Here is a 57,671-nt window from a genome sequence, read left to right on the forward strand (position 1 = left end):
ATGGAACTTCTGTAACGGGAACTTATGGTACACTGGTTATTGGCGCAAATGGTACTTATACATATGTAGCCGATCAAAGTGCTGCAGATGATTTAGATTTAAATGATACTGCAACAGATAGTTTCACTTACACAGTTTCAGACGGAACAACAACAGACACTGCAACATTAATCTTTACAGTGACAGGTATCAATGATGCTCCCGTTGCAGTCAACGATACTGATGCATTAAATGAAGATGCAACAGTTACCAGAAGTTCAGGTGATAATTTATTAATGGCAGATGATAGTGATGCTGATGATGATGATAGTTTTACTGTTACACAAATTGCAGTAACAGGTGGATCAAATTCAAGTGTAAACTCAAGCACTACTTATTCTAATGGAACTTCAGTAACTGGAACATACGGTACTCTAGTTGTTGGAGCTGACGGATCATATACATATGAAGCAGATCAAAGTGCTGCTGATGATTTAGATTTAAACGACCAAGTAACAGATAGTTTTACATATACAATATCGGATGGAACGGCAACAGACACTGCAACATTAATCTTTACAGTGACAGGAATTAACGATGCTCCAGTTGCAGTCAATGATACTGATGCTGTTAATGAAGATGCCACAGTAACCAGAAGTTCAGGTTCAAGTTTATTAATGGATGATGATAGTGATGCTGATGATGATGATGCATTTACAGTAACTCAAATTGCAGTAACAGATGGATCCAATAGTTCAGTTGCTGGAAGTAGTACTTATAACAATAATTTTACCTCAGTTACTGGAACTTATGGAACATTAAAAGTTGGTGCAGATGGAACATATACATATGTAGCCGATCAAAGTGCTGCTGATGATTTAGATGCTTCAGACACTGCAACAGATAGTTTCACTTACACAGTTTCAGATGGAACAGCGACAGACACTGCAACATTAATCTTTACAGTAACTGGTGTTAATGATGTACCAGAAGCTGCAGATAAAACTGTAACTACAAACGAAGATACTCCTTATGTATTTTCAGCATCAGATTTTGGCTACACAGATGCAGATGACGATGATGCGTTAGTAAGTGTAAAAATTACAGGATTAGAAGATGCAGGTGCTTTACAATATAATAATGGTAGTGCTTGGGTAGATGTAACTTTAAATCAAGTGATAACCGCAACAGACATTGCTGCTAATAAATTAAGATTAAATCCTACTGCAGATGAGAATGGATCTTCTTACACTAGTTTTGATTTTACAGTAAATGATGGCGATGCAGATAGTGCCTCAGCTAATACAATTACAGTCAATGTAACAGCAGTTAACGATGCACCAGTAGCTGACAACGAAACTAATTCAGTTAATGAAGATGCAACAGTAACTGTGACTGATGGAACCTCAGATGTTTTACATGGAGATACTGATGTTGATAGTGGTGATACCTTAACAGTAACTCAAATTGCAGTAACAGGTGGATCAAATAGTTCAGTTGCAAGTTCAAGTTCATATAATTCTAATGGTAGATCAGTAACGGGTACATATGGTACTTTAACTATAGGTGCTGATGGTACTTACACTTACGTTGCAGATCAAAGTGCAGCTGATGATTTAGATGCCTCAGATACTGCAACAGATAGTTTTACTTATACAGTTTCAGATGGAACAGCGACAGACACTGCAACATTAATCTTTACAGTTACAGGAATTAATGATGCTCCTGTAGCAGTTAACGATAGCGATGTAGTTAATGAGGACGCAACAGTAACACAAACTTCAGGCTCAAGTTTATTAATGGCAGATGATAGTGATGCTGATGATGATGATAGTTTTACTGTTACACAAATTGCACTAACAGGTGGATCAAACAGTTCAGTTGCAAGCTCAAGTTCTTACAATAGTAATTTTACTTCAATTACTGGAACTTATGGAACATTAAAAGTTGGTGCTGATGGTACTTATACTTACGTTGCAGATCAATCAGCGTCAGACGATTTAGATGCAAGTGATACTGCAACAGATAGTTTTACTTATACAGTTTCAGATGGAACAGCTACGGATACAGCTACTTTAATCTTTACAGTGACAGGTATCAATGATGCTCCCGTTGCAGTCAACGATACTGATGCATTAAATGAAGATGCCACAGTAACCAGAAGTTCAGGCTCAAGTTTATTAATGGCAGATGATAGTGATGCTGATGATGATGATGCATTTACAGTAACTCAAATTGCAGTAACAGGTGGATCAAACAGTTCAGTTGCAAGCTCAAGTTCTTATAATTCAAGTGGGACTCAAGTTACAGGTACATACGGTACACTTACTGTTGGTGCTGATGGTACTTATACATATGTAGCCGATCAAAGTGCTGCTGATGATTTAGATGCTTCAGACACTGCAACAGATAGTTTCACTTACACAGTTTCAGATGGAACAGCGACAGACACTGCAACATTAATCTTTACAGTAACTGGTGTTAATGATGTGCCAACTGCATCTGATAATGCAGTTACTACAAACGAAGATACCTCTTATGTATTTTCAGCATCAGATTTTGGATACACAGATGCAGATGATGATGATGCATTAGTAAGTGTAAAAATTACAACTTTAGAAGATGCTGGTGCATTACAATATTATAATGGTAGCGCTTGGGTAGATGTAACTTTAAATCAGGTGATAACAGCAACAGACATTGCTGCTAATAAATTAAGATTAAATCCTACTGCAGATGAGAATGGATCTCCTTACACTACTTTTAATTTTACAGTAAATGATGGGGATGCAAGTAGTTCAACACCTAATACTATTACGGTAAATGTAACAGCAGTTAATGATACTCCAACAGCTACTGATGATACAGCTAGTGTTAATGAAGATGCTACTACAACCATTTCATCTGCATCAAGTGGAGTAATAGATGACAATGATACAGATCCAGATTCATCAGATACTTTAACTTTAACTAACGTTGCTCATACAAATGGAAACACAGAAAGCGTTACATCGAGCACCACTTATTTAAATGGTCAATCAATTACTGGAACTTATGGTGCTTTAACAGTGGGTGCTGATGGAACATATACATATGTAGCAGATCAAAGTGCTGCTGATGATTTAGATGCTTCAGACACTGCAACAGATGTCTTTACCTATACACTATCAGATGGAACAGCAACCGATACTGCAACAATTACAATAACAGTGACCGGAGTGAACGATGCTCCCGTTGCAGTCAATGATACTGATGCTGTTAACGAAGATGCAACAGTTACCAGAACTTCAGGTGATAATTTATTAATGGCAGATGATAGTGATGCTGATGCTGATGATGATGATAGTTTTACCGTAACTCAAATTGCAGTAACAGGAGCTTCTAATTCTTCAGTTGCAAGCTCAAGTTCTTATAATAGCAATTTTACTTCAATTACTGGAACTTATGGAACATTAAAAGTTGGTGCTGATGGAACATACACTTACGTTGCAGATCAAAGTGCTGCTGATGATTTAGATGCTTCAGATACTGCAACAGATAGTTTCACTTATACAGTTTCAGACGGAACAGCTACTGACACTGCAACATTAATCTTTACAGTGACAGGAATTAACGATGCTCCAGTTGCGGATAATGAAACAAATTCAGTAAATGAAGATGCAACACTTACAGTCACAGATGGAACTTCAGATGTTTTACATGGAGATACGGATGCAGATGACAGCGCATCTCTAACAGTTTCAGCAATTAGAACTGGAGCGGAAGGCGGAAGTGGAACTGCAGGCTCAATTGGTTCTGGTTTAACTGGTACTTATGGAACTTTAACTTTAGCAAGTGATGGAACATATACATATGTAGCCGATCAAAGTGCTGCTGATGATTTAGATTTAAACGACCAAGTAACAGATAGTTTTACTTATACAGTTTCAGATGGAACGGCAACGGATACTGCAACAATTACAATAACAGTGACAGGTATCAATGATGCTCCAGTTGCAGTCAATGATACTGATGCTGTTAACGAAGATGCGACAGTTACAAGAAGTTCAGGATCAAGTTTATTAATGGATGATGATAGTGATGCTGATGATGATGATAGTTTTACCGTAACTCAAATTGCAGTAACAGGTGGATCAAACAGTTCAGTTGCAAGCTCAAGTTCTTATAATTCAAGTGGGACTCAAGTTACAGGTACATACGGTACACTTACTGTTGGTGCTGATGGAACATACACTTACGTTGCGGATCAAAGTGCTTCAGACGATTTAGATGCTTCAGATACTGCAACAGATAGTTTCACTTATACAATATCGGATGGAACAGCAACAGACACTGCAACATTAATCTTTACAGTAACTGGAATTAATGACATTCCAACAGCATCAAACAATACAGTTTCAACACAAGAGGATACCCCTTACGTATTTTCAACTTCTGATTTTGGCTACACAGATGCAGATGATGATGATGCATTAGTAAGTATAAAAATTACAACATTAGAAGATGCTGGTGCATTACAATATTATAATGGTAGCGCTTGGGTAGATGTAACCTTAAATCAAGTAATAACAGCAACCGATATCTCAAATAATTATTTAAGATTAAATCCTACTGAAAATGAAACAGGCTCACCCTATACAACAATTGGTTTTTCTGTAAATGATGGAGATGCGGACAGTTCATCTTCGTATACATTGACCGTTAATGTAATCAATACAAATGATGCTCCAGTAGCTGACAACGAAATTAATTCAGTGAATGAAGATGCAACGGTCACAGTCACCGATGGAACTTCAGATGTTTTACATGGAGATACGGATGCTGATAGTGACACTTTAACAGTAACTCAAATTGCAGTAACAGGTGGATCCAATAGTTCAGTTGCTGGAAGTAGTACTTATAACAGCAATTTTACCTCAGTTACTGGAACTTATGGAACATTAAAAATAGGAGCTAACGGAACATACACTTACGTTGCAGATCAATCAGCGTCAGACGATTTAGATGCCTCAGATACTGCAACAGATAGTTTCACTTACACAGTTTCAGATAGTAATGCGACAGACACTGCAACATTAATCTTTACAGTAACTGGTGTTAATGATGTGCCAACAGCATCAAACAATACAGTTTCAACAGAAGAGGATACACCATATGTATTTTCAACATCTGATTTTGGCTACACAGATGCAGATGATGACGATGCATTAGTAAGTGTAAAAATTACAACATTAGAAGACGCTGGTGCGTTGCAGTATTACAATGGATCAAACTGGGTAGATGTAACCTTAAATCAAGTAATAACTGCAACAGATATCTCAAATAGTTATTTAAGATTAAATCCTACTGCAGATGAAAATGGATCTCCTTATACAACAATTGGTTTCTCTGTAAATGATGGCGATGCAGATAGTGCTTCAAGTTACACTATGACAATTAACGTAACCGCTATAAATGATAATCCAGTTGCTGATAATGAAACGAATACCGCAACAGAAGGCACTACTACAACAGTCACAGACGGGACTTCAGATATTCTCTATGGCGACACAGATACAGAGGGAGATACATTAGAAATATCAGGCATAAGAACAGGAACAGAGTCTGGCTCTGGAACATTTGGAGCAATAGCTACACCTTTAACTGGTACTTATGGATCTTTAACAATTAATTCAGATGGAACATATAGTTATACGCCTAATGATGTTTTAGGTAGTGGAGAAACTGGAATAGATTATTTTACATATACAGTCTCTGACGGTAATGGTGGAACAGATACAGGACAACTTACTATAACGGTTACAGGTGCTAATGATGCCCCAGTTGGTGTTAATGATAGTAATACAATTGATATAGCAGCAACTTCAACTTTAACAGTCACAAATGACTCTGAAAAAGATGTGTTAACTAACGATACTGATCCAGATTCAAATGATACATCAATAGTAACCGAGATAAGAACAGGATCAACTGAAGGCTCAGGTACTGCTGGAACATTAGGGGAGGCATTAATTGGAACTTATGGTTCTTTGATAATGAACTCAAATGGTAGCTACACATATATAGTTAATGAAGGTTTAAAAGATACATTGGATCCAGGTGAAATAGTTTATGAATATTTTAATTATACAGTTAGAGATGGCAGCGGTGTTACGGATACAAGTTCAATTGTATTAAAATTACAAAATGGTGGTGGTGTTGTTAAAGAAATTAGAGAAAAGAAAGCTGAAAGAATTATTAGAAATCAATCTAAAATGGAAGCAAGAGTTCAAGTTGAAAATACTTTCACAGAACTAAATCAATCAACAGAATTTGATTTAAATAATTTTGAATTTGAACAAACCGCAAGAAAAACAGATTATTCCCAAGGTCTCAAATTAGTTGATTTAGTTGCCGAAACAGACTCTCTTCAAATTTCAGAAGGAGAACTTTCAAACCTTAAAATTAAAGACAAACAAGAAGGTTTAAAATTGAAATTTGGTGTCATGAATGAAGCCGACAATGAGATTGTTAAATTTGATGGAAAAATGAGTGATGGTTCTGCATTACCTGAGTGGATTAAAATTAATCCTAAAACAGGTCAAACAACCACAAATATTCCAGAAGGTGTAGATAAAGTTGAAATTATGATTATTGCAACGGATAAAAACAATGAAACTCGAGAAATTGCAGTTGAAATTGATCCTGAAAAAATAAAACAAGATAGAAAAATTATCAAACAAGCAAAAAGAACAAATTCTTCAATTACTGTTAATGAAGACGGTACGGTTAATATTGTAAAACAAAATGAAGATGGATTAGTTGAAAGATCATTTAACAAAACATTAAATTTTAACAATCAAGCAGATATCAATGAAATTATTGAAACGTTTAAACCAGAAACAATTTTTCAACTTAAACCTTTAAATATTGGAAATGATTTAATTATAGATTTACCCAATGAGCTAAAGGGTAATTTTAATAATACTAAACTTGTTCTTAAAGATGGAACCGAAGTACCTGACTGGCTTGAGTATGATCCTGTAACGGGTCAAATTATTGCAGAAAATCCACCTGAAGATGTTTCTCAATTAGAATTAAAACTTATTATTGAGCAGGATGGAAAAATTATTGTAAAAGATTTAGAAATTGATTTACAAGAGCAAAATGTATCCCAAAATTTTGATGGGGGTGAAAATAATAAATTTGTTACTTTAAGCGACCAATTAGATAAAGAATTTAATGATTGGGAAGATTATGGTAATGACCTTATTAATAGACTATAAAATAACTTAGCCTCATGAAACAATTACTATTTATATTATTCATTTATTTATCATCTTTAAACTCTGTTCATTCTGAAGAAAGGGAAGCTCGAGGTTTAGTGAGTGCAACTGAAAAAGTTTCAATTTCCAGTGAAATTGCTGCAAGAGTTCAAAGTATTAATTTTTTATTAGGAGATGCCTTTAAAGAAGGGGATGTGCTGATTAGTTTTGATTGTGAAATTTATAAAGCACAAAAAGATGTAATTAAAGCCGAACATGAGAGTGCAAGAATACAATTAGAAAATGATAAAGAGTTATTAGAACTAAGATCAATTGGTAAACTCCAATACCAATTAACAGTTTCAAATTATGAAAAGGCTAAAGCAGAATTGAGTATTGCAACTTTAAATGTGGATCGATGTGAAATCATTGCTCCTTATGATGGAAAAGTGATGGATGTTTATACAACTATTTTTACCAGTATAGAACAAAGACAACCCTTAATGGACATTGTTGGGGATGGATTATTAGAAGCTGAAATTGTTGCTCCAAGTAATTGGCTTAAATGGTTAAAAAAAGGACATAACGTAAAAATCATTATTGATGAAACTGGAGAAACGTTAGATGCAACCGTTATTAGTTTAGGAGCTACAGTGGATGCAATTAGTCAAACAATAGAATTAAAAGCACAGTTTAATGAAAAATACGATTCATTAATACCTGGAATGAGTGGGATCGTTAAATTTTGAGTGAAGATAAAAACATAAAAGTTGCTCGGTTATTTGGTTTAGAAAAAAAAGCAAGAGAAGCAAGATCTCAAGACGAACTACATTTTGTAATCGCAAATGAGACAAGACAAATTATCGATTATATCAGTGCGTTTTTATTATTAAAAACACCAGCGGATAAATTTAATATTAAAGCAACCTCTGATTTAGCTACAGTTGATAGAACGTCACCTTTACTTACTTTTATAGAAAACTTTGTGAACAACGATAAATCGTTAAGTGATAAAGAAATTCAAAATTTAGAATTAGACAAAATTGCTAAAAATATTAATTCTGAGAAACCAAAAAATTTACCCGAAAACATTTTATTTATTCCAATTATTTCACCTCAAAAAGGCCTACAAGGTTATTTATTATTAGTAAGAAGTGAAAAATTTTCTGAAAACGAAATTGAACTTGCCGGACATTTGTCTTCAACTTATGGTCATGCTTTTAATTCGTTCTTAAAAGATTTTTCAATTAAAAATCATTATAAAAAATATTTAACTGGAAAAAAATCATGGAAAATTTATGCAGCTATTTTTATAATTTTAATTTTACCTATTCGAATAACTAGTACGGCTCCAGTTGAGGTTATAGCAAAAAATCCAAGCTTAGTTACTTCACCATTTGATGGGGTGGTTAAAAATATTGTAGCAAGTAATAACGATAAAATTAAGCAAGGTGATTTATTGGTTTTATTAGAAGATATCGAACTTAAAAATAATTTAAATATTACAAACCAATCCCTTCAAGTAGCTCAAAAAGAACTTCTTCGAAGCAGACAATCATCCTTTACGAATAATGAGGAAAAAGCTCGATTAGCAGAATTAGTGGCACAAGTTGAATTAAAAAAAGTAGAAGTAGCATCAGCACAAGAAAAGCTAAAAAATACAAAATTATTTGCAAAACAAAAAGGAATTGCAATTGTAGATCAAAAAAATGATTGGCAAGGACGACCCGTTGCAGTGGGTGAAAAAATTATGACTGTTGCAAATCCTGATGAAGTTGAGTTTTTGATATGGTTGCCGGTTAAAGACTCGTTAGTGATTAAAGAAAATTCTAAAGTTAAAGTGTTTTTAGACATCAATCCAATTAGCTCGTTAAAAGGAAAACTTTTAAGATCTTCTTACGAACCTTCTTTGTCTCCTGAAGAAATATTATCTTATAAATTAGGAGCTAGTTTTGAGGGAAAAAAACCTCCAAGAATAGGATTGAGAGGAACGGCTAAAGTTTATGGTTCAAGAGTTTTTCTATTCTATTATGTTCTTAGAAAACCAATTACTTTTGTAAGACAATTAATAGGAATATGATCGTTCCTTATCTAAGACAAGATTTAGAAGTTTTTCGTGGTAATAGCCGTGAAGATGGTTCGCCCGCATGGCTTTTATATGATGCAATTCGAAATAAATACTTCACACTTGGTTTAACTGCTTTTAAACTTATTAAAAACTGGAGTGGAGGTGAAGATATTAAAAACTTTGAAAAGAAAATTAATTCATCAGGAATTGAAACCAGTGAAGATGAAATAAAAAGTTTTATTAGTTTTCTTCACCAAAATAATTTAATTGTCCAACCTTCCGGTCAAAACGTTAGCTATTTACTACAACAAAAAAATAGCATGAAGAAGAGCTGGTTATTATATTTAATACACAGTTATCTATTTTTTAAAATTCCATTATTTAAACCAGACAATTGGCTTTCTAAAACTTTAAAATATGTAAAATATTTTGGTTCAAAACGATTTAGAAATATTACTTACTTCTTTGGTTTTGTTGGTTTATTTTTAGTCGCTCAACAATTTGAAACCTTTAAAAGCACTTTTCTTTATTTCTTTTCTTTTCAAGGGTTAATGCTTTATTTCTTAACTTTAGTTTTTGTAAAATGTCTTCATGAATTAGGACATGCTTATATTGCAAAACACTATGGCTGCAGAGTATCTGCGATTGGAATAGCTTTTTTAGTTTTTTTTCCATTTTTATATACCGATACAACTGATGCCTGGAGACTTAGAAATCACAAAGAAAGATTATTAATTAACTTTGGTGGTATACTTACAGAATTACATCTAGCGTTATTTGCAACTTTTATTTGGGGAATTTTACCTGAGGGTGGATTTAAAAGTGCAGCCTTTTTCATTGCAACAACATCATGGATTTCATCCTTAACGATTAATGTAAGTCCTTTCATGAGATTTGATGGCTACTATGTTTTTTCCGATTGGTTAAAAGCTGAAAATTTACAACCTCGTTCATTTGCTCTTGCAAGGTGGAAAATAAGGGAAACTTTATTTGGTCTTAATCATAGTCCTCCAGAAGAAATTAACCCCTCAAGAAGATGGACTTTTATCGTTTATGCTTGGGCGACATGGCTGTATCGATTTTTTCTATTTTTAGGTATTGCACTTTTAGTTTATCACCTAGCATTTAAATTTTTAGGAATCATACTGTTTGCGGTTGAAATTTATTGGTTCATTATGTTACCGGTAATTCGTGAAGTGAATAATTGGTACAAATTAAAATCTGAAATAAAATTTAACAAACAAACCAAAAGAACTTTAATCATTATTACTGCTTTATTAATGGTTTTATTCTTACCCTGGAAGTCATCTTTAAAAATACCTGCAGTATATATTTCTGAGCAGTATTTAAAAATTTACGCACCTTATCCTTCAATGATTAAAAGAATATTAGTTGAAAAAGATGATGAAGTTGAAAAAGGACAAAATCTAATTGAACTTTATTCGCCTGATTTAGAGAATGAAATTATTTCATTAAGAAGAAATATAAAACTAATCAAGACAAAGATTAATCGATTAAGTAATTCAGCAGGAAATATGGATCAATACTTAACGTTACAACAAAGATTAATTGCTCTACAAACAGAATTATCTGGTCTTACAAAAGTTCAAAATAAGCTTTTAATTAAAGCACCCATTAAAGGAAAGATAAAAGATTTTTATAATTTATCTGAAGATATGTGGGTTAGTAATTTAGATCAACTTTTAGGTATTGTTCAATTCGGTACTGGAAAGGTAAAAGGATTTATTAAAGAAGAACAAATAGATCGATTTTTAGAAAAAAACCCAGCTGTCTTTATTCCAAACGATGGAATTCATGATAAAGTTTATTTAGTTTCAAAATCACTAGATTTATCTGCTGTTAATAATCTTCCTTACATTTCATTAAGCTCAATTCATAATGGTCCAGTTGCTATAAGAAATTTTACAGGAGGAAAATTTCAATATCGTCCACAAACAGCACATTATATTGCAGACTTCAAACTTGCGAAACGTAGTAAAATTCAATTCGAATTACCTGGTTATGTTCATATTGAAGGGAGTCGATACAGCCCTTTTACAAAATTGTTTAAAAATATTATTGCTATTCTTGTAAGAGAAAGTGGTTTTTAAATATCATTAGTTTATTAAACCTAAAATGGACGTCTTTTGATATAAAAAGATACATCAAATCGATTATAAATTTTAAAAATGAAAGTTATAAATAATAAAAAAGGTTTTACCTTAATTGAATTATTAGTGGTAGTTGCCATCATTGGTATTTTATCATCTGTCGGGGTTGTTGCTTATAATGGGTATACAGCTGGGGCTAAAGAATCAGCTTGCAAAGGTAATTTTAGAACCATAGTTAAAGCTGTTTATGAAAATATAATGTGGTGTGAGCTTAACCCAACAATTAATTTTTTGTGGAGTTCACAACAATCTCGAGAATATGATTGTGGTAATTTGGAGGAAGAAAACTATAACAGAAACTTAAATGCAACTTCAGAAGAAATATTAGCCAAGCTTACTGTAAATCAACTTGGTAATATGGATAGAATTAGAGAGCTTGCCGCTGCAAGAGGGAAAGAGACAAAATTAGATTCAAGATCAACACTTAAAACGATGACTAATCCCTACACTGGTTATACTGTTCTTGATGCTGCTTCACCCAATGCATATTATTATGGAGATAAATATGATCAGAGAGGTAAAGTAACTCTTGGAAAAAAAGATAGTAGTGGAAATGAATTAGGCTTTGCAAATTGGAAGGCGGAGGAAGAGGGACAACTGTTTCTAATAACTAAATGTGGTGATAAAGTGATAGAATACGAATTTGATATCTATTGAAAATTTATATGTTTTCTTAAAATGAAAGTAATAAATAATAAAAAAGGTTTTACCTTAATTGAATTATTAGTGGTAGTTGCCATCATTGGTATTTTATCATCTGTCGGGGTTGTTGCTTATAATGGGTATACAGCTGGGGCTAAAGAATCAGCTTGCAAAGGTAATTTTAGAACCATAGTTAAATCTGTTTATGAAAATATAATGTGGTGTGAGCTTAACCCAACAATTAATTTTTTGTGGAATACCACACAATCTTTGGAATATGATTGTAATAATATGTTCGTTGGCGGCAGGGACACTGTGTATACGGAGTACACGAAAAATGAAAAAATAGCCAGGCTTACTATAGATCAAATTGCTATTCATGATTTATCGCTACCAGGTGACATAGCGCGGGGGAAAAAGACGAAATCAGGCTCAAGATCAACACTTACCTCGATGACTAATCCCTACGCGGGAAAAACTGGTTATGGTGTTTTTAATGCTAGCGGAACCAGGGAACTATATGAAGGAGATGAATATGATCTGAGAGGTCAAGTAACTCTTAGAAAACAAGATAGTAGTGGAAATGAAATAGCTGCGAATAAAGAGGGACAACTGTTTCTAATAACTAAATGTGGTGATAAGGTGATAGAACACGATTTTGATTTCTATTGAAAATTTATATGTTTTCTTAAAATGGATAAATAATTAACATAAAATACTTCTTTCCATTTTCATATTTAATGTCTATAAGATACTACCATGGCGCGATATATCTTTGTCACCGGCGGTGTGGTTTCTTCTCTTGGTAAAGGTCTCTCTTCAGCATCGTTAGCTTATCTATTACAATCAAGAGGTTACAAAGTTAGAATTAGAAAACTAGATCCGTATTTAAATGTGGATCCAGGAACTATGAGCCCATTTCAACATGGTGAAGTTTTTGTGACAAATGATGGTGCTGAAACAGATTTAGATTTGGGTCATTATGAAAGATTTTCAGGAATATCTGCAAAAAAATCTGACAATATCACAACAGGAAAAATTTATAGTGATGTAATTAAAAAAGAACGTAAAGGAGGGTATCTTGGAAAAACTGTTCAAGTTATTCCACATATAACTGACCGTATTAAAGAGTTTATAAAAAATGATACCTCAAAGGAAGATTTTGTAATTTGTGAAATTGGTGGAATAGTAGGAGATATAGAAAGCCTTCCATTTGTAGAAGCTATCAGACAATTTTCAAATGATGTGGGGAAAAAAAATGCTTTATTTGTTCATTTAACTTTAGTTCCTTACCTTAAAGCATCAGATGAAATTAAAACAAAACCTACACAACATTCTGTAAAAGAATTAAGAAGCCTTGGTATACAACCAGATATCATCATTTGTAGATCGGAAAGACCTATTCCATTAGATCATAGAAAAAAAATATCATTATTTTGTAATGTGGATATTAAAAATGTAATTCAAACTGTTGATGTTAAAACTATTTATGAAGCTCCAATTAGTTTCAATAGAGAAAACTTAGATAAACAGGTGCTTGAATATTTTAAAATTAAATCAAGGAAAAAAGTTAATTTAAATCCTTGGAAAAAGATTACAAAAATAGTTTTACAAACAAAAAAATCTATTAATATTGCAATAATTGGTAAATACGTTGACCTTAAGGATGCTTACAAATCCTTAGATGAAGCACTAACTCATGGTGGTATTGATAACAATTTAAAGGTTAACTTAGTCAGAATAGATTCTGAAAATTTAAAAATTTCTGAAATAAAAAATAAATTAAAGGGAGTTTCTGGAATTTTAATACCAGGAGGATTTGGCAAAAGAGGTACAGAGGGTAAAATTGAAGCAATTAAGTTTGCACGAGAAAAAAAGATACCTTTTTTTGGAATTTGTTTTGGAATGCAAATGGCTATTATTGAATTTGCTAGAAATAAGTTAAAAATTAAAAAAGCTACATCAAGTGAGTTTGGAAGCACCGGTACTCCAATTATTGGTTTAATTACAGAATGGAATAGAGATGGAAAATTAATAAAAGGAACAGATAAAGATCTAGGTGGTACGATGAGACTTGGTCTTTATGAGGCTAAATTAAAAGAAAATTCATTAATTAAAAAAATCTATAAATCAAGATCAATCCAAGAAAGACACAGACATAGATACGAAGTTAATATAAGCTATAAAGACCAATTTGAAAAAAATGGCTTAATTTTTTCAGGGCTATCTCCAGATAAAAGACTGCCAGAGATTATTGAGTTAAAAAACCATCCTTGGTTTATAGCAGTTCAATTCCATCCTGAATTTAAATCTAGACCTTTAGCACCACATCCTTTATTCTCATCATTTATCAAGGCTGCAAAAAATTATAAATGAAAAATATTAAAGTAAATTGTGGAAATATTGAAATCGCAAATAATAATAAAATTTGCATTATTGCGGGTCCTTGCCAACTTGAAACCGAGCAACATGCCATGGATATGGCGGGTAAAATCAAAGAAATTACTTCAAAATTTAATATGGGTTTTATTTATAAAACCTCATTTGATAAAGCTAATAGAACAAGTTTAAAGGGTCAAAGAGGTGCGGGTCTCGAACAATCTTTACCTATTTTTGATAAGATTAAAAAAGAATTAAATGTTCCGATTTTAACAGACATACATAATGCTGAGCAATGTTCTGTAGTAGCTCCTTATGCTGATGTATTACAAATTCCAGCTTTCTTATGTAGGCAAACAGATTTATTAATTGCTGCTGCTAAAACTGGAAAAATTATAAATGTTAAAAAAGGTCAATTTCTTGCACCATGGGATATGGTTAATGTTACAAAAAAAATTGCTGACTCTGGTAATAATAATATTTTAGTTACCGAAAGAGGTGCTAGTTTTGGATACAATACACTTGTATCTGACATGAGGTCACTTCCTATAATGGCAAAAAATGGATATCCAGTTATCTTTGATGCTACGCACTCAGTGCAACAACCTGGAGGTTTAGGTGAAACAAGTGGTGGTCAAAGAGAGTTTGTAGAATACTTAGCAAGAGCTGCAGTAGCTGTAGGTGTTGCAGGTGTCTTTATTGAAACACACCAAGATCCAGATAATGCTCCATCTGATGGACCTAATATGGTTCCGTTAGATAAATTAGAAAAATTACTATCTCAGCTACACGAAATAGATAATTTGATTAAAAAATAAATGAGTAAAATTTTAAAGATTAGAGCTCGTCAAGTTTTTGATAGCAGAGGAAACCCCACAATTGAAGCTGAAGTTTATTCAAAAAAATTAAGTGCATCTGCCATTTGTCCATCGGGTGCCTCAACGGGAACTTACGAAGCATTTGAAAAGAGAGATAGTGCTAACAAAAAATATTTGGGTAAAAGTGTTTTAAATGCAGTAAAATTAATTAATACTAAAATCTCTAAAAAACTATCAGGTAAAAATATTCATGATCAAACACGTATCGATACAATCTTAATTAATCTTGATGGTACTAGACAAAAAACAAATTTAGGTGCTAATGCGATTTTAGCAGTATCAATGGCTGCTAAAAAACTTTCAGCAAAGATTAAGAATATTCCACTTTATAAAACTTTTTTAGTAAAAAATAATTATAAATTACCATATCCATTAATGAATATTATTAATGGGGGTGCACATGCTAATAACGGATTAAGAATTCAAGAGTTTATGATTAGACCTGATAAAGCTAAAAACTTTTCAGAAGCAATGAGAATATGTTTTGTTGTAATTAATAATTTAAGAGACTTAATTATAAAGAGAGGCTTATCAACCTCTGTTGGTGACGAAGGTGGTTTTGCTCCAATGATCAATAGTAATGAAAAAGCTTTAGATTTAGTTGTTGCAGCAATTAATAAGTCTGGTTTTAAAAATGGCAAAGATGTTTCGATTTGCTTAGACGTTGCAGCAAATGAATTAATCAAAAAAGATAAGTACTCTATTCATTCAAAAAAATTTGTTTCGGTAGATCAATCTATTAAAGAATATAAAAAGATAATAAATAAATACAAAATTAAATCTATTGAAGATCCATTTGGAGAAAATGATTGGATGGCATGGAGTAAATTAATGAAAAATACCAATAATGTGCAAATAGTTGGAGATGATTTGTATGTAACTAATTTAGAAAGACTTAAAAAAGGCTTTTTAAATAATTCTTCAAACTCTATATTAATTAAACTCAATCAAATTGGTACGGTATCTGAAACACTTGAAGTTATAAAGTTTGCACAAATTATTGGATATAAAACAATAATTTCTCATAGATCTGGAGATAGCGAAGACACTTTTATAGCAGACCTGGCTGTAGGTACAAATTCAAATCAAATAAAAACTGGATCTTTAGCTAGATCAGAACGTGTTGCAAAATATAATCAATTATTACGTATAGAAGAAGAGCTTGGAAAAAAAGCATCAATGAGTAAAATTCATTAATGCTGGGGAAATTAAAAAAAAATTATTTTTTATTAATCTCTACTTTTTTAATACTTTATTTTTTCTTTAACCTTCTAGATGGTGAAAGAGGTCTTTTTTCTTATTTTAAAAAAAAAGAAATTTTAGTTAATTTAAAAATTGAAGAAGCTAATTTATCTAATAAAATCAAAGAGCTTGAATTTAAAAACTCTCTATTAAGTACTAAATTAGACCTAGATTATGTTGAAACCTTAATTAGAGAAAAATTTATGTTTGGCAAAGAAGGAGAGACCCTTTATATAATTAAAAAGAATGACAACTAAGCCAAGACATCCAGAAAAAGTTAACAAACCTTTAAATCCAATCAAAAAAAAACCTGATTGGATAAGATCTAAACTTGTTAATAGTAAAGAGTTTTTTCTAACAAAAACAATTGTTAATAATAATAATTTAGTAACGGTATGTCAGGAAGCTAACTGTCCAAATATCACAGAATGTTGGAGCAAAAGACATGCAACATTTATGATAATGGGTGATACTTGCACAAGAGCATGTGCTTTTTGTGATGTAAAAACAGGCAAGCCAGGAAAACTAGACTCATTAGAACCCGTTAAAATAGCTGAAGCCGTAAAAAAATTAAATTTAAAACATGTCGTAATCACTTCCGTTGATAGAGATGATCTCGACGATGGAGGATCAAATCATTTTTTTGAGGTAATTGATCAAACAAGAAAAAAAAATCCTAATACATCAATTGAAGTTTTAACACCTGATTTTCTAAGAAAAGGAGATGCTTATAAAAAAGTACTAGAAGCTAATCCTGATGTTTTTAATCATAACATTGAAACTGTGCCTAGACTTTATTTAAAAGTAAGACCAGGCTCTAGATATTTTTCATCATTAGAACTCTTAAAGAATGCAAAATTAGTTAATAAAAATGTTTTCACAAAATCAGGATTAATGGTTGGATTAGGTGAAAATAAAGAGGAGATCATTCAAGTGATGGATGATCTAAAAGCAGCTGATGTAGATTTTTTAACTGTTGGTCAATACTTGCAACCCTCTGTAAGACATCACCCTTTAGATCGTTATTACCATCCAGATGAATTTAAAGAGTTAGAAACTATTGCAAAATCAAAAGGATTTTTATTAGTTTCATCGACACCTTTAACTAGATCTTCATATCATGCAGATGAAGATTTCGCTAAACTTCAACAAAATAGAATTAATAATCATTAATGCCTAAGGCATCAGTTAAAAGAAGTATAAATAAAAAAAAAATAAACTTATTGAGTTTGTTTTGGATATCGAAAAATATCCAGAATTTATCCCTTTTTGCCTAGACTCAAAAGTCTACGATAGAAAAGATGAAAATAATCAAATTTTAATCATAGCAGATTTAACAATTGGAAAGGGTCCTTTTAGCGATACTTATAAAAGTGACGTTAGATTTAATAAAAAAGATGACACGATTAATGTTACTAATTTAGATGGACCACTAAAACACTTACAAAATAATTGGAAATTTATAGAAAATAATAACATCACTGAGGTTTATTTTGATGTTGATTTTGAAATTAAAAATAAGTTTTTAAATTTGTTAATGGAAAAATCTTTTGAATTTGGTTTAAATAAAATTGCTGATGCTTTTCAAAAAAGAGCTGAAACAGTATAAAAAATTTAAAAAACTGCTCAAATTAAAGAGCTAACAATATCCAAGGCCCTTTTAACTGAAGCTTTTTGAATTGAGCTTCTTGTTTTTTGTTTAAAAATATTTTTTGTTATCACCAATTTATTGGATCTTTTTACTCCTATATAGACTAATCCGATGGGTTTGTTTTTAGTTCCACCATTAGGACCTGCAATTCCAGTGACAGATACATTTATTTGAGCTTTAGATATCTTTGCTAAATTCTTAACCATAGCCTCACAACATTCAGCGCTAACAGCACCATATTTTTCGATAATACTTTTATTTACATTTAAAATATTGATTTTTGCTTGATTAGAATAGGTAATAAGACCTATGTTGAATACTTTAGATGCACCACTAATAGAAGTAATAGATGCAGCTAACATCCCTCCTGTGCAAGACTCAGCAAAAGATATTTTAAGTTTTTTTTTGATTAATTTTTTTACAATATTTTTCATTATAAAATGTAGCTCTTTAAAATCATGAAACACACAAGAGTTAGAACCACATAAAAACCAGCACAGATATCATCCATAATTACACCAAAACTATTCTTAAAGTTTTTATCAAAAAAGTTTACAGGAAATGGCTTCATGATATCAAAATATCTAAAAAGAATAAAAAATAGAGCATAATAAACAATAGCTTCAACACCATCTTTTGTTGTTCCATGAGATATCTCATAAAGATATATAGGAATTGATTGACCTAAAAATTCATCAATTATGATTTCACCAGGATCCTTATTTTCACTATTTTCTATATAACTTGAAACAGCATAAAATGAGTAAATAAATATTATTATCAATCCAAATAAGATTATATTTGGTGAAATATTTAAAGTGTGGAATAGATAATAAAGAATAATTACAGTCGCCAGTGACCCAAATGTTCCAGGCATATATTTAATTTTACCAAGACCAAACATAGTAACTAATAATGAGTTGAAGGAATTAATCATTTTTAATAACTGAGGCTATAACTTCACAAGCTATAGCTTTTTCTTTACCAATTACACCTAACTTTTCAGTTGTTTTACCTTTTATATTAATTTGAGTGGGAGAGATATTACAAATTTTTGCAATACAGTTTAATATTTGTTTTTTATATTCTTGAATTTTAGGTTTTTGAGTAATGATATTAATATCAAGATTATTTATTAGATAACCTTTTTTTACAGTTTGCTTTATTATTTTGCTTAACAGAATTGTAGATCTGATATTTTTAAATTTCTTATTCTTATCAGAGAATTTTTCACCAATATCACCCATAGAGCAAGCTCCAAGTATAGCATCTGTTACAGCGTGTAACACAGGATCTCCATCTGAATGACCTAATGTACCAATAGGTGAGGGTATCTTAATTCCACCTATGTAAAGCTTCTTATTAGGAACCAACCTATGAACATCAAAACCTATTCCAAATTTTATTAAATTATTAAATTTAATATCTGAATTTATTGTAATTTTATTATTAGTAGTTTCGCCCTTTATAATCTTTATTTTTTTACCAGCTCTTACAAATAAGTTAGCATCATCAGTAACTTCCTCACTTTTATTATTTTGAAGTGCAAAAAGTTTTTTATAGTTAAATGCTTGAGGTGTTTGGATTAAGTAAATATTTTCTCTTTTTAAATTTTTAACATTATTCGAAATTTTCTGCTTAACTGTATCAGCAGTTTGAATTGCAGGAATTACACAATCATTTGATTTTAATTCATTCATTAATTTATTTAAAAGCTTTAGAGAAAAATTTGGTCTTGCAGCATCATGAATTATTACATTTTTAAAATTATTTTCTTTAATACTTTTTAAGGCATTATAAGCAGACTCTGCTCTTGTTTTACCACCTATGATAATTTTGATGTTTTTAATATTAAGCTTATTGATAAAATTTTTGTGTTTTTTATTTACTACTAGAACAATTTTATTAAATTTATTAAAAACTTTAGCTTTATCAATTGAATGCAATAATAAAGGTTTACCTTTATAATTTGTGTAGGGTTTTGGAGTATTTGAATTAAATCTTTTACTTTCACCTCCAGCAAGTATTATAAAGCAACTATTCATGATAAAAATATATAACACATTATTTTGTTCAAAATGATTGATTTTATTAAAAAAAATATATTCATCATTCTAGTATTTTTAATTACTTTATTCATAGGTTTTATAACTTTTTTAACGTTTATTGATAAAAGTTTTTTAAAATTATCTGATGACAATCTCCAACTATTATTAATTGTAAATATTGCATTGTTAATACTTCTTTTTTTTATGATATTTTCAGAAGTAAGAAATTCTTTAAAGATAGATGTTGATGTAAGCGGCTCTAAGGCCAATAGAAAATACATAACATTCTTTGCATTATTTACTTTAATTCCTTCGATTTTAATTTCTTTATTTTCATTATTTCTCCTTTCATTTGCTCTTGATAAATATTTAGATAAAAAAATAACAACAGCTGTTAATAATTCTTATGAAATTGCAAAAAGCTATACTGAGGAAGTTAGAACAAAAACACAATCAGAAATAATTTTAATAGCATTTGATTTAAACAAAAGTATCAATTTTTTAAATACAAATATTAATCAATTTAAAAGTTTTCTAAAAACTCAAAAACTAATTAGAGGTATGGACGAAGTTCATATTATTGAAGGTAATGGAAATTTATATTTATCAACTTTAGAAGATACTACTTTATATACACCTCCTTTAAGTGATGCTTTAGAAATGGTCCAAAATGATAAAAGACCACTTAAGATTATTAATGCTTATAAAAATCAAACAGCATCTATTATAAAGCTTGAAAACTTTGAAGGTAAGTATTTATATATAGTAAAGTATTTAGATAAAAAAATTTCACAATATTTACTAGAATCTCAAGAAGCTCTTAATTTTTACTACACAGTTTTAAATAAACAAACTGGGATTAAGATATCATTTGTATTTATTTATCTAGTTATAGTTTCACTATTATTATTTTTATCCATATCAATAGCTATAAGATTTTCATCAAGATTTTTTAGGTCTATTAATAATTTAATTATTGCATCTTCCAATATTGGAAAAGGTAATCTAGATATTAAAGTACCAGAAATTAAAACTGATAAAGACATGGAGATTTTAAATCAAAATTTTAATTTAATGATAGATAAATTAAAATCACAACAAGAAAAAATTATAATAAAAGAAAGACACGAAGCTTGGGAAAATTTAGCTAGAAAATTAGCTCATGAAATTAAAAATCCACTCACACCTATTCAATTAACTATCGATAAATTGAAAAATAAATATTCTGAAAAAATAGCAGATCATGAAAAAGAAGATTTTTCCAAAAGTTTATTAATTATTGGAAAGCAAATTAAACAAATTGAAAATTTAGTTAATGAATTTTCTGATTTTGCAAGAATGCCAAAACCAATTCTCAAAAATAACAATTTAGTTTCTTTGATAAAAGATAATGTTAAATTAATAAATGAATTAGATAATGAAATCATAATTGATTTTAAATCAAGTAAATCTAAAATTCTTTTAAACTCTGATAGTGAACAATTAAGCAGAGTTTTCTTCAATTTAATTAAAAATTCTATTGAAAGTATACAGGATAAGAAAATTGATAATGTTAATTTTAATGGAAAAATCGATATTTCTATAAATGAGAATGAGGAAATAATTAACTTCATAATTATCGATAATGGATTAGGATTTGGAATATTTAAAAACAATATAAAAGACATTCTAAATCCTTATTTTACAACCAAAAAAAAAGGTACGGGCCTAGGTTTGTCTATTGTTAATAAAATAATAAATGATCATAATGGTAAAATAAATTTTATATCACTTGAAAAGGGTGCAAAAATTGAAATTACATTTACAAAATAATGAGTACTGAAATATTAATTATTGATGATAATGCAGATATTAGAAACATTATTAACGATCTAATAATTGAAGCTGGTTACAAAACAAGATTAGCTGCAAACTATAATCAAGCATTAAATGAGATTGATAAAAAACTCCCAGATGTTGCAATAATAGATGTTAAGTTAGATAAAAGTGACAATGATGGTTTAGAGCTGTTATCACACATCAAAACTAAGGATAAAAATATTCCAGTTATAATAATTACAGGGCATGCGAATGTTGAAATGGCAATCAAAGCTTTAAAAGCTGGTGCTTTTGAATTTATTGAAAAACCCTTTAATCAAGAGAGATTATTAAACTTTGTTAATAGAGCTGTTGAAAACATAAATCTTAAAAATAAGAATAAAGAATTTGAAAGTAAACTTTTTTATTCTTATGAACTAATTGGTGTTAGTGACAATTTTAGAAAAATAAAAGATCAAATAGATAAAATATCAGTTTCTGAAAGTAGAATTTTTATCAATGGACCTACTGGCTCAGGTAAAGAATTGATAGCAAGAAAAATACATAAAGAATCCAAAAGACAGAAGGGTCCTTTTGTTATTTTGAATGGTGCATTACTTGATATTAAAAAATATGAATTAGAATTATTTGGCGAAGAAAAAGATAATGGCTCAATAACTTATGGCGCTTTAGAGAAATCAACAAAGGGTATACTTTTAATAGATGAAATTTCTGAAATCCCACTCGATACTCAATCTAAAATTTTAAGAGTTTTAATTGATCAAAAATTTAGAAGAATTAATGGCAGCCATGATATTAACGTTGATGTAAGAATTATATGTTCTTCTAGTAAAGATATAAAAAAAGAAATAGAAAATGGTAATTTTAGAGAGGACTTATATCATCGACTTAATGTATTTGAAATTAACATCGACCCTTTAAAAGACAGGGTTTCAGATATACCTTTGTTAGTTGAATATTTTTCTGAAAAAATTTCAACAAACTATAATTTAAAAAAACTAAGTATTGATACAAATAATAAATATTTACTCAATTATGATTGGCCAGGAAATGTTAGAGAATTAAGAAACTTAATAGAGAGAATAGCAATACTTTCGCCTGATAATAATGATAAAATTTCAAATATTATTAAAGAATCTTTAAAAACACCTGATATTAGAAATATACCATCAGAAAACTCTTTATCTATACCATTAAAAGAAGCTAGAGAAAATTTTGAAAAAGAGTATTTAACTACACAATTAAAAAAATTTAATGGCAATATATCAAAAACTGCTGATTTTATTGGAATGGAAAGATCTGCCTTACATAGAAAGCTTAAAGGTTTAGGGATCAAGGAATTAAACTAAATGAATATTATAATTTGTGGAGCTGGTAGAGTGGGCTTTACTATAGCAAAAATTTTAAGTGAGCAAGGACACTCAATAACCATAATTGATCAATCCAGTGAAGATATACAAAAGATTGATGACACACTAGATGTAAAGTCTATTGTGGGCAAAGCTACTTATCCATCAATCTTGGAAAAGGCAAACGCAACCGAAGCTGATATGATTATCGCAGTAACTCGTAATGATGAAATTAACATGTTGATATGTCAAATTGCATTTTCAATATTTAATGTTCCAAAAAAAATAGCAAGGATCAGATCACAAGATTATTTAAATCCAAAATTTACAAAAGTTTATAATAAAGAAAATTTACCAATAGATGTTATTATCTCACCTGAGATTGAGATAGCAAAGTCACTTCAAAGAAAACTAGAAGCCCCTGGTTCACTAGATAATGTTCCTTTTGCTAATAATAAAATTAGATTGCTTGAGATTTTGATAGATGAAAATTGTCCAATAAAAGATATCAAACTTAATGAACTTACAAAAAAATTTCCAAAACTTAATTCTAATATAATGGGAGTAATTAGAGATGAAAAATTTGTTTTATTAAAAAAAACGGATGTAATGCTTAAAGAAGATAAAGCTTATGTTGTAATTAACGCCTCACAAATGAATGAAACTTTAGCAGCCTTCGGTCATACAGAAAAAATTTCTAATAAAATTTTGATTATTGGGGGAGGAAATATAGGATTTAACTTAGCAAAAAACTTAGAAGAAAGTTTTGATTCTGCAAGAGTTAAAATAATAGAAAAAGATAAGGAAAGAGCAGAACTTATTGCAAGCCAATTAAATAACACAATTGTTATAAATGGAGATGCATTAGATGAAGAAGTTTTATTGGAGGCAAATTTAGAAGAAGTTCAAACTGTTTTGGCTCTAACAAATGACGACGAAGATAATTTAATGATAAGTGTATTGGTTGAAAAATTTGCTAAAGACAATGATGAATTAAGTGACAAAAGAACTATGGCTTTAATTAACAAGCCTAATTATTCTCTTTTACAATCTTCTTTAAAAATTGATGATTTTATTGACCCTAGAATGAATACCGTATCAAGTATCTTAAAACACATTCACAAAGGCACTATTGAAAATGCTTATAGTATTTTGAATGGTGAATATGAGATTATTGAAGCTGAAATTATTGAAACTTCAGAGTTAGTAAATAAAGAGTTAAAAAATTCTAACTTACCAGATGAAATAAGAATAGGTGCAGTTTTAAGAGGTGAAGAAGTAATTATTCCTAGATCAAATTTTGTATTTAAAAAAGAGGATATTGTTGTTCTTTTGGCTAATAAAGATTTCTTACATGTTGTAGAAAACATGTTTCGTATAAGCTCTATTTAATTTAATGAAATACTTTAAACTCATTTACTTGAGTGTTTTTTTTGGAATAGTTTCAATTTTAGCTTTTTTTAATATCACTTACTCTTACTATCTAAACCTCTATCTAAATCTAAATACTTATATATTTACATTTATAGTATCTATTCTTTTAACAATATTATTTTATTATTCAAAAAATAATGATGAAAAAAAAATAACTATATATGATAAAATATTAACAATACTTCTTGGTTATTTTTTATTACCACTAGTTATTTCTATACCTTTTTATTTTAGTATTTATAATTTAACTTTTGTTAACGCTTTCTTCGAGTCAATTTCTGGATTCACCTCAACAGGTTTTACTATTTTTGATAATATTAATCATATTGATCAAAGCTTAATATTATGGAGATCTGCATCTCAATGGATAGGGGGTCTTTATTTTTTATTTTCTATAATACTTTTAATTGATATTTTTGATCATAGTTTTAAAAAATCTTTAACTAATTTTTTATCTTTTAATAAATCTGAAACATTCAAACAAGCATTCAAAATTTTTTTATTTTATTCATTAATTACACTTTCAATTTTTATAATTTTAAGTTTATTTGATATTAGGTTATTTAATTCTCTAAATTTAGCAATGACCATAATTTCATCAGGTGGTTTTTTACCATCTAATAATTTGTCTAATTTATTGGTCAATAATTCTCAAGTTATAATTATATCAATTTTATTACTATCTTCCTTTTTTAGTATTTTTTTAATTTACAATTTAATCTTTACAAAAAACCATAATCTTAATTTCTTTAATGAAGATATTCATCTGTTGTTTTATTTCTTATTTTTGTTGATTATTTTTTTTGTATTTTTAAATTTTGAAAATAATTTTAGTGAGTTATTTTTATCCTTAACAAGTAGTATTTCTAATGTAGGTTTTTCTCTTAATAATTCTTCTAGTAATTTATCTTTTGTTTTTCTAATACTTGTTATTATTGGAGGATCTTTTTTTTCGACAAGTTCTGGTATTAGGTTTTTAAAAATCTATTCTTTATTTAAATATTCAATTAACGAAATTCTTTCTTACAGTAGACCTAAAAATATTTACATAAATAAACACTTGTTTTCAAAAGATACATTCAAATTAGATGAAATTTATAAATATTTTTTATCTGTAATAGTTTTTATAATTTCTTTATTAATTTTAACATTTTTATTAACTTTAAGCGGAATTGATTTTGAAAGCTCTTTTAAACTCTCAATATTAACCATAATGAATACAGTAAACTCCTCAATGTTTGGGTTGGCTGATTTTAGTTTTTATGATCTACATTTTATCACTAAGTATTATCTAATTTTATTTATGATTATTGGTAGACTAGAGCTTCTAACTTTATTAATTATTTGTAAAAAATTTCTTTTTAAAAATTAAATTCGTACTATAAATATACTAATATTAATTTGCGCTCTTAGCTCAGCTGGATAGAGCATCGGTTTTCTAAACCGAGGGTCGGTGGTTCGAGTCCACCAGAGCGCACCATCACTATATGTGACACATTGTTCTTAATGTAGCACCACATATTGTTAGAATAATTCTAAAAACAAAATTTTTATTTTGATGCTAGTTATAAAATGTTAAACATCTCACTTAATTCAAATCATTTTGAATTATTTGTTAACAAATAAATAAATAAAACAGAGGAATAAAATATGTTTAAATACGTAAAACAATTAACTTCTCTAGTTGCTATGGTTGCAGTTCTGTTTACTTTTACAACAGAAACAATGGCCGCTAAGAAGTCAAAAACTCTTAAGAACACTCAGAAAAAAGGTTTCGTAAGATGTGGTGTATCTCAAGGTCTACCTGGATTTTCAAATGCTGATGCTGCTGGAAATTGGACTGGTGTTGACGTTGATGTATGTAGAGCGGTTGCTGCTGCAGTATTAGGTGATGCGAACAAAGTTAAGTTCACTCCACTAAGTGCTAAAGAAAGATTTACAGCTCTAACTTCTGGTGAGATTGATATCTTATCAAGAAACACAACTTGGACACTTTCTAGAGATGCTGACATTGGTTTAACTTTCGTTGGAGTTAACTTCTACGATGGCCAAGGTTTCATGGTAAGAAAAGACTCAGGAATTACTTCTACGAGCCAATTCAAAAATGGAATTTCAGCATGTACTAACATTGGTACTACAACTGAACTAAACATGAGAGACTTCTTTAATTCAAAAGGAATTTCTTATGAACCAGTTGCTTTTGAAAAAGCTGATGAAGTTGTTGCGGCTTATGACTCAGGCAGATGTGATACTTACACAACTGACAAATCTGGTCTAGCAGCACAAAGAACAAAAATGACTAACCCTGATGATCACGTAGTGCTACCAGAGACTATTTCTAAAGAGCCTCTAGGACCTGTTGTACGTCAAGGTGATGCAGTTTGGGAAGACATCGTAAGATGGTCTCTAAACGTAATGATCGAAGCTGAAGAGTACGGTATTAACTCTGCAAACGCTGACATGATGAAAACTTCTGAAAACCCACAAATCAAAAGACTTGTTGGTTCTGAAGGTGAATTAGGTGCAGCATTTGGTTTAGATAACGATTGGAGCTTAAGAATTATCAAACAAGTTGGTAATTATGGAGAAAGCTACAAGAGAAATATCGCTGATACTGGTATTTTACCTGACAGAGGTCCAAACCAAATTTGGACTAAAGGTGGACTACTATACGTACCACCAGCAAGATAATTATTATCTAACAAAACATAAAAAGGGCTAGATTTATCTAGCCCTTTTTTTATAATACTCATCACATGAAATTAAAAAAAATCTTACCTCAACTATTAACATTGTTATTTATAGTTTTAATATTTGGTTTCTTTACCATGAATGCTCAAGAGAACATGGATACAAGAGGTATTCAGTTTGGTTTTGGTTTTTTAACCCAAGAAGCTTCATTTGATATACAATTTTCTTTAATTGATTATGATGGGTCACACTCTTATGCAAGAGCATATCTTGTTGGATTATTAAATACACTCTTAGTAGCTTTCATTGGAATTATTTTAGCTACATTATTGGGTCTTATTGTTGGTGTTGCAAGATTATCCCCAAATTATTTGATTAGAAAAACTGCTTCTTTTTACATAGAATTCTTTAGAAATGTTCCATTATTATTACAGATTTTCTTTTGGTATTTTGCAGCCCTAAGAGCTCTGCCAATGCCTCAAGATGCTACATTATTATTAGGTTCATCTTTTATGACCATAAAGGGACTTTATACACCAGCTCCAATTTGGACAAATTTCGATATTTTTTTTACAACGTTAATTGCTGCAATGATTTTAATTTTCTTTTTTGTCAAATTTGCAAAAAAGAAACAAGAACAAGAGGGAAAACAGTTGCCTGTTTTAATTATTTCATTAGCTATTTTTATAGGTCTACCACTGTTAACATTTTTAGTAGGTGGTGTTGATTTATCTTTTAGCTTTCCAGAATTAAGAAAAATGTCACAATCTTCTTACACATTTGATGGGGGTATGGGTATACCACCTGAACTAATTGCGTTAACTTTAGCCTTAACTCTCTATACGGCAACTTTTATTGCAGAAAATGTAAGAGCAGGTATTCAAGGTATTGGCAAAGGGCAAAAAGAAGCTGCTGCATCAATTGGTTTAACACCAAGCCAAGTTTTGAAATTAGTAATTATGCCTCAAGCGTTAAGAATAATTATACCACCTACTACTAATCAATATTTAAATTTAACCAAAAACTCTTCTTTAGCAGCAGCAATTGCTTATCCAGATCTAGTTTTAGTTTTTGCGGGTACTGCTATGATGCAAACAGGAAAAGCAATTGAAATTGTTGGTATTACAATGGCCACATATTTAACTATTAGTATAGCAATTTCATTACTAATGAATTGGTACAACCAAAGAATAGCGATAAAGGAAAAATAATGAATTCAAAAAATCTTGATTTACCAAAAGCTAAAATTCAAATAAATAGAAATACTTCTCTTATTATTGGAATTTTATTTTTTTTCTTAGGTATTTTTGATTTTTGTTTAAATAATTTCTTTGGTACAAATATTACCTCTTTCTTACCTAGGTTTATTAACTTTTTTACTCCCTTAATCTTTGGGGTAATTGGTCTTCATTTTATTAGAATTGAATTTTCAGGTATTAAAATTTTAGATAGCCTTAATAAAAATATTAACCCAAGTAATTTTAACGCAGCTTTGAGTTTGTGTATTATTTTTCTTATAATATTTTCACTTCCTCCATTATTAAATTGGTTCATTTTTGATGCTAATATTTCTGGTGACACTAAAGAAGCGTGTACAGGTGGTGGTGCTTGTTGGGTTTATATTAAAGTTTGGTTTAATAGATTTATGTATGGAATGTATCCTAATGCAGAACAATGGAGAATTAACATTACATTTATTGCTGTATTAGCCTTTATGGCAGCTGGATTTTTTGTACCTGCTAAATTTAGAAATTATCTTTCTCTTTATTACACCCTTATATTACCAATTATTTCTTTTATCTTAATCTACTATTTGATTTCAGGAGGTTCTTTTGGACTAGAGTGGGTTGAAACAGGTGCGTGGGGTGGCTTATCTTTAACCTTTATAGTTTCTTTTTTCTCTCTAATTTTTTGTTTTCCAATTGGCATGATGCTGGCTCTTGGTAGGAGATCTGATTTACCCGTTGTTAAATATTCATCTCTTTCATTCATTGAATTTTGGAGAGGTGTTCCTTTAATTACAGTTTTATTTATGTCAGCTGTAATGTTTCCAATGTTTTTACCTGATGGAACTTATGTAGATAAACTAATTAGAGTTGTTGTAGCAATTACTTTATTTGAAGCGGCTTATACAGCTGAAGTTATAAGGGGAGGACTACAAGCTCTTCCAAGAGGCCAATATGATGCAGCTAAGTCACTTGGGATGGGTTACTGGAAACTTCATATCTTTGTTATTCTTCCACAAGCTTTAAAATTAGTAATTCCAGGAATTGCGAATACATTCTTAGCACTTGTAAAAGATACACCACTAATTTTTGTAGTAGGTCTTTTAGAGGTAGTTGGTATGTTAAATTTAGCTAAAACTAATCCCGAATGGCTAGGATTTTCGATGGAAGGATACGTATTTGCTGGAATAATATTCTGGATTATTTGTTATAGTATGAGTAAATATAGCCAGAAATTAGAATTAAAATATAAAACAGATAGATAAATTATGTCAGATTCAATTATTCAAATTCAAAATGTAAACAAGTGGTTTGGGGATTTTCAAGTATTAAAAGAAATAAATCTTGAAGTTAAACCTAAAGAAAAAATCGTTGTGTGTGGACCATCTGGATCTGGAAAATCTACACTAATTAGATGTATTAATAGACTAGAAGAGCATCAAAAAGGATCAATCATTGTTGATGGTACTGAAATTTCAGAAGATACAAAAAATATAGAACAAGTTAGAGCTGAAGTTGGGATGGTTTTTCAACAATTTAATTTATTTCCTCATTTATCTATTTTAGATAATTGTACGTTAGCTCCAATTTGGGTAAAAAAAATGCCCAAAAAAGAAGCAGAAAAATTAGCATTAGAACACCTTGAAAAAGTACAAATTTTAGATCAAGCCCAAAAGTTTCCAGGTCAATTATCAGGCGGACAGCAACAAAGAGTTGCCATTGCAAGAGCACTTTGTATGGAACCTAAAATTATGTTATTTGATGAGCCTACATCAGCATTAGATCCTGAAATGATTAAAGAAGTGCTAGATGTTATGGTTAATTTAGCAAAACAAGGTATGACGATGATTGTTGTAACTCATGAGATGGGCTTTGCTAAAGAGGTAGCCGATCAAATGATTTTTATGGATGAGGGAATGATAGTTGAAAAGGCCACAACAAAAGACTTTTTTGCTAATCCCAAAAATGATCGAACTAAACTTTTTTTAAGCCAAATTTTATAAGTCTTTTTAAAGCTTATAGTTCAACAATTTTATTTTTTCATTTTATATTATAAGTTCTTGACACATTTTGTTATTTTCTACTTAACTTTATAAAATAAATAAATTTTTGTGTTGCGATAACAGTCAAAAATTAGTTCAATATGTTTTTAAAAACAAACTTTAAGAGGGGTCTTAATGGAAGATAATTTCAACAAACATTTAGGTAACAAATTAAAGCTAAGAAGATTAGCTTTAGGTCTCACACAAACAAAAGTAGCAAAAGCAATTAATGTTACATTTCAACAAATTCAAAAATATGAAAAAGGAACTAATGGAGTTAGCTCAATAAGACTTCTTCAATTAGCAAATTATTTAAAAGTTCCAGTAAATTATTTTTTTGAAGATTTTTCAGAATATTTAATAAATCTAGAAAGATCTCAAGAAGGTCACATGAATGTAAATTATAATTTTTTAGTTAAATTATATTCTGAACTTAATAACGATCAAAAGTTAAAGTTTAGTAAATCTTTACAGTCTTCAAATATTGGGATTTCAAAAGCAGTTTAATTTTTATTAAATTAATGACCCCTATAAATTTTGAAAATCATTTTAAAAAAAATTTTTTATAATTTCATATTTGTAATGAAAAGTTTATTAAAAGTTTTTTTATTATTTATATTATTAAGTGGAAATGCTTTTGCAAAAGTAAAATCTAAAGACATTAATTTTCCAGGCAAATATTATACTAAAGAAATTAAGACTTGTTCAGCAATTCCTAAGGATAAATCATTTAGTAATAAATCAACTATTGATACCGTTAACAGTGTAGTTGGTTTTGATTGGTCAGCTTACCATGAGAAATATAGTAATTCTATTTTGGTAGAACATGCAGCAATCACGAAACCTATAAAAGTTATGATTGCAGGAACCCACATGGCTATTGGTGATAAAAATCAAACTAACATCAATATAGCCAAAGGTTTATTATTAGAAATAGCTAAGGCAAATACTTTATATAACAGCATAAGTTATGAAGAATTAAAAAAAAAGGAAAGTGTTGGAAAGATAATAACCCCAAAGCTCCTTGTTGGTACCATGAATATGAATTTGCAGGTCAATGGTTTGGAAATTATATGATTAGTGCAGTAATGCTTAAATCTGAATTGAATAAAGAGGAGTTTAAGATTGTGAATAATTACATTAAAAAAATGTACAAAAAGTTCTTAAAACCAATTCAATTTAAAAAAAATGACAAAGGGTTTTATGCAATGGCTAATGGAGGATTATCAACATTAGTTTATGCATCATGGACAGAAGATAAAAAACTTGCTGCTAAAGAAATTAATCACACATTAAAACAAATAGACAAACTATTTTATGATGATGGATACATTAACGATAACTCTTTCAGGGGTCTCAGAGGGCAATGGTACCATTCATATGGAGTTGATATTGCCCTAGGATATATTTATATTGCTGAATTATGGGGAGCTAATGTTCCAAAAAATATACATGAGAAACTATTTAATTCAGTAAAAGTAGTAAATTTAGCGATTACTGATCCTGAAAAGTTTTTAGAAAGAAAAAATCCTAATGGTCTAGCGAGAAATAGAATTACAGATCCAAAAAAAGCAACACCTCATACACATCAAATGGCTATAGCTATAGACACTCTTATGGAAATAGTGACAGGTATAAAATTGGAACATGATCCGATATACTTACGAAAAAGAAAAATGCATACGCCTGATGGGATAGATGATCTAATTGGTTTCAATCCCAATTGTATAATTCGATAAATCTAAAAGATAAAGATTTTGGCTCCTCGGGCAGGACTCGAACCTGCGACCAATTGATTAACAGTCAACTGCTCTACCAACTGAGCTACCGAGGAATATCAAAAACACAACTTACTTTTTTTTAAGAGTAAAACAAGATTTTTTTTTGGAGGCATCGCCCAGAATCGAACTGGGATACAAGGATTTGCAATCCTCTGCGTAACCATTCCGCCACGATGCCCTCTCCTCTCAATTTAAATTAAATAGAGAGCCTTTTATATATTAAATATATAAAATTAGTCTACCAAATAAGCCTTCAAAATGATTATTGTTAATTAATATTATTAAATTATAAACTTATTATCACCTATGAGTAACGATAAATATATACATACAGACGTTGAAGATAAGATTTATTCTTATTGGGAAAAAAACAATTTATTTAAACCAACAAAAAATAAGAAACAATTTTCAGTGGTTATACCTCCGCCCAATGTAACTGGTAGCCTTCATATGGGTCATGCTTTGAATAATTCAATTCAAGATCTTTTGGTTAGATACCACCGTATGAATAATTATGAAACCTTATGGCAACCTGGAACAGATCATGCTGGTATTGCCACACAGGCCTTAGTTGAGAAAAAATTAACCGCTGATGGTATTGATAAAAATGAAATTGGAAGAGAAAAGTTCATAGAAAAGGTTTGGGAATGGAAGGAAGAACATGGTGATATCATTTTAAATCAACTAAAAAAACTAGGTTGCTCTTGTGATTGGTCAAGAAATGCTTTTACAATGGATGAAAACCTTTCAAAATCAGTTTTAAAAGTTTTTGTAGAGCTTCACAAAAAAGGTTTAATTTATAAAGATAAAAAACTAGTAAACTGGGATACGGTTTTAAAAACAGCAATATCTGATTTAGAAGTGGATCAAAGAGAAGTTAATTCTAAGATTTACTATATTCAATATCCTATAGAAGCTTCTAGTGATTTTATAACTATAGCAACAACAAGACCTGAAACCATGTTGGGTGATACAGCGATAGCTGTAAATCCAAAGGATGATCGATTTAAACATTTAGTTGGTAAGTTTGTAACAGTACCAATTGTTGGAAAAAAAATAAAAATTATTGAAGATGAATATGCTGATCCTGAGATGGGAACGGGTGCTTTAAAGATAACACCAGCACATGATTTCAATGACTATGAAGTGGGACAAAGAAATAATTTAGAAATCATAAATATTTTTACTGAAGGTGGCAAAGTAAACGAAAACGCTCCTAAAGAATATATTGGACTTGATAGATTTGAAGCTAGAAAAAGAATTATAAAAGAACTTAAAGAAAAAGAGTTTTTTGTTAAGGAAGAGAACATAAAGAATAAAGTTCCTTATGGGGATAGGTCTAATTCAATAATTGAGCCTTTTTTAACAGAACAATGGTTTGTCGATGCAAAAAAATTATCAATTAAAGCTAAAGATATAGTTAACTCTAAAAAAACTAATTTTTTTCCTGCTAATTGGTCAAAAACTTATTTTCAATGGATGAACAATATTGAGCCATGGTGTATCTCAAGACAGCTTTGGTGGGGACATCAAATACCTGCTTGGTATGGACCAGATAAAAAAATCTTCGTTGCAATAAATGAAGAAGAAGCAAAATTGGATGCAAAAAAATTCTATAATAAAGATGTAGATTTAATTCGTGACCCAGATGTATTGGATACTTGGTTTTCATCAGGTCTATGGCCTTTTGCTACATTGGGTTGGCCTGACAATAAAGAATATGTAGATAAATTTTACCCGACATCAGTACTGGTTACAGGGTTTGACATTATATTTTTTTGGGTAGCACGCATGATCATGTTTGGAATGGAGTTTCTAGACAAAGAGCCTTTTAAAGATGTTTACGTTCACGCCCTTGTTAAAGACGAGAAGGGACAAAAAATGTCTAAATCTAAAGGAAACGTAATTAATCCCTTAGACCTAATTGAAAAATATAGTGCAGATGCTTTAAGGTTTACTCTACTGTCAATGGCGTCACCCGGAACAGATGTAAAACTTTCTGAAGATAGAGTTAAGGGTTATAGAAATTTTTTAAATAAATTATGGAATGCAAACAATTTTTTAATTACCAATAATTGTGATTTTTCTAAAATTGATGAAAAACCAATTTTATCAATTAATATTAACAAATGGATCTATGCTGAACTTATAGAAACTAAAAATAAAATTGAAAAAAATCTAAAAGATTACAGGTTTGATGAAGCTGCAAAAAATGCCTATCAATTTACTTGGCACTCTTATTGTGATTGGTATTTAGAGCTATCTAAAACAATCCTATTTTCAGAAGATGAAAAGGCAAAAGATGAAGTAAGACAGGTATCAGCTTACGTATTTAAACAGATATTAATATTATTACATCCATTTATTCCATTTGTGACTGAAGAAATTTGGCTAAATAATAAATTTGATAACACAGGTAAAGACTTTTTAATGTTAGCTAATTGGCCTTCTGGAGAGTTTGAAAGAGATACATCCATTAATCAAGTTGAAAAAATTATCAGTATAGTTTCTGAATTAAGATCATTTAAAAATGAATTAAGTGTAAGCCCTGGGTCATTTATAGATATTTCAATAGAGACAGTTAGTAAAAAAGAACAATCATTTTTTACTGAAAATGAAATTATTCTAAAAAAACTTGGTCGTATCAAAAATTTATATAATAAAGATCTGGATAAACCAACTGCTACATTGATGGTTTCTGGAGATTTATTCAAAGTGTATTTTGATGAAGATGTCGATTTAGAATTAATTAAAAAAAACTTAACTACAAGGCAAAATAAATACCAAGAAGAAATGAATAAAATATCACAAAGATTAGCTAATAAAGGCTTTGTTGATAGAGCACCAAAAGATATTGTTGATCAGGAAAAAACTAATTATAATAATTTAAAAAATGATGTTGAGAGAATATCGATAACTATAAAGGGTTTATAATGGCAAAATTTAATAAAAAAAAATTACCAAGCAGACATACTTCATTAGGTGCTGATAGAGCTCCACATAGATCATTTTACTATGCAATGGGTGAAACAGAAAAAGATGTAGCAAAGCCATTTGTTGGTGTTGTTTCAACTTGGAATGAAGCTGCTCCTTGTAATATTGCTTTAATGAGACAAGCTCAATCTGTCAAAAAAGGCGTTAGAGCTTCAGGTGGAACCCCTAGAGAATTTTGTACGATAACAGTAACTGATGGTATTGCCATGGGTCACGAAGGAATGAAGTCATCTTTAATCTCTCGCGAGGTAATTGCCGACTCAACTGAACTTACTGTGCGTGGTCATTGTTATGATGCGCTTGTTGGTATTGCTGGTTGTGATAAATCTTTACCTGCCTTAATGATGGCAATGGTTAGATTAAATGTTCCAAGTGTATTTATTTATGGTGGCTCAATACTTCCAGGTCAATATAAAGGTAAAGATGTAACTGTTGTTGATGTTTTTGAAGCAGTTGGAAAACACTCAGCTGGAAAAATGTCTGCAAAGGAATTAAGAAAATTAGAGTTAGTTGCTTGCCCAAGTGCAGGTGCATGTGGAGGTCAATTTACTGCAAATACTATGGCCTGTGTTTCTGAGGCTATTGGTTTAGCATTACCTTATTCAGCTGGAACACCTGCTCCATACGAAGAACGTGATAAGTATGCATTATTAAGTGGCAAGACTGTAATGAATTTATTACAAAAAAATATTCGTCCAAGAGACATTGTTACAAAAAAATCTTTAGAAAATGCTGCAACAATTGTAGCGGCTACTGGTGGATCGACAAATGCTGCTTTGCACCTACCAGCTATAGCTAATGAAATTGGAATTAAGTTTGATTTAATGGATGTAGCTAAAATTTTTAAAAAAACTCCATATCTTGCAGATTTAAAACCAGGTGGAAAATATGTTGCAAAAGATATGTGGTTAGCTGGTGGAGTACCTATGTTATTAAAAACTCTTTTTGATGGTGGTTTTATACATGGTGACTGCATGACAGTTACTGGAAAAACAATGAAACAAAATTTAAAAAATATTAAATTTAATCCTAAGCAAAAAGTATTAAGAGCATATGATAATCCTTTATCACCAGATGGCGGTGTTGTAGGTCTAAAAGGTAACTTAGCTCCTGATGGTGGAATTGTTAAAATTGCTGGTTTAAAAAAATTACAATTCACTGGAAAAGCTAGATGTTTTGATAATGAAGAAGCAGCAATGGCTTGTGTGCAAAAGAAAAAATATAAAGCAGGTGATGTAATTATTATTCGTTATGAAGGACCAGTTGGGGGACCTGGTATGAGAGAAATGCTTTCAACAACAGGTGCTATTTATGGTCAAGGTATGGGTGAGAAGGTTGCTCTAATTACAGATGGTAGATTTTCTGGGGCTACAAGAGGTTTTTGTGTGGGTCATGTTGGCCCTGAGGCGGCCTTAGGCGGCCCTTTAGCTCTTTTACGCAATGGAGATGTAATTGATATAGATGCCAAAAAAGGGACTATTAACGTTAGATTAACTAAATCACAATTAGCCACAAGACATAAGAAGTGGAAAGCAAAAAAATCAAGCTTTGGATCGGGTACTATTTGGAAATATGCTCAAACAGTAGGTCCCGCTTATTTAGGTGCACCAACACATCCCGGTAAAAGAAAAGAAGTAAAAGTTTACGCTGATATTTAATGAAAATTAGACCCGTTATATTATGTGGCGGAGCAGGAACTAGACTTTGGCCTAATTCTAAAAATCACCAAGCAAAACAATTTATTGATTTTGGTAATTGGACTTTATTAGGAAAAACTCTTGAAAGAGTTAAATCTTCGACCTTTGATGTACCGATCATAAGTACAAATCTTAAATATTTAAAAGAGGTAAAAAAACATCTTAAGAAACATAAGATAAGTAAATATAAAATTGTTTTAGAACCCGCAAAAAGAAATACAGCACCAGCAATTCTTGCATCAGCATTAATTAAAGATATTCCAAATGAACAACCCTTAATGTTTTTTGCAGCAGACCACTTAATAGAAAAAGCTAATATTTTTAATAAAGCTATTAATAAAAATAAAACTAATTTAACAGACCAAAATATATTCATCTTTGGAATTAAACCAACATCTCCATCAAGTGAATATGGTTATTTTTTAACAAAAAAAGTTAAAGGAAATATTAATAAAGTAACAAAATTTATTGAAAAACCTAAAGAAGCTAAAGCTAAACAAGTCATTAAACAAAAAGGTTATTGGAATTCTGGTATGTTTTTTTTGAGAAAAGACTCAATAATAAATAACTTTAAGAAATACCAACCTACAATGTATAAAAATTGTCTTAATGCTGTTTCAAAAGCTAAACTTAAAGATAACACTTATTATTTAAATAAAGCTTCATTTGAAAAAGCTACAGCAAAATCTTTTGATTATGCAATTTTAGAAAAAACCAAACAAATTAATGCTATTAAATTAGACATTCCTTGGTCAGATCTTGGCAGCTGGAAAGAGATCTTAAAAATGTATGATAAAAATAAGAATAAATATTATAAGAAAAAAAATGTTTATTACCGGCCTTGGGGTAGGTACGTTAATTTATTCGAAGGTAAAGGTTTTTTAATCAAAGAACTATTTGTTAAGCCTAAAGGTGTTTTAAGTTTACAAAAACATCATCATCGATCAGAACATTGGTTTGTAACTCAAGGAACGCCTAAAATTACACTTAATAAAGATAGTTTTTTTAGAAAAAAAAATGATCATATATTCATTCCATTAGAAGCAATTCATAGAATTGAAAATAAAGGCACAAAGCCTGTTAAAATTATTGAAGCACAAGTTGGATCGATATTAAAAGAAGGTGATATTGTCAGGTTTCAAGATGTGTATGGTCGTACTTAATAATATTAATACAGCTACATAAAGATGTAAGATACAGCTTGTTCTATTCAATTAATCCTAAAATATAATTTTATAAATTCCAATTAAAAATAATGGTATCTGTAACCCAAAGTTTGTTAATATGGCTTTATCTTTTGATATAAAACCAGCTATTGTCCAACCAATAACTCCAAGACCATGGAAGTAGATGTTAATAGGGTAGATATTTAAGTTAGTTAATAATATTCCAGTTAATACTAAAGCAGTGCTGATCCATTTTAGGTATTTTTTTATAAGCATAGTCTCCTTTAAATGTAAGTTTTGTTAGGAATTTATTACAATTATAGAACAAACAAAAACCTTTATTACTGGGGTATTGACATAAAAAAATGTTATGTTATAACATAACAAAATGAATAATCACGACATAGTTTTTGATATAATTAAGAAATCTAAAAAGCATTTAACGGCTTATGAAATATTAGATAAATTTCAAAAATTTAAAAAGATACAGCCAATGGCTGTTTACAGATCTTTAAAAAAACTAATTGAAGAAGATAAGATACATAAATCTAATCAAAATAAGACCTATGTATTGTGTAGTCATGAGCATGTTAAGCATAATCCATCTATAGCTATTTGTAGAGATTGTGGAGACACAGAAGAGCTTAAATCAGAATTATTTGAAACAATATTTAAAAAAAACCCAATCAAAAAATATGACTTCAGTGATTTTCAGCTTGAAGTCTCAACAAAATGTAGGAGATGTAACTAATGGAACACGCACATGAATTACCAGAATTTCTTCACTTTTTAGAAGAACTTATAGAGGAATATGGAATATTAAGAGGATTTGTATTTGGTTTTGTTCATACGTTAATACCATTAATTGGTTTTTATTCAGGTTGGAGCATAAACCGTTTTTTGAAATTAGTTTCTAATGGTGCAATTGCTGGAATAATTGGAATAGTTTTAGCTCATATTATAGCAGACTTTATAGCAGCCTTACTTGATCCAAATTTAAAAAGTGCTGCCTTTGGAATTGTTCTTGGTGGCTTCTTACCTTTATTAGCGGTACCTTTTTTAGAAAAATATGTAACGAAAAGCCAATACCATAATGTTGTTGGTGATCATGAAGATCTAAAAAAAGATTTGAAAAGCAAGCATAAATAATATTTAATATTGGGATGAGTACAGTTCCCTTAACATTAAAAGAAATTTTAGAACTAGCCAAAAAAACACTATTAGCTAATGGTTGTGATGAGGAAAATGCTAGTATTCTAGCGGATACTATTATGAGAGCTGAAAGAGATGGTTCTGTTTCTCATGGTTTGTTTAGATTACCAGCTTATGTAGCAGGCTTAAAAAGTAAAAAGATTAATGGTAAGGCAAGACCCGAATTAGAAAATGTTGCTCCAAGTATTATTAAAGTACTAGGCAACAATGCAGTTGCTCCTATGGTTTTAAGTTTAGGATTACCTGCAGTTATTGAATTAGCAAAAAAAAATGGTGTAGCAGTTCTTGCCATAAAAAATTCACATCACATGGCAGCCCTTTGGCCTGAAACTGAAGCTATTGCTGAAGCTGGACTTGTTGGTATTGCTTGCACATCTTATAAGCCAGCTGTTGCACCAGCGGGTGCTACTAAACCTTTATATGGGACAAATCCAATTTCTTTTGCTTGGCCTAGACCTGGTAAAACTCCTGTTGTCTATGATATGGCAACTGCTTCAATGGCAATGGGTGAAGTTCAAATTGCAAAAAGAGAAGGGCACAAAGTTCCCCTTGGAACGGGTTTAACTAAAGAGGGTAAAGAAACAACCGATCCTGGAGAAATAGCTGATGGTGGAGTTATACTTCCTTTTGGAGGCTATAAAGGATCTAGTATTGCAATGATGGTTGAATTATTAGCTGGAGCATTAATAGGTGAAAATTTTAGTTTTGAAACTGCTGCTAAAGATAATAACGATGGTGGTCCTCCAAGTGGTGGTGAATTTATCATGGCAATCTCACCAGATAAAATTTCTAGTAAAGGTTGGGATAAACACGCAGATGAATTTTTTAGTAAAATGTCAGCTATGGAGGGTGTTAGGCTTCCAGGAGAAAGAAGACATAAAAATAGATTAAATAAAGGACCAAGAAATATTAATGAAGAACTCGTTAATAAAATTAAATCTTTAAGCTAATTCAATTTCAATAGGTGTGTGATCAGAGGGTTTTTCTTTTCCTCTTGGGTCTTTATTAATATTAACATTTTTTACTATATTTAATAAAGAATTTGATACTAAGAAGTGGTCAATTCTTAATCCATTATTTTTCTGCCAAGCACCTCTCATATAATCCCAATAAGTATAGCCTTCCTTTTCACCATGAATGTGACGGTAGGCATCATGAAAACCCAGATTAATCATTTCTCTAAATTTTTTTCGTATCTCAAGTCTGTATAAAGCATCATCTTCAAACCCTTTAATATTATAAGCATCTTCAGCTGAGGGAAGAATATTAAAATCTCCAGCTAAGATAATATTTTCATTTTTCTTTGAAAGAGTTTTTAATTGTTTAATTAATTTATCTAACCAGTTTTTTTTATAAGTGTATTTATCAGTATCTACAGGATTACCATTTGGAGTATAAATATTAATCAGTTGAATATTTTTTTTTTTATGCTTTAGTTCAGCTGAAATAATCCTAGATTGTTTCAATTTATCTTTAATTAAATCTATTTTAACATTTTCTAGTTTGTGTTTGGATATAATAGCAACACCATTATAACTTTTTTGTCCAAATACATGACTCTCATAATCTAATGCTGAAAAATCATCATAGGGAAAAGTCTCATCTTGTGTTTTAATTTCCTGCATCATAACAACATCTGGAGAAAATTTTTGAAGATATTCTTTAATATTTTCAATTCTTGCTCTAACAGAATTAACATTCCAAGATGTAATAATCATTATATAGAGAAAGAAACACCACAACCGCAAGAAGATTTACTTTGTGGGTTAGTGATCTTGAATTGATCGCCAATTAGTTCTGAAACAAAGTCCACTTCTGAACCTTTTAATAAGTCTGCTGAAGTTTTATCTATAAGAATATTTTCATGTTTTAAGTCGTCAGCTTCTAATTTTTTGTCAAAAGTAAACTCATATTGAAAACCTGAACAACCACCGCCTTTAATAGCGATTCTAAAAAATGACCCTGGATCTTTTTGAGACAACAAATTATTAATCTGTTTTATAGCTTTATCTGTAAATTTAATTTCTTTAATCATATAACAACACTGATAATACTAATATAATATCAATTTATTAAATTTAAAGTATGAATAATTACTCAAATTTAGCTTTATCTAAAAGCAAAGGTCGTATTTTTAAAGAAGCTAATTCACTTTACAGAACTCCATTTCAAAGAGACAGAGATAGAATTATTCACAGTGCCTCATTCAGAAGGTTAAAACATAAAACACAAGTTTTTGTTAACACAGAAGGGGATCATTTTAGAACTAGAATTACCCATTCAATTGAGGTTGCGCAAATTGCAAGATCAATAGCTAAACATTTAGGTTTAAATGATGATCTAGCTGAAACCTTAAGTTTGGCTCACGACTTAGGGCATACTCCGTTCGGACATGCTGGAGAAGATGCTCTTAATGAATGTATGGTTAACTTTGGAGGCTTTGACCACAATCTTCAAACCTTAAGAATAGTTATGTTTCTTGAGCATAAATACCTTAAATTTAAAGGCCTGAACTTAACATTAGAAACTTTAGATGGATTATTAAAGCACAATGGCGCAATTGATGATCTCTCCACAGTTAATAGGTTGATTGGATTAAAAAGTTTTAAGAATAAAATAAACTTTACTAACTCTGGTTCATTGGAAGCTCAAATATCAGCAATCTCAGATGACATTGCTTATAATAATCATGACATACAAGATGGAATTAGAGCTAAAATGTTTAATTTAAACGACTTGATTGAAATTAATTTTTTTAAAGATATTTATAAATCACACAAAAATAATATTAAAAACAACAATAAAGATATTTTGATATATCAAATAATACGAGATTCAATTGATTTAATGGTTAGAGATTTAATTAAGAATACTAAAAATAATTTAAAAAATAATAAAGTCAAATCTTTAAAAGATGTTTATAACTTAGATGATCCTATAGTGTGTTTTTCAAGTAAATTTCTTAAAATTGAAAAAGAAGTTAGGTTTTTCCTTAGAAGCAAAATGTATAACAATAAAAAAGTATTATTAAAAAATAATCATGGAAAAAAAATTATTAATAAACTCTTTTATAAAATTAAGAATAAGCCCAAAAAATTTTTAAACGATGATCAATTAAAGAATGACCCAAATAGAGCAATAGCTGATTTTATCTCAGGTATGACAGATAGATATGCAATCAATTTAAATAAAGGTATTTAATGAACATTTTTGATCTCTACTTGGATAAAATAATAATCTTGATTAAAAAGCTTAATAAAGATGGTTCTTTAGAATTACCTGAATCTTTAAATGGAATTAATGTAGATATACCACCATCAAATTTTGACTGCGATATATCAACCAATGTAGCCATGGTGCTCTCTAAGGCTAATAAAAAATCTCCAATTGATATTGCAAATATTTTAATTGAATTAATTAAAAATGAAGATGAAAAAATAGAATCTATTTCTGCAGCAAAACCAGGATTTATTAATATTAAATTTAAGACAATATATTGGAATAATTTTATTAAAAGTATTAATCAAAATCACAAGGATTACGGTGTCAATAATAAAGAAAAAAAACAAAAATATCTTATAGAATTTGTTTCAGCTAATCCCACTGGCCCTCTTCATGTTGGACATTGTAGAGGTGCAATATTGGGAGATGTTATTTCAAATATATTAATTTTTAACAAGCATGATGTTTCAAAAGAATATTATGTTAACGATTATGGTAATCAAATCATAAATTTTACAAAATCTGTTTTTTTTAGAATTAGGGAAATACTTTTTAATGAAAAATTCCCAATTGAAAACTCTGATTTATATCCCGGTGATTACTTAGTTGGTATTGCTAAAAATATTATAAAATCTAATAAAGTTTTAAAATTTGATAAATTTGAAAATGTTTCAAAAGAACTAACTTTATTATCGGTTTCAGAATCTTTAAAATTGATTAAAAATAATTTATCAAATCTTGGAATAGTGCACGATAGATTTACAAGTGAAACTGATATTGTCTTAAATAATGAAGTTCAGAAAGCAATTGATAAATTAAAGGAAAAAAAGCTTGTTTATAGTGGAAAAATTAAGGCTCCCAAAGGTGAAGATGATGAAAACTGGGTAGAAAGGGAGCAACTTTTATTTAAATCAACAGATTTTGGTGACGATAAAGATAGAGCACTTCAAAAGTCTGATAAATCGTGGACTTACTTTGCTAGCGATGTTGCCTATCATGATAATAAATTAAATAGAAATTACGATACACTTATTAATATATTAGGGGCTGACCATGCTGGCTATATTAAAAGAATAACTTCTGTCGTTGAAGCTCTATCAGGAGATAAAAAAAAATTGATTTGTAAAGTAAGTCAACTCGTCAAATTAATTAAAGATGGAAAACCTTTTAAAATGTCAAAAAGAAAAGGTGACTATATAACAGTTGAAGACTTGATAGCCGAAGTTGGCAAAGATGCTACGAGATTTATTATGCTTAATAGAAGTAGCGATGTAGAGTTAGATTTTGATTTTACAAAAGTTAAAGAAAAATCTAAAGATAACCCACTTTATTATGTCCAATACTGTTATGCCAGAATATCATCTGTCTTTAGACACGTAAATCTAAATATAGAAAATGATTTGAATATAAAAGATTACGAATTTGAATATGCTGGAGATGAAATAAAGATATTAAAAAAAATTGCAGAATGGCCTAAGTGTATTGAAGCTGCAAGTCTAAGGCTTGAACCCCACAGAATACCAGTTTATCTTTACGAACTATCATCAGAATTTCATTCTTATTGGAATATGGGAAAAGAGGATCAATCAAAAAGATTTATTAACGAACAAAAGAAAATTTCAAATGATAAATTAGTTTTTTTAAAAGTTATATCTAATGTTATCAAATCTGGAATGAATATTGTTGGAGTAGATACTCCTCAAAAAATGTAATGTTAAAAGAACTTAAATATCTTTTATTCTTGGTTGTTATAGTTTTATTTTTTTTTCTATCCTTCAAATACTATTTTTCAAATGAAAATAAAAAAAATTCATACCGATCTTTGAAAAATATTGAGGATAAAACTGAAAATTATTCGCGTAATCTTATTTTACTTAAGAGTGATACTGTTAATATTGTTGAATATGTTGAAAAAAGCATAGATAAAAATAAAAAGAATTACAAGTTTTGGGAACTTATTAATAATGATGGATAATCGTAAAAGTTTCATAGTTGGTTTAAAATCTACTAAATTATTGATTAGTGAAAAAAAATTTCTAATTAAACACAAGCCTTGGGGAATAATACTTTTTTCAAGAAATATTAAAAATATTGCACAATTAAAAAAACTAACAGATCAAATTAGAAAAATATTCAATGATAAAAAATACCCTATTTTAATTGATCAAGAGGGTGGCAGAGTTAATAGATTAAAAAAATTTTTTAAAGCAGATAAGTTTACTGGAGAATTTTTTGGTAATCTTTATCTTAAAGATAAAAAAAAATTTTATATCGAATACAAAAAGTTTATCAATAAAACTGTCTTATTATTAAAAAATGTAGGAATTAACATAAATACTCTACCAGTCCTTGATGTTAGATCCAAAGGATCAAGTGCAATAATTGGTGACAGAGCCTTTTCAGACAATACAAAGATTGTTTCAGAAATTGGAGATATTTGTATTAAAGAGTTCCATAATAATAAAATTGCCACTGTGATAAAGCATATACCAGGACATGGCTTAGCAAAGGTAGATAGTCATAAAAAAACTCCTACAATCAATAAGGAATTAAGATATTTGAATAATCATGACTTTATGGCATTCAAAAATAAAAACAGTTTATTTGCAATGACAGCACATCTTATTTATAAAAAAATTGACAAAGCTAATACCGCAACACATTCGAAGAAAATTATAAAATTAATAAGAAATCAAATTAAATTTAGAAATATTTTGATGTCTGACGATATTTCAATGAAAAGTTTAAAAGGCTCTATAGCAATTAATACAAAGAAATCTTTTAGTGCAGGTTGTGATTTAGTTCTTCATTGTAATGGAAATTTAAAAGAAATGAATAATGTAGCCCTATATTCACCAGTTATAAACAAGTTTATTAAAAAAAAAACATCACAATTTTATAAGATTATAAGCTAATATTTATCATGTCTGATTCTGATTCTAAAAACTTTAATGTAGATCTTGATAATTATAACGGCCCACTTGATGTGTTATTAGATTTGGCAAAAGCTCAAAAAGTTAACCTTGAGGATATTTCTATAACATTACTGGCTGATCAATTTCACAATTATATTACTAATGAAAAAAATCTAAATCTAGAATCTGCATCAGAATACTTGTTGATGGCTACATGGTTAACTTATCTTAAATCAAAACTTTTGTTGCCAGGAAATCCAGAAGAAGAATTTAAAGTTTTAGAAGTTGCTGAAAAATTAAAATTACAATTAAAAAAATTAGAATTGATTAGATTACTTTCTGACCAAATGTTACAAAGAAAAAGACTTGGTAGAGAAATAAGAACTAGAGGAATTAAAGGAAATATACGATCTATATATAGTACTGAATATAAACTAAATCTTTACGAACTTTTAAAATCTTATTCCTCAATTATTATGACCAAAGATTTTCAAAGGATGAATATTCCTAAACTTCCAGTTTTTACCACTGAAGATGGCATCAAAAGAATAAAAGAATTCTTTGGTAAGTTAATTGATTGGAGAAATATTAATGAACTAATACCTTCTTCATTTAAAAGTGGCTCAAAATATAAAACAACTGGTAAAGCAGGAATTTTTGCTGGTTCCTTAGAGCTGGTTAAAGAGGGCAATCTAACTATAAAGCAAGAAAATTTATTTGATGATATTTATATTAAGGAATTAAAATGACAAAAATAAAAAAAGAAACAAATAACAATATAGTTACTTTCCCATCAAAAATAAATGATGGTGAAAGAGAAGTTGAGGCAATAATTTTTGCTGCTGCTGAACCATTAGATATTGACACTATCGAATCTAAAATTTCAAAAAAAATTGATGTTCTAAAATCATTACAGAAATTACAAAAAGAATATTCATCAAGAGGAATTAATCTAGTTTGTATTTCTAATAAATGGTCTTTTAGAACTTCTGAAAATTTATGGAACCTTATGTCTCAAGAAAAAACTGTAGAAAAAAAATTGTCAAGAGCTGCAGTTGAAACATTAGCAATAATTGTTTATCACCAACCTGTTACTAGAGCTGAAATAGAAGAAATAAGAGGTGTTGCTTTTGGAACAAACACACTTGAGATTTTAATGGAGCTAAATTGGGTAAAACCACAAGGCCGTAAAGATGTACCCGGTAAACCAATTCAGTATGGAACAACTGATGATTTCTTAAGTCATTTTAGTCTTCAAAAATTGTCTGATTTACCTACAGTTGACGAATTGGGATCTGCCGGTCTTATTGATAGCTCAAATATTGATAATGCAATATTTGGTACTGGTAAATTTTACAAAGAAAAACAAGTTGAAAAAAAAGAGGATATTTATGAAAATATCGATGAGATGTTAGGTGGAACACTAAGTCCAGACGAAGAAAAGTAAAAAGTTACTTTAAAAATAAATTTAAAAGAGGTATAAAATATTATGAGCATTGGAATTTGGCAAATAGCAATCGTAATTATTCTTGTTGTACTTTTATTTGGTAGAGGCAAGATATCTAGCTTAATGGGTGATGTAGCCAAAGGTATAAAAAGTTTTAAAAAAGGTATGGCTACAGACATTACAGATGAACCCGAGCCTAAAAATGTTTCAGAAAATAATCAAGATAGCAAAGACAAAGAATAGATTAAATGCCCACTATTGGCTGGTTTGAGATTTTAATAGTAGTTGCTGTTGCAATCATTGTTATTGGACCCAAGGACTTCCCCTATATGTTAAAAAAAGTTGGTTCATGGATTGGAACCACAAAAAGATATATTAGCAATATACAAAATGAGGTAGCTGACCTTGATATCAATTCTAATGAAATAGAAAAACCTATAGAAGAAAAAAAAGATAATGACAAAATCTGAAAATGAAGGCGGTTTTGTAAGCCATCTAACTGAACTTAGAAAAAGATTAATTCATTCTTTTATTTTTTTATTCATTTTTTTTATTGGTTGTTATTTTTTTTCAGAACATTTATATGGTTTTTTAGTTGAACCTTTCGCTAAAGCAGTAAATGAAAGTGGAACTGATAGAAGGTTAATTTTTACAGCTTTACAGGAAACATTTTTAACATACTTAAAGGTTTCTTTTTTTGCAGCATTCTTTGTTACATGTCCCTATATATTGGTACAAATATGGAAATTTATTGCACCAGGACTCTATAAGCATGAAAAAATTGCAATCGTTCCTTATCTAGTTTTAACGCCTATATTATTTTTTCTAGGAGGCATGCTTGTTTATTATTTAATAATGCCGCTAGCCATAAAGTTTTTTCTTTCTTTTGAGAGTACAGGAGCTTCAACAGGATTACCCATTCAATTAGAAGCTAAAGTTAGCGAATATCTTTCTTTGGTTATGAAATTAATTTTTGCATTCGGTATAAGTTTTCAGTTACCAGTTGTCCTTAGCTTATTAGCTAGAGTAGGTATTGTTGATGCTGAATTTCTTAGAAAAAAAAGAAAATATGTCGTTGTAATGATTTTTGCTGCAGCTGCACTATTAACACCACCTGATCCCATAACTCAAATTGGACTAGCAATACCATTATTGATTTTATATGAATTATCTATATTTTCTGTAAACATTATTGATAAGAAAAATAAAAAAAATGCATAATATAAAAGAAATTAGAAATGATGTTGAGGCTTTTAAAAAAGCTTTGAATAAAAGATTTATAGAAATAGATGTAGATAAGATTTTATCATTGGATGAAAATAATAGAGAGTACATCCAACAAAGAGAATTACTTGAAAAAGAAAAAAAAGATATCTCAAAATCTAAAGATCAATCACTTTTTGAAAAATCAAAAAAGATAACTGTTGAAATAGATAATATTAGTAAATTACAAGCTAGCGTTAAAAATGAATTGGAAACAATTTTGTCATCAATACCAAATATACCTCATCCAGACGTTCCTACAGGTAAAGATGAAAACTCAAATGTAGAAATTTCTAAATCAGGAACAATACAAAATTTTAAATTTAAACCTAAATCACATTATGAATTAGGTGAAGACTTAAACATGCTTGATTTTGATCTAGCAACGAAAACTACTGGATCAAGATTTGTTTTTGTAAAAGATAAATTGGCCATGCTAGAAAGAGCTTTATCAAATTTTATGCTTGATACACATGTGAATACTAATGGTTATGAAGAAATATCCCCGCCACTAATTGCAACAGATGCTACTATGTATGGTACGGGACAATTACCTAAATTTGATAATGACCAGTTTGAACTTAAATTAGACGACTCTAGTGACAGAAAATTTTTAATTCCAACTGCTGAAGTTATTTTAACCAATATTGTAAAAGACCAAATTATTGATAAAAAAAAACTTCCAATGCGATTGGTTGCCTCAACACCCTGTTTTAGAAAAGAAGCAGGAAGTTATGGTAAAGATACTAAGGGAATGATTAGACAGCACCAATTTTACAAAGTTGAAATGGTGAGTATTGTTGAAATTGATAAGTGCTTACCAGAACTTGATAGAATGACTGATTGTGCAACTAAAATTTTAGATTTACTAAAACTTCCATACCGAAAAATTGTTTTATGTACTGGTGATATGGGTTTTAGTGCTGAAAAAACTTTTGATATTGAGGTGTGGCTTCCATCAGAAGATAAATACAGAGAAATCTCAAGTTGCTCTTCATGTGGATCATTTCAAGCTAGAAGAATGAAAGCCAGATATAAAAACGAAAAAAAAGAAACTGTGCTTGTTGGCACCTTAAACGGCAGTGGTTTAGCAGTTGGTAGAACATTAGTTGCTATATTAGAAAATTATCAACAAGAAGACGGGTCTATTCTAGTGCCAGAAGCTTTAAAGCCTTATATGAATAATATTGAAAAAATCGTTAAGATTTAAAGTTGTTTTAATTAGATAGATGTTGTAAGAATTCATTTTAATTTAGGAGAATTATGGATCAAGGAATAGGCCAATTTATACCACTAATTTTAATTTTTGTTATTTTTTACTTTTTTTTAATAAGACCTCAACAAAAGAAAGTTAAAGAGCATAAAGCCATGGTAGAAAACTTATCAAGAGGAGACAAGGTTGTAACTTCTGCTGGTATTATTGGGACAGTTGAAAGAATTATTGATAATGAAAAAGTTGAAGTGCAAATTGCTGACAACGTTAAAGTAGAAATTATTAAATCTACAGGTATTCAAGGATTACTTAACTCCCCTGAAGTAAAAAAATAACATTTTACTAAAGTGTTATACTTTTCTAAATTAAGAATTACCTTAGTTTCTTTAGTATCAATTTTTTTTATTTTTATTGCTGCATCAAATTTTCAAAACCCTGAAGACAGTTTTATTTCTAAAAAGATAAATCTAGGTTTAGATTTACAAGGCGGATCATATCTTTTACTAGAAATTGATAATGAACCCGTTGAAATTCAAAAATTACAAAATACAACAACTGTTATTAGAAATTTTTTAAAAGATAAGAAAATAACTTTTAATGATCTAAGAATTGAAGATAAAAAAATAATATTCAGTATACCCAATGATAATATTGAGTTGGTTCAATCTTTTTTTCTTGATAAAGAAAGTGATATTAACCCTTATTATTTTCAATATAAATCACATCAGTTTGATGTAAATATTCAAGATAATGAATTTACGCTAACTCTATCAAAATATGGACTTATTGAAATTAAAACATCTTCACAAGATCAAGCTATAGAAATAGTTAGAAGAAGAGTTGATGAAGTTGGTACAAATGAACCCAATATACTGAAAAGAGGTAATAATAGAATTCTAGTTGAGCTTCCAGGACTTGATGATCCCATGCGTATCAAGTCACTTTTAGGAAAAACTGCAAATTTAACATTTAGATTTGTAACTCAAAATAATAATGACACTTTTGGTACTGAAATGCTTCAATTTGAAGATGGAACTAGCGAAGCAATGGTTAGCAAAAGAATAATCTTAAATGGTGAGAATTTATTGGATGCTCAACCACAAATGAATAATCAAACCAACGAAACAGTAGTATCATTTACACTTGATAGAGTGGGGGCAAAAAGATTTGGTAAAGCAACCAGTACAGGAATTGGCAAACAATTAGCAATTGTTCTAGATGGTAAAATTGTTAGTGCTCCAGTAATAAGGGATACTATAGCAAGTGGAAATGGTCAGATCAGTGGAAATTTCACATTTCAATCTGCAACAGACTTGGCATTACTTCTAAGATCAGGAGCGTTACCAGCACCACTTAACATTATTGAAGAAAGAACTGTTGGACCTGACCTTGGTCAAGATTCAATTAATGCAGGAGTTATCGCCCTTATGATTGGTTTCTTATTGGTGATAATTTTTATGTTTGTTAAATATAGAATTTTTGGTCTAATTGCTAACATAACACTATTAATTAACTTATTTTTTTTAGTTGGTATTTTAACTTTATTTGAAGCAACATTAACACTTCCTGGAATAGCAGGTATCATTTTAACGGTTGGTATGGCAGTTGACGCTAACGTGTTAATTTTTGAAAGAATTAAAGAAGAATGCAAGAAAGAAAAAAATAATATTATAGCTTTTGATACAGGTTATGTGAAATCAAAAACTGCAATTATAGACGCAAACATAACCACATTAATTGCAGCTGTAATCTTATTCTTTATGGGCTCTGGACCTGTTAAAGGTTTCTCTGTGACTTTAGCTATAGGAATTTTTACAACACTGTTTTCAGTTTATTTTATTGCAAGAATGCTTACTGGCCTTTATGTCGTAAGAAATAAAGAAAAGACTGAACTAATATAATGATTAATTTTAATAAATTTTATAAACTATTTAATCTAATCTCTTTAAGTTTAGTTGTTGCATCTGTTCTATTATTATTTTTTAAAGGACTTAATTTTGGTGTAGATTTTAAAGGTGGAACTTTAATAGAACTAAGGTCTAACGATAAAAATATTAACGTTACTTCTTTAAGGCAATCTTTTAACAAAATGAAATTAGGAGATTTTAATATTAAAAAATTTGGCAATGAAAATGATTTTTTAATCAAAATAGAAAAAAAAGATACAAGTGCAAATGCTATAGAAGTTATTAAAAAAGATTTAACATCTTCATTGAGGAGTTCTTTTAATTTCAGAAGAGTTGAAAATGTAGGTCCAAAAGTTAGTTCTGAATTATTAAAGTCTGGTATTATTGCAATCGCTCTATCTCTAGCTGCAATGTTATTTTACATATGGATAAGATTTGAATGGCAATTTAGCTTAGGTGCTATTTTAGCCCTATTTCATGATGTCATTATAACACTTGGTCTTTTTTCACTATTTAGTTTGGAAATAAATCTATCAATAGTTGCAGCCGTTTTAACTATAGTTGGTTATTCCATGAATGATACCGTTGTCATTTATGACAGAGTTAGAGAAAATTTAAGAAAGTTTTCTGATATCAAGATTTATGAACTTACAAATATCTCAATCAATGAAACACTTTCTAGAACTATAATTACATCAGTCACGACATTGCTTGCTTTAGTTTCAATTTATTTATTTGGTGGAGAAATATTAAAAGGTTTTTCACTAGCTATGATAATGGGTGTAATATTTGGAACTTATTCTTCAATTTATATAGCTAATCCTATACTTGTGAAACTTAGAGTGTCCCAAAAAACAATCCTAAAAGAAGAAACGGAATAGATTTAATAAAGATTTTGAGCTGCTACCATTGAAAGTAACATTGGTAACGATAAAAGAGTATTTGTTCTTGAAAACAACATTGCTGTCCTTGCTGATTTTGCTTTAAGATCAGGTTCGCACTCAACAATACCTAGTGCTCTTTTTTGATTTGGCCAAATTATAAACCAAACATTAAAAGCCATGTATAAGCCAAGCCACATTCCAATACCAATAGCTGTACTTTTTCCACCACCACCTAAAGTCATAGCATCATGTAAATAACCATTTAAATAAGCTAAAATTAATCCAGACAATACTGTTAGTAAAGCTGCCCATCTAAAATAAAACAAAGCTGCTGGCGCAATAACTTTACCTATAGCAGGTTTTTGTTCGTCAGGAATTTTAGGCATGTTTGGAATTTGAACAAAGTTAAAATACCAAAGAAGTCCAATCCACATAATAGCGACCGTTACGTGAATAAATCTTGTTAACCAACTCCAAAAAATTGCATCAAAATCAAAACCACCATTACCATAAAATAATCCTAGAAAAAGGATAATAGCTAAAGCTAATGATGCATGAATTGTCTTTGGAAGAGATGATAGTAAATTACCCATAATTAGAATCACTTATACACTAATTTTTTAAATCTTTAACTTCTTTTTAAATTTTTCTTCCAGCATAGGTTTTAAGAATTCCCCAGTATAGCTACCTTTTATTTTTATAATATCCTCAGGTTTGCCTTCTGCGATAATATTTCCTCCTTTGACACCACCCTCAGGACCCATATCAACAATATAATCAGCTGTTTTAATTACATCTAAATTATGCTCAATAACAACAACGGTATTTCCTAGTGCTACAAACGTATGTAGTATTTCTAATAATTTTTTAATATCATGCTGGTGAAGTCCAGTAGTTGGTTCATCTAAAATATACATAGTTCTTCCTGTAGATCTTTTCGATAGTTCCTTGGCTAACTTAATACGCTGAGCTTCTCCACCAGATAATGTTGTAGCCTGTTGTCCAATCTTTATATAACCAAGCCCAACTTTTTTTAATGTTAATAGTTTGGTTTTTATATTTGAAATATTTTCAAAGTATTCACATCCTTCATCAACAGACATATTTAATACATCGGCTATACTTTTATCCTTAAACTTTATTTCAAGAGTTTCTCTATTATACCTAGTTCCCTTACATTCATCACATTGTATATAAACATCAGGTAAGAAATGCATCTCGTATGTAATTACGCCATCGCCTTCACAAGCTTCACATCTTCCACCTTTAACATTAAATGAAAATCTTCCAGGTTTATATCCTCTTGTTTTTGACTCAGGTAGTGCCGTAAACCAATCTCTGATAGGCCCAAAGGCTCCGGTATAGGTTGCTGGATTTGATCTTGGTGTTCTCCCAATTGGTGATTGATCTATATCAATTATCTTATCTATAAGCTCAACACCCTTATAACCTTTAAATGCTTTTGGTACTTTTCTAGCTTTGTTATTTAAAGTTAAATTTAATGCATGATATAATGTTTGCAATATCAATGTAGATTTACCACTGCCAGAAACTCCAGTAACGCAAGTAAAGCTTCCTGTTGGAATTTTAAGATTAACGTTATTCAAATTATTTCCACTAGCTCCATTAATTTCTACAAATCTACCATTCTTAGCAAGTCTTCTAGTTCTCGGAATTTCTATATATTTTTTATGAGATAGGTATTGACCAGTGATACTATTTTTATTTTTAAGTATCTCGTTATAAGTTCCTTGTGCAATGACCTCACCACCGTTAGTACCAGCTTCTGGTCCTAAATCTATTATGTGGTCAGCATTTTCCATAGTTTCAGTGTCATGCTCAACAACGATTACTGTGTTTCCAAGATCTCTTAGTCTTTTCAATGCATTAATTAGTTTAACATTATCTTTTTGGTGCAAACCTATAGAAGGTTCGTCAAGAACATATAATACTCCTGTCAATCCTGAACCAATTTGCGAAGCAAGCCTAATTCTTTGTGCTTCTCCACCGGAAAGAGTCCCAGACTCTCTTGATAAAGTTAAATACTCAAGTCCAACATTTAAAAGAAACGTTAACCTCTCATTAATTTCTTTTAAAATATGTTCTGCTATTTTAAATTGTCTTTTATCAAGATTTTGTTCCAACCCTTTAAACCAGTTAGCAGCATCTAAAATGGATTTTTTTGTAACATCGCTTATATTTTGATTATCAATTTTAACACATAAAGCTTCCTCTTTTAGTCTATTACCATTACAGCCTTCACATGCAGAATCCGATTGATATTCCGCTATAGCTTCTCTCTTCCACTCACTGTCAGATTCAAGAAATCTTCTTTCAAGATTGTTTATGACACCTTCAAAAGTTTTTTTATGAGAATATTTTTCATATCCATCATCATAGACAAATTTTATTTCTTCTTCGTCTGATCCAAATAAAATCACATCTTTAAATTTTTTGGGTAATTTTTTCCATTTTTCATCTAAAGAAAATCCATAGTGCTTAGCAATAGAGGCTAATGTTTGAGCATAATATAGTGTGGTTGATTTAGCCCACGGTTCTATAGCACCATCAGCTATACTTTTTTTTTCATCAGGAACTACTAAATTTGGATCTACATTTAATTTAATACCAATACCTTCACATTCAGCACACGCCCCATATGGACTATTAAAAGAAAAAAGTCTTGGTTCAATTTCTTCGATTGTAAAACCACTTTCTGGACATGCAAATTTTGTTGAGTAAATTAATTTTTCAATTTTTCTAAATTTTTGAGGTAAAGTTTCGTCTTCGTACTCAACAAATACAAGACCATTTGATAAATTTACAGCTGTTTCAATACTTTCAGCTAAACGATTTCCTAGATTTGAGTTCAAAACAATTCTGTCAATTAAAACAGATATGTCATGCTTAAGTTTTTTATCTAATTCAGGTGCTTTATCTACGTCATAAAGAACCTCATCAATTTTAATTTTTCTAAAGCCTCTTCTTTTATAGCTTAAAATATCTTTTCTATATTCACCTTTACGGCCACGGACCACTGGCGCATATATATAAATTGTAGATTTTTTGGGAAGTTTTTTTATTAAATCGACAATCTGTGTAATTGTTTGTGATGTTATTGGTTTTCCAGTAAAGGGTGAATAGGGCACACCAGCTCTCGCATAGAGCACACGCATATAATCATAAATTTCTGTAACTGTAGCAACAGTTGATCTTGGGTTCTTTGACGTATTTTTTTGTTCAATAGCTATTGCTGGACTCAATCCTTCAATAAGATCAACGTTAGGTTTTTTCATTTTATCTAAAAATTGTCGAGCATAAGCAGATAAACTTTCAACATATCTTCTTTGTCCCTCTGCATAGATAGTGTCAAATGCTAATGAAGATTTTCCAGAACCGGAAAGTCCTGTAATAACAACAAATTGATCTTTGGGTATTTCTACAGAAACATTCTTTAAATTATGCTCCTTTGCACCCTTGATAACTATCTTTTTGATCATAATTTTAGTTGCTTTAAATTAATAAAATTAATATTGAGTTTATATTGTGATATAAAAACTAAATAAATAAATAAACACTTATAAAATATTATGGCTGGAAGTTTAAATAAAGTATTATTAATTGGGCGTTTAGGCGCAGACCCTGAAATTAAACAAATGGTAAACGGTAAAAGCGTTGCAAGATTGAGTTTAGCAACAAGTCAATCATGGAAAGACAAGACAACAGGTGAAAAAAAAGAAAAGACGGAGTGGCACCGAATAGTTGTATTCAATGATGGATTAGTAAATGTTGTGCAGCAATATTTAAAAAAAGGAGCTCAAATTTATGTTGAAGGACAAATAGCTACTAGAAAATGGAAAGATGAACAATCTGGACAAGACAAATATTCTACAGAAATAGTAATTCAAGGATATAACTCTTCACTAACAATGTTAGGTGGAGGAAATACAGGTGGTGGAATCCAAAATGATAACACACAAGCACCTGCTAATAATTTTGAAGATAGTCCACAAACTTCAAATGATATGGATGACGAAATTCCATTTTAGTTTCTATGAAAGACACAGAAATACCTAAAGATAAAAATATTAAACTTATCTCAATGCATGATGAGATGAGTTCATCATATTTGTCATATGCGATGAGCGTAATTGTGAGTAGGGCTCTTCCTGATGTTAGGGACGGGCTTAAACCTGTTCATAGAAGAATATTATTCGCCATGTATAAAGGTGGTTACGATTGGTCAAAACAATTTAGAAAATCTGCAAGAATAGTTGGAGATGTTATTGGTAAATATCACCCACATGGAGATCAGTCTGTTTATGATGCTCTAGTTAGAATGGTTCAGGATTTTTCTATGAGTTTACCTCTTGTTCAGGGCCAAGGTAACTTTGGATCTATTGATGGAGATCCAGCTGCGGCTATGAGATATACTGAGACTAGATTAGCTAAAGTTTCGCAATACTTAATAGACGATATTGAAAAGGATACCATCGAATACAAGAGTAACTACGATGAAACAGAAAAAGAACCATCAGTTTTACCCGCTCAATATCCTAATTTATTGGTTAATGGAGCTGGTGGTATAGCAGTTGGAATGGCAACAAGCATACCTCCACATAATTTAGGTGAAATCATTGATGGAACATTAGCCTTAATTGAAAATAAAGATATTAAGATTAAAGAATTAATGAAACACATTCCAGGTCCTGATTTTCCTACAGGTGGTGTCATCATTGGGAAAGAAATTATTAAGGCTGGATATAATGTAGGTCGTGGGTCATTTAAAATTAGAGGTGAAATAAGTGTTGAAGCACAAAAAAATGGTAGAGAAAGATTGGTTATTACTTCTGTACCTTATCAAGTAAATAAATCAGTTTTAAATGAAAGAATTGCCCAACTTGTTAGAGAGAAAAAAATTGAAGGAATAAAAGATATTAGGGATGAGTCTAATAGAGAGGGGATTAGAGTAGCAATTGATTTAAGAAATGGTGTTGAGCCAGAAACTATTAAGCGATTACTTTATAAAAATACTTCGATAGAAAGTTCTTTTGGTTTTAATACTTTAGCAATCGTTGATGGCAAACCTAAAATATGTAATTTAAAAG

General features: G+C 30.0%; 52 protein-coding genes and 3 tRNA genes (2 of these 55 only partly in view). 45 read left to right on the forward strand and 10 right to left on the reverse strand.

The window, feature by feature from the left end:
• The 12 genes from AC5SL9_RS02665 to AC5SL9_RS02720 all read left to right on the forward strand — a co-directional run.
• A protein-coding gene (locus AC5SL9_RS02665; protein ID WP_494574313.1) for a cadherin-like domain-containing protein crosses the window boundary here: on the forward strand, positions 1–7,244 show its 3' end. The gene continues 16,879 nt to the left of window position 1, outside the view; only the last 7,244 of its 24,123 coding nucleotides appear in the window; its start codon lies beyond the left edge, outside the window; its stop codon occupies positions 7,242–7,244.
• Between the two features lie 14 nt (positions 7,245–7,258).
• Positions 7,259–7,972, forward strand: a complete 714-nt coding sequence (locus AC5SL9_RS02670; RefSeq protein WP_006996985.1) for an efflux RND transporter periplasmic adaptor subunit — start codon at positions 7,259–7,261, stop codon at positions 7,970–7,972.
• Positions 7,969–9,303: an efflux RND transporter periplasmic adaptor subunit gene (locus tag AC5SL9_RS02675; RefSeq protein ID WP_006996984.1), complete on the forward strand. Its 1,335-nt coding sequence runs from the start codon at positions 7,969–7,971 to the stop codon at positions 9,301–9,303. The genes AC5SL9_RS02670 and AC5SL9_RS02675 overlap by 4 nt, the downstream gene beginning before the upstream one ends.
• The gene (locus tag AC5SL9_RS02680) at positions 9,300–11,402 is read left to right on the forward strand and encodes a site-2 protease family protein (RefSeq protein WP_494574314.1); all 2,103 of its coding nucleotides are present in this window, start codon (positions 9,300–9,302) and stop codon (positions 11,400–11,402) included. The genes AC5SL9_RS02675 and AC5SL9_RS02680 overlap by 4 nt, the downstream gene beginning before the upstream one ends.
• A gap of 78 nt (positions 11,403–11,480) precedes the next feature.
• Complete coding sequence (locus AC5SL9_RS02685; RefSeq protein ID WP_494574315.1) at positions 11,481–12,119, forward strand: pilin; 639 nt, start codon at positions 11,481–11,483, stop codon at positions 12,117–12,119.
• Positions 12,120–12,140: 21 nt separating this feature from the next.
• Positions 12,141–12,776 (forward strand): type IV pilin protein, encoded by a 636-nt coding sequence (locus AC5SL9_RS02690; protein ID WP_494574316.1) that lies wholly within the window; start codon positions 12,141–12,143, stop codon positions 12,774–12,776.
• 87 nt (positions 12,777–12,863) lie between these two features.
• Positions 12,864–14,480 (forward strand): CTP synthase, encoded by a 1,617-nt coding sequence (gene pyrG / locus AC5SL9_RS02695; RefSeq protein ID WP_494574317.1) that lies wholly within the window; start codon positions 12,864–12,866, stop codon positions 14,478–14,480.
• Positions 14,477–15,301, forward strand: coding sequence for a 3-deoxy-8-phosphooctulonate synthase (gene kdsA, locus AC5SL9_RS02700; RefSeq protein WP_018414091.1), 825 nt, complete (start codon positions 14,477–14,479; stop codon positions 15,299–15,301). The genes pyrG and kdsA overlap by 4 nt, the downstream gene beginning before the upstream one ends.
• Entirely contained in the window at positions 15,302–16,558 is a 1,257-nt protein-coding gene (gene eno, locus AC5SL9_RS02705) for a phosphopyruvate hydratase (protein ID WP_018414092.1), read from the forward strand.
• Entirely contained in the window at positions 16,558–16,860 is a 303-nt protein-coding gene (locus AC5SL9_RS02710) for an FtsB family cell division protein (protein WP_006996975.1), read from the forward strand. The genes eno and AC5SL9_RS02710 overlap by 1 nt, the downstream gene beginning before the upstream one ends.
• Positions 16,850–17,776 (forward strand): lipoyl synthase, encoded by a 927-nt coding sequence (lipA, locus tag AC5SL9_RS02715; RefSeq protein WP_018414093.1) that lies wholly within the window; start codon positions 16,850–16,852, stop codon positions 17,774–17,776. The genes AC5SL9_RS02710 and lipA overlap by 11 nt, the downstream gene beginning before the upstream one ends.
• Before the next feature lie 61 nt (positions 17,777–17,837).
• The gene (locus tag AC5SL9_RS02720; protein ID WP_494574318.1) at positions 17,838–18,212 is read left to right on the forward strand and encodes a type II toxin-antitoxin system RatA family toxin; all 375 of its coding nucleotides are present in this window, start codon (positions 17,838–17,840) and stop codon (positions 18,210–18,212) included.
• 17 nt (positions 18,213–18,229) lie between these two features.
• On the opposite strand, the gene AC5SL9_RS02725 is transcribed toward AC5SL9_RS02720, so the two are convergent.
• The 3 genes from AC5SL9_RS02725 to ispD are packed head-to-tail and all read right to left on the reverse strand — an operon-like array spanning position 18,230 to position 20,299.
• A complete protein-coding gene (locus AC5SL9_RS02725) occupies positions 18,230–18,721 on the reverse strand; it encodes a CinA family protein (RefSeq protein WP_018414094.1) in 492 nt (163 codons plus the stop codon).
• A complete protein-coding gene (locus tag AC5SL9_RS02730; RefSeq protein ID WP_494574319.1) occupies positions 18,688–19,191 on the reverse strand; it encodes a phosphatidylglycerophosphatase A family protein in 504 nt (167 codons plus the stop codon). Before AC5SL9_RS02730 ends, AC5SL9_RS02725 begins: the two co-directional genes overlap by 34 nt.
• On the reverse strand, positions 19,184–20,299 hold the full coding sequence (gene ispD / locus AC5SL9_RS02735; RefSeq protein ID WP_494574320.1) for a 2-C-methyl-D-erythritol 4-phosphate cytidylyltransferase: 1,116 nt from the start codon (positions 20,297–20,299) through the stop codon (positions 19,184–19,186). Before ispD ends, AC5SL9_RS02730 begins: the two co-directional genes overlap by 8 nt.
• Positions 20,300–20,332: 33 nt before the next feature.
• Here ispD and AC5SL9_RS02740 point away from each other — a divergent pair, with 33 nt between their 5' ends.
• From AC5SL9_RS02740 to AC5SL9_RS02795, 12 genes are all read left to right on the forward strand, one after another.
• Entirely contained in the window at positions 20,333–22,114 is a 1,782-nt protein-coding gene (locus AC5SL9_RS02740; protein WP_494574321.1) for a sensor histidine kinase, read from the forward strand.
• A complete protein-coding gene (locus tag AC5SL9_RS02745; RefSeq protein ID WP_027306935.1) occupies positions 22,114–23,469 on the forward strand; it encodes a sigma-54-dependent transcriptional regulator in 1,356 nt (451 codons plus the stop codon). The genes AC5SL9_RS02740 and AC5SL9_RS02745 overlap by 1 nt, the downstream gene beginning before the upstream one ends.
• Complete coding sequence (gene trkA, locus AC5SL9_RS02750) at positions 23,470–24,861, forward strand: Trk system potassium transporter TrkA (protein ID WP_011282062.1); 1,392 nt, start codon at positions 23,470–23,472, stop codon at positions 24,859–24,861.
• A gap of 4 nt (positions 24,862–24,865) precedes the next feature.
• Positions 24,866–26,275, forward strand: coding sequence for a TrkH family potassium uptake protein (locus tag AC5SL9_RS02755; protein WP_027306936.1), 1,410 nt, complete (start codon positions 24,866–24,868; stop codon positions 26,273–26,275).
• Positions 26,276–26,306: 31 nt separating this feature from the next.
• Positions 26,307–26,383, forward strand: a tRNA-Arg gene (locus tag AC5SL9_RS02760).
• A 170-nt stretch (positions 26,384–26,553) separates the two neighbouring features.
• The gene (locus AC5SL9_RS02765; protein ID WP_011282064.1) at positions 26,554–27,594 is read left to right on the forward strand and encodes an amino acid ABC transporter substrate-binding protein; all 1,041 of its coding nucleotides are present in this window, start codon (positions 26,554–26,556) and stop codon (positions 27,592–27,594) included.
• A gap of 65 nt (positions 27,595–27,659) precedes the next feature.
• On the forward strand, positions 27,660–28,805 hold the full coding sequence (locus AC5SL9_RS02770; RefSeq protein WP_494574322.1) for an amino acid ABC transporter permease: 1,146 nt from the start codon (positions 27,660–27,662) through the stop codon (positions 28,803–28,805).
• Positions 28,805–30,085: an amino acid ABC transporter permease gene (locus AC5SL9_RS02775; protein ID WP_018414101.1), complete on the forward strand. Its 1,281-nt coding sequence runs from the start codon at positions 28,805–28,807 to the stop codon at positions 30,083–30,085. The genes AC5SL9_RS02770 and AC5SL9_RS02775 overlap by 1 nt, the downstream gene beginning before the upstream one ends.
• A 3-nt stretch (positions 30,086–30,088) precedes the next feature.
• Positions 30,089–30,823, forward strand: a complete 735-nt coding sequence (locus AC5SL9_RS02780) for an amino acid ABC transporter ATP-binding protein (RefSeq protein WP_494574323.1) — start codon at positions 30,089–30,091, stop codon at positions 30,821–30,823.
• A 174-nt stretch (positions 30,824–30,997) separates the two neighbouring features.
• Positions 30,998–31,369, forward strand: a complete 372-nt coding sequence (locus AC5SL9_RS02785) for a helix-turn-helix domain-containing protein (RefSeq protein WP_006996960.1) — start codon at positions 30,998–31,000, stop codon at positions 31,367–31,369.
• Positions 31,370–31,444: 75 nt separating this feature from the next.
• Positions 31,445–31,939, forward strand: a complete 495-nt coding sequence (locus AC5SL9_RS02790; protein ID WP_494574324.1) for a hypothetical protein — start codon at positions 31,445–31,447, stop codon at positions 31,937–31,939.
• Positions 31,936–32,601 (forward strand): hypothetical protein, encoded by a 666-nt coding sequence (locus AC5SL9_RS02795; RefSeq protein WP_494574325.1) that lies wholly within the window; start codon positions 31,936–31,938, stop codon positions 32,599–32,601. Before AC5SL9_RS02790 ends, AC5SL9_RS02795 begins: the two co-directional genes overlap by 4 nt.
• 19 nt (positions 32,602–32,620) lie before the next feature.
• Here the strand turns inward: AC5SL9_RS02795 and AC5SL9_RS02800 are convergent.
• Both AC5SL9_RS02800 and AC5SL9_RS02805 read right to left on the reverse strand, forming a co-directional pair.
• Positions 32,621–32,696: transfer RNA gene (locus tag AC5SL9_RS02800), tRNA-Asn, on the reverse strand.
• Positions 32,697–32,747: 51 nt separating this feature from the next.
• Positions 32,748–32,821 (reverse strand) — tRNA-Cys (locus tag AC5SL9_RS02805).
• Positions 32,822–32,949: 128 nt separating this feature from the next.
• Between AC5SL9_RS02805 and AC5SL9_RS02810 the strand changes: the two genes are divergently transcribed.
• The 3 genes from AC5SL9_RS02810 to AC5SL9_RS02820 are packed head-to-tail and all read left to right on the forward strand — an operon-like array spanning position 32,950 to position 38,497.
• Positions 32,950–35,577 carry a valine--tRNA ligase gene (locus AC5SL9_RS02810; protein WP_011282067.1) on the forward strand — a complete coding sequence of 876 codons (2,628 nt, stop codon included), beginning with the start codon at positions 32,950–32,952 and terminating at the stop codon, positions 35,575–35,577.
• The gene (ilvD, locus tag AC5SL9_RS02815) at positions 35,577–37,295 is read left to right on the forward strand and encodes a dihydroxy-acid dehydratase (RefSeq protein WP_011282068.1); all 1,719 of its coding nucleotides are present in this window, start codon (positions 35,577–35,579) and stop codon (positions 37,293–37,295) included. The genes AC5SL9_RS02810 and ilvD overlap by 1 nt, the downstream gene beginning before the upstream one ends.
• On the forward strand, positions 37,295–38,497 hold the full coding sequence (locus tag AC5SL9_RS02820) for a sugar phosphate nucleotidyltransferase (protein ID WP_494574326.1): 1,203 nt from the start codon (positions 37,295–37,297) through the stop codon (positions 38,495–38,497). Before ilvD ends, AC5SL9_RS02820 begins: the two co-directional genes overlap by 1 nt.
• Before the next feature lie 57 nt (positions 38,498–38,554).
• Here AC5SL9_RS02820 and AC5SL9_RS02825 read toward each other — a convergent pair whose 3' ends face one another.
• The gene (locus tag AC5SL9_RS02825) at positions 38,555–38,776 is read right to left on the reverse strand and encodes a DUF6552 family protein (protein WP_006996955.1); all 222 of its coding nucleotides are present in this window, start codon (positions 38,774–38,776) and stop codon (positions 38,555–38,557) included.
• Between the two features lie 112 nt (positions 38,777–38,888).
• Here AC5SL9_RS02825 and AC5SL9_RS02830 point away from each other — a divergent pair, with 112 nt between their 5' ends.
• The 3 genes from AC5SL9_RS02830 to AC5SL9_RS02840 are packed head-to-tail and all read left to right on the forward strand — an operon-like array spanning position 38,889 to position 40,662.
• On the forward strand, positions 38,889–39,251 hold the full coding sequence (locus tag AC5SL9_RS02830) for a Fur family transcriptional regulator (RefSeq protein WP_006996954.1): 363 nt from the start codon (positions 38,889–38,891) through the stop codon (positions 39,249–39,251).
• Positions 39,251–39,649, forward strand: coding sequence for a hypothetical protein (locus AC5SL9_RS02835; protein ID WP_006996953.1), 399 nt, complete (start codon positions 39,251–39,253; stop codon positions 39,647–39,649). Before AC5SL9_RS02830 ends, AC5SL9_RS02835 begins: the two co-directional genes overlap by 1 nt.
• A gap of 14 nt (positions 39,650–39,663) precedes the next feature.
• Complete coding sequence (locus AC5SL9_RS02840; RefSeq protein WP_020169397.1) at positions 39,664–40,662, forward strand: Ldh family oxidoreductase; 999 nt, start codon at positions 39,664–39,666, stop codon at positions 40,660–40,662.
• Here the strand turns inward: AC5SL9_RS02840 and xth are convergent.
• On the reverse strand, positions 40,654–41,430 hold the full coding sequence (gene xth / locus AC5SL9_RS02845) for an exodeoxyribonuclease III (RefSeq protein ID WP_020169398.1): 777 nt from the start codon (positions 41,428–41,430) through the stop codon (positions 40,654–40,656). The two genes, AC5SL9_RS02840 and xth, sit on opposite strands and share 9 nt — an antisense overlap.
• Positions 41,430–41,747, reverse strand: a complete 318-nt coding sequence (locus AC5SL9_RS02850) for a HesB/IscA family protein (protein ID WP_006996950.1) — start codon at positions 41,745–41,747, stop codon at positions 41,430–41,432. Before AC5SL9_RS02850 ends, xth begins: the two co-directional genes overlap by 1 nt.
• Before the next feature lie 50 nt (positions 41,748–41,797).
• Here AC5SL9_RS02850 and AC5SL9_RS02855 point away from each other — a divergent pair, with 50 nt between their 5' ends.
• From AC5SL9_RS02855 to secF, 13 genes are read left to right on the forward strand one after another with little or no spacing between them, the layout of a single operon-like run.
• Complete coding sequence (locus AC5SL9_RS02855) at positions 41,798–42,913, forward strand: deoxyguanosinetriphosphate triphosphohydrolase (protein ID WP_018414107.1); 1,116 nt, start codon at positions 41,798–41,800, stop codon at positions 42,911–42,913.
• Positions 42,913–44,646 carry an arginine--tRNA ligase gene (argS, locus tag AC5SL9_RS02860; RefSeq protein WP_494574327.1) on the forward strand — a complete coding sequence of 578 codons (1,734 nt, stop codon included), beginning with the start codon at positions 42,913–42,915 and terminating at the stop codon, positions 44,644–44,646. The genes AC5SL9_RS02855 and argS overlap by 1 nt, the downstream gene beginning before the upstream one ends.
• Positions 44,646–44,909 (forward strand): hypothetical protein, encoded by a 264-nt coding sequence (locus AC5SL9_RS02865; RefSeq protein ID WP_494574328.1) that lies wholly within the window; start codon positions 44,646–44,648, stop codon positions 44,907–44,909. Before argS ends, AC5SL9_RS02865 begins: the two co-directional genes overlap by 1 nt.
• Positions 44,902–45,849 carry a glycoside hydrolase family 3 N-terminal domain-containing protein gene (locus tag AC5SL9_RS02870; protein ID WP_494574329.1) on the forward strand — a complete coding sequence of 316 codons (948 nt, stop codon included), beginning with the start codon at positions 44,902–44,904 and terminating at the stop codon, positions 45,847–45,849. The genes AC5SL9_RS02865 and AC5SL9_RS02870 overlap by 8 nt, the downstream gene beginning before the upstream one ends.
• Before the next feature lie 8 nt (positions 45,850–45,857).
• The gene (locus tag AC5SL9_RS02875; protein ID WP_020169400.1) at positions 45,858–46,598 is read left to right on the forward strand and encodes a segregation and condensation protein A; all 741 of its coding nucleotides are present in this window, start codon (positions 45,858–45,860) and stop codon (positions 46,596–46,598) included.
• Positions 46,595–47,296, forward strand: coding sequence for an SMC-Scp complex subunit ScpB (scpB, locus tag AC5SL9_RS02880; protein WP_494574330.1), 702 nt, complete (start codon positions 46,595–46,597; stop codon positions 47,294–47,296). The genes AC5SL9_RS02875 and scpB overlap by 4 nt, the downstream gene beginning before the upstream one ends.
• Positions 47,297–47,338: 42 nt before the next feature.
• A complete protein-coding gene (gene tatA / locus AC5SL9_RS02885) occupies positions 47,339–47,539 on the forward strand; it encodes a twin-arginine translocase TatA/TatE family subunit (RefSeq protein ID WP_494574331.1) in 201 nt (66 codons plus the stop codon).
• A 5-nt stretch (positions 47,540–47,544) separates the two neighbouring features.
• Positions 47,545–47,766, forward strand: coding sequence for a Sec-independent protein translocase protein TatB (tatB, locus tag AC5SL9_RS02890; RefSeq protein WP_020169402.1), 222 nt, complete (start codon positions 47,545–47,547; stop codon positions 47,764–47,766).
• Positions 47,753–48,517 carry a twin-arginine translocase subunit TatC gene (tatC, locus tag AC5SL9_RS02895; RefSeq protein ID WP_006996941.1) on the forward strand — a complete coding sequence of 255 codons (765 nt, stop codon included), beginning with the start codon at positions 47,753–47,755 and terminating at the stop codon, positions 48,515–48,517. The genes tatB and tatC overlap by 14 nt, the downstream gene beginning before the upstream one ends.
• Positions 48,510–49,769, forward strand: coding sequence for a serine--tRNA ligase (gene serS / locus AC5SL9_RS02900; RefSeq protein ID WP_494574332.1), 1,260 nt, complete (start codon positions 48,510–48,512; stop codon positions 49,767–49,769). The genes tatC and serS overlap by 8 nt, the downstream gene beginning before the upstream one ends.
• A gap of 50 nt (positions 49,770–49,819) precedes the next feature.
• Complete coding sequence (yajC, locus tag AC5SL9_RS02905) at positions 49,820–50,107, forward strand: preprotein translocase subunit YajC (protein ID WP_420887231.1); 288 nt, start codon at positions 49,820–49,822, stop codon at positions 50,105–50,107.
• A gap of 12 nt (positions 50,108–50,119) precedes the next feature.
• Positions 50,120–51,673, forward strand: coding sequence for a protein translocase subunit SecD (secD, locus tag AC5SL9_RS02910; protein WP_011282079.1), 1,554 nt, complete (start codon positions 50,120–50,122; stop codon positions 51,671–51,673).
• Positions 51,673–52,560 (forward strand): protein translocase subunit SecF, encoded by an 888-nt coding sequence (gene secF, locus AC5SL9_RS02915; protein WP_494574333.1) that lies wholly within the window; start codon positions 51,673–51,675, stop codon positions 52,558–52,560. Before secD ends, secF begins: the two co-directional genes overlap by 1 nt.
• 2 nt (positions 52,561–52,562) lie before the next feature.
• On the opposite strand, the gene AC5SL9_RS02920 is transcribed toward secF, so the two are convergent.
• Together AC5SL9_RS02920 and uvrA are read right to left on the reverse strand one after the other, a co-directional pair.
• Complete coding sequence (locus AC5SL9_RS02920; protein ID WP_494574334.1) at positions 52,563–53,156, reverse strand: urate hydroxylase PuuD; 594 nt, start codon at positions 53,154–53,156, stop codon at positions 52,563–52,565.
• A 27-nt stretch (positions 53,157–53,183) separates the two neighbouring features.
• Positions 53,184–56,063 carry an excinuclease ABC subunit UvrA gene (gene uvrA / locus AC5SL9_RS02925; protein WP_494574335.1) on the reverse strand — a complete coding sequence of 960 codons (2,880 nt, stop codon included), beginning with the start codon at positions 56,061–56,063 and terminating at the stop codon, positions 53,184–53,186.
• Positions 56,064–56,153: 90 nt separating this feature from the next.
• Between uvrA and ssb the strand changes: the two genes are divergently transcribed.
• Positions 56,154–56,612 carry a single-stranded DNA-binding protein gene (gene ssb, locus AC5SL9_RS02930; protein WP_006996934.1) on the forward strand — a complete coding sequence of 153 codons (459 nt, stop codon included), beginning with the start codon at positions 56,154–56,156 and terminating at the stop codon, positions 56,610–56,612.
• A gap of 5 nt (positions 56,613–56,617) precedes the next feature.
• Positions 56,618–57,671 carry the 5' portion of a DNA gyrase subunit A gene (gene gyrA / locus AC5SL9_RS02935; RefSeq protein WP_271486805.1) on the forward strand. 1,496 nt of this gene lie beyond the right edge of the window, so only the first 1,054 of its 2,550 coding nucleotides appear in the window; it begins with the start codon at positions 56,618–56,620; the stop codon falls past the right edge of the window.

The organism is Candidatus Pelagibacter sp. PS_37 (assembly GCF_059417825.1).

What these genes read in the sequence shown, in the direction of transcription:
- uvrA (WP_494574335.1), bottom strand. Translation starts at nt 56,063, where the DNA reads ATGATCAAAAAGATAGTTATCAAGGGTGCAAAGGAGCATAATTTAAAG.
- tatB (WP_020169402.1), top strand. Translation starts at nt 47,545, where the DNA reads ATGCCCACTATTGGCTGGTTTGAGATTTTAATAGTAGTTGCTGTTGCA.
- AC5SL9_RS02680 (WP_494574314.1), top strand. Translation starts at nt 9,300, where the DNA reads ATGATCGTTCCTTATCTAAGACAAGATTTAGAAGTTTTTCGTGGTAAT.
- AC5SL9_RS02775 (WP_018414101.1), top strand. Translation starts at nt 28,805, where the DNA reads ATGAATTCAAAAAATCTTGATTTACCAAAAGCTAAAATTCAAATAAAT.
- scpB (WP_494574330.1), top strand. Translation starts at nt 46,595, where the DNA reads ATGACAAAAATAAAAAAAGAAACAAATAACAATATAGTTACTTTCCCA.
- xth (WP_020169398.1), bottom strand. Translation starts at nt 41,430, where the DNA reads ATGATTATTACATCTTGGAATGTTAATTCTGTTAGAGCAAGAATTGAA.
- AC5SL9_RS02765 (WP_011282064.1), top strand. Translation starts at nt 26,554, where the DNA reads ATGTTTAAATACGTAAAACAATTAACTTCTCTAGTTGCTATGGTTGCA.
- AC5SL9_RS02710 (WP_006996975.1), top strand. Translation starts at nt 16,558, where the DNA reads ATGCTGGGGAAATTAAAAAAAAATTATTTTTTATTAATCTCTACTTTT.
- AC5SL9_RS02780 (WP_494574323.1), top strand. Translation starts at nt 30,089, where the DNA reads ATGTCAGATTCAATTATTCAAATTCAAAATGTAAACAAGTGGTTTGGG.
- lipA (WP_018414093.1), top strand. Translation starts at nt 16,850, where the DNA reads ATGACAACTAAGCCAAGACATCCAGAAAAAGTTAACAAACCTTTAAAT.
- AC5SL9_RS02920 (WP_494574334.1), bottom strand. Translation starts at nt 53,156, where the DNA reads ATGGGTAATTTACTATCATCTCTTCCAAAGACAATTCATGCATCATTA.
- AC5SL9_RS02755 (WP_027306936.1), top strand. Translation starts at nt 24,866, where the DNA reads ATGAAATACTTTAAACTCATTTACTTGAGTGTTTTTTTTGGAATAGTT.
- AC5SL9_RS02870 (WP_494574329.1), top strand. Translation starts at nt 44,902, where the DNA reads ATGGATAATCGTAAAAGTTTCATAGTTGGTTTAAAATCTACTAAATTA.
- eno (WP_018414092.1), top strand. Translation starts at nt 15,302, where the DNA reads ATGAGTAAAATTTTAAAGATTAGAGCTCGTCAAGTTTTTGATAGCAGA.
- AC5SL9_RS02670 (WP_006996985.1), top strand. Translation starts at nt 7,259, where the DNA reads ATGAAACAATTACTATTTATATTATTCATTTATTTATCATCTTTAAAC.
- kdsA (WP_018414091.1), top strand. Translation starts at nt 14,477, where the DNA reads ATGAAAAATATTAAAGTAAATTGTGGAAATATTGAAATCGCAAATAAT.
- AC5SL9_RS02685 (WP_494574315.1), top strand. Translation starts at nt 11,481, where the DNA reads ATGAAAGTTATAAATAATAAAAAAGGTTTTACCTTAATTGAATTATTA.
- argS (WP_494574327.1), top strand. Translation starts at nt 42,913, where the DNA reads ATGAACATTTTTGATCTCTACTTGGATAAAATAATAATCTTGATTAAA.
- AC5SL9_RS02865 (WP_494574328.1), top strand. Translation starts at nt 44,646, where the DNA reads ATGTTAAAAGAACTTAAATATCTTTTATTCTTGGTTGTTATAGTTTTA.
- AC5SL9_RS02875 (WP_020169400.1), top strand. Translation starts at nt 45,858, where the DNA reads ATGTCTGATTCTGATTCTAAAAACTTTAATGTAGATCTTGATAATTAT.
- AC5SL9_RS02690 (WP_494574316.1), top strand. Translation starts at nt 12,141, where the DNA reads ATGAAAGTAATAAATAATAAAAAAGGTTTTACCTTAATTGAATTATTA.
- AC5SL9_RS02850 (WP_006996950.1), bottom strand. Translation starts at nt 41,747, where the DNA reads ATGATTAAAGAAATTAAATTTACAGATAAAGCTATAAAACAGATTAAT.
- AC5SL9_RS02810 (WP_011282067.1), top strand. Translation starts at nt 32,950, where the DNA reads ATGAGTAACGATAAATATATACATACAGACGTTGAAGATAAGATTTAT.
- AC5SL9_RS02820 (WP_494574326.1), top strand. Translation starts at nt 37,295, where the DNA reads ATGAAAATTAGACCCGTTATATTATGTGGCGGAGCAGGAACTAGACTT.
- ssb (WP_006996934.1), top strand. Translation starts at nt 56,154, where the DNA reads ATGGCTGGAAGTTTAAATAAAGTATTATTAATTGGGCGTTTAGGCGCA.
- tatA (WP_494574331.1), top strand. Translation starts at nt 47,339, where the DNA reads ATGAGCATTGGAATTTGGCAAATAGCAATCGTAATTATTCTTGTTGTA.
- AC5SL9_RS02740 (WP_494574321.1), top strand. Translation starts at nt 20,333, where the DNA reads ATGATTGATTTTATTAAAAAAAATATATTCATCATTCTAGTATTTTTA.
- ispD (WP_494574320.1), bottom strand. Translation starts at nt 20,299, where the DNA reads ATGAATAGTTGCTTTATAATACTTGCTGGAGGTGAAAGTAAAAGATTT.
- serS (WP_494574332.1), top strand. Translation starts at nt 48,510, where the DNA reads ATGCATAATATAAAAGAAATTAGAAATGATGTTGAGGCTTTTAAAAAA.
- AC5SL9_RS02840 (WP_020169397.1), top strand. Translation starts at nt 39,664, where the DNA reads ATGAGTACAGTTCCCTTAACATTAAAAGAAATTTTAGAACTAGCCAAA.
- AC5SL9_RS02785 (WP_006996960.1), top strand. Translation starts at nt 30,998, where the DNA reads ATGGAAGATAATTTCAACAAACATTTAGGTAACAAATTAAAGCTAAGA.
- AC5SL9_RS02835 (WP_006996953.1), top strand. Translation starts at nt 39,251, where the DNA reads ATGGAACACGCACATGAATTACCAGAATTTCTTCACTTTTTAGAAGAA.
- ilvD (WP_011282068.1), top strand. Translation starts at nt 35,577, where the DNA reads ATGGCAAAATTTAATAAAAAAAAATTACCAAGCAGACATACTTCATTA.
- AC5SL9_RS02830 (WP_006996954.1), top strand. Translation starts at nt 38,889, where the DNA reads ATGAATAATCACGACATAGTTTTTGATATAATTAAGAAATCTAAAAAG.
- secF (WP_494574333.1), top strand. Translation starts at nt 51,673, where the DNA reads ATGATTAATTTTAATAAATTTTATAAACTATTTAATCTAATCTCTTTA.
- AC5SL9_RS02730 (WP_494574319.1), bottom strand. Translation starts at nt 19,191, where the DNA reads ATGATTAATTCCTTCAACTCATTATTAGTTACTATGTTTGGTCTTGGT.
- AC5SL9_RS02790 (WP_494574324.1), top strand. Translation starts at nt 31,445, where the DNA reads ATGAAAAGTTTATTAAAAGTTTTTTTATTATTTATATTATTAAGTGGA.
- AC5SL9_RS02745 (WP_027306935.1), top strand. Translation starts at nt 22,114, where the DNA reads ATGAGTACTGAAATATTAATTATTGATGATAATGCAGATATTAGAAAC.
- AC5SL9_RS02825 (WP_006996955.1), bottom strand. Translation starts at nt 38,776, where the DNA reads ATGCTTATAAAAAAATACCTAAAATGGATCAGCACTGCTTTAGTATTA.
- trkA (WP_011282062.1), top strand. Translation starts at nt 23,470, where the DNA reads ATGAATATTATAATTTGTGGAGCTGGTAGAGTGGGCTTTACTATAGCA.
- AC5SL9_RS02795 (WP_494574325.1), top strand. Translation starts at nt 31,936, where the DNA reads ATGATTAGTGCAGTAATGCTTAAATCTGAATTGAATAAAGAGGAGTTT.
- AC5SL9_RS02770 (WP_494574322.1), top strand. Translation starts at nt 27,660, where the DNA reads ATGAAATTAAAAAAAATCTTACCTCAACTATTAACATTGTTATTTATA.
- tatC (WP_006996941.1), top strand. Translation starts at nt 47,753, where the DNA reads ATGACAAAATCTGAAAATGAAGGCGGTTTTGTAAGCCATCTAACTGAA.
- pyrG (WP_494574317.1), top strand. Translation starts at nt 12,864, where the DNA reads ATGGCGCGATATATCTTTGTCACCGGCGGTGTGGTTTCTTCTCTTGGT.
- AC5SL9_RS02855 (WP_018414107.1), top strand. Translation starts at nt 41,798, where the DNA reads ATGAATAATTACTCAAATTTAGCTTTATCTAAAAGCAAAGGTCGTATT.